This window comes from Robinsoniella peoriensis (genome assembly GCF_000797495.1).
Lineage (GTDB): Bacteria > Bacillota > Clostridia > Lachnospirales > Lachnospiraceae > Robinsoniella > Robinsoniella peoriensis.
In genome coordinates, this window is sequence record NZ_JTGN01000025.1 from 1 (window position 1) to 56701 (window position 56701).

Genomic DNA, 56701 nt, shown 5'->3' on the forward strand with positions numbered 1-56701 from the left:
TCATTTTCTTCCCTGCTGMTAGAAGTTTACATACCGAAATACTTCTTCCTTCACGCGGCGTCGCTGCATCARGGTTTCCCCCATTGTGCAATATTCCCCACTGCTGCCTCCCGTAGGAGTTTGGGCCGTGTCTCAGTCCCAATGTGGCCGTTCACCCTCTCAGGCCGGCTACTGATCGTCGCCTTGGTAAGCCGTTACCTTACCAACTAGCTAATCAGACGCGGGTCCATCTCATACCACCGGAGTTTTTCACACTGTGCCATGCAGCACTGTGCGCTTATGCGGTATTAGCAGACATTTCTGTCTGTTATCCCCCTGTATGAGGCAGGTCACCCACGCGTTACTCACCCGTCCGCCGCTCAGTCATTAAAACTTCTTTCCGAAGAAATCGGTTTTAATGCTTCGCTCGACTTGCATGTGTTAAGCACGCCGCCAGCGTTCATCCTGAGCCAGGATCAAACTCTCAAATAAAGTTTTGATCTTAGTTCAAAAATCAACTACTAGCTAATTTTATCCCTTTATTACTGTTTTAAGGTTGACACACGAATGTGTCGGTTCTTAATTTTGAAATCTCTTTTAATAGAATCTTTCAAGGTTGTTTCACTGTTCAATTATCAAGGTTCTGTCTAACTTTGTCTTATTTTGTTTCTGTAAGTCAGCTTTTAAATATTACCATATTTGCAAAAGCTTGTCAACAACTTTTTCAAAGTTTTTTGTAAGCTTTTTCGCTGACAACGGAGAAGGAGGGATTTGAACCCTCGCGCCGCTATTAACGACCTACTCCCTTTCCAGGGGAGCCCCTTCAGCCGCTTGGGTACTTCTCCTGGCTGAATCGACTATTGCATAAATTAATCAGAAAACAATTACATGTTTTCAGCGGAGAGGGTGGGATTCGAACCCACGCGCCCTTTCGGACAAACGGTTTTCAAGACCGCCTCGTTATGACCACTTCGATACCTCTCCAGTTGTTTGCACACCTCAGTGCAAGAAGTATTCTACCATTAAAGCTAAATTCTGTCAATAACTATTTCAAAATTTTTTGAAATTTTTTCATTTGTTTCAAAAACTTAGCATTTTAGGCACATTTTGACCTTCATACCCATCCTTTTTCTGGGTGTCCTGCCTATAAATCATGAAATTTTTTCAATTGTATTTATCAAATTATGATTCTCTGCAAAATACATTCGAAAGAATTATAACCCAATAATCAAAAAATATTCAGTTGTCTGTTGTGATTTTTTGTTTGGAGTCATTTCTCATTGCCTAATATAATATGATTACTTTTTCAAATTTACTCTTTACTGTCAGGCTCAATAAAAAAACGTTTATTGTTATATCCGCTTCTGTAAATTCATGATACATACGCATGAAAGTCTAAATTCCAGGTTAAACTTCTAAATTCTAAGGTCTTGCTTCTAAGCTCTAAACTCTAAATTCTAGTTTCTAAGCTCTAATTTCTAATTTATAGTTTCAAGCTCTAATTTCCAATTTCTAAATTATAGCTTCTAGTTTCTAGTTTCTAATTTATAGTTTCTAGTTTCTAATTTCTAATTTATAGTTTCTAGTTTCCAATTTCTAATTTCTAATTTCTAATTTCTAATTTCTAATTTCTAATTTCTAATTTCTAATTTCTAATTTCTAATTTCTAATTTCTAATTTCTAATTTCTAATTCAATTGTATTCTTTAAGCTCTATCATTTGCAAATATTTCTGCAATTTCCAGATCTTCCGGCGTAGTTATCTTAATATTCTTATAGGAACCTTCTACCAGTTTTATCTTTGCCTGTCCCATTTGCTCCACAACCATAGCATCATCTGTCACTTGAATCCCGGGATATTTCATGATTTTATCATATGCCTGGTATACCAGAGAATATTGGAATACCTGGGGTGTCTGTACCATCCATAGCTTCGATCGGTCAGGGGTGTGATCTGCAAAGCCATCCTGCCCGCTGATTTTGATGGTATCTTTTACCGGCATACCGACTACACATGCTTTATGTATGCGCACTGAATCACAGGCGCGCTGCAGCAGTTCCTGATCAATAAAAGGCCTTGCCCCGTCATGTATATATACGTAATCACAACATCCGATTGCTTTTAAACCTTCAAACACAGAATGATAGCGCTCTTTTCCGCCTGCTACGATTGACTTCACTTTTTTCAGATTATACTTTTCTATTATTTCATGCCTGCAATATTCTATTTCTTCTTTTCCTGTAACCAATACGATTTCATCTATGAACGGGCACTTTTCAAAGGCAATTAAAGAATAATAAACCACCGGTTTCCCTTTTATAAGTAGATATTGTTTTTGTACTTCACTGTTCATTCTTGTTCCACGTCCAGCACAAAGTACCACCGCTACATTTTTTTCCTGCCCCATTATCGTTCTCCTAATTTGAGATTTGGAACCGCATTCAGATCTAATCCATGTCTCGTACCCTGGATAAACTCATAATAAGCCGCTACACCTATCATAGCTGCATTATCGGTACAGAAAACAGGTGATGGGTGATAGAATTGAACGCCATTATTTCTGCATGCCTCTTCCATTGCTCTTCTAAGAGTTGTATTAGAAGCTACCCCTCCTGCAATAGCAAATTTGTCATATCCGTATTCTTTAACGGCCATCATGGCATGTTCTACCAGGACTTCTGTAACTGCTTTTTGAAATGACGCCGCAACATCCGCTTCTATGATGGTTTCATTTTTCATTTTACATCCGTTGATATAGTTTAGAACGGATGATTTTAAACCACTGAAACTAAAATCATATGGCGCATCAGCCACATGTGCTTTGGGGAATTTTATTGCATCCGGATTACCCTCTTTTGATAATTTATCTATTTTAGGTCCTCCCGGATAACCAAGCCCGATTGCTCTTGCTACCTTGTCAAATGCTTCACCGGCTGCATCGTCTCTTGTTCTGCCAATGATTTCATATTTTCCATAATCTTTGACAACCACCAGATGTGTATGCCCTCCTGAGACTACAAGACAGATAAACGGTGGTTCCAAATCCAGATTTTCTATATAATTTGCAGAAATATGACCTTCTATATGATGCACTCCCACCAGCGGCAGTTTTTTAGCATAGCTAATTGCTTTTGCTTCTGCCACACCCACTAAAAGAGCGCCAACAAGGCCCGGACCATACGTGACACCTATCGCATCCATATCATCCAGTGTCATTTCTGCCTCTTCCAAAGCTTCTTCGATAACCTGATTTATTTTTTCAATATGTTTCCTTGAAGCTATTTCCGGAACTACCCCTCCGTAGAGTTTGTGTAATTCTATCTGAGATGAAATAATATTGGATAATACTTCTCTTCCGTTTTTTACTACCGATGCAGCTGTTTCATCACAGGAGCTTTCTATCGCTAATATGAATACATCTTTTTTTTCCATTGTTATACCATTCAAATCACAGGCTTTCCTGCAATACTGCCACAAATAAAACAGGCTGAAAGAATCACAGCGTGGCTTCCTTTCGATTTCTCAATTTTCTTTCAGCCTCATCCGCATGAATATCGTAATCCCACTTACAATATTTCTAATTAAGCAGAATGAACAAGTTCACACCTGCCTGCGCAACTATTCTTCATCAAAGTCCAGCTCTACGGATTTGCAGTCTTTTCCGGGATAGGCATTTGGAAATATTTTTTGAACATCTCCCATGAACTCTTCCGGGTGGATCAGGGATGGGCTGTAATGTGTTAACCACAGTTCTTTCACCCCAGCTTCTTTTGCAAGGTTTGCTGCTTCAGTGAAAGTCATATGCTTGTGCTCCACTGCCTTTTGTTCTTTGCCCGGTTCTCCATACATTCCTTCACAGATGAATAAATCAGAGCCTGCCGCATTGTCCGAAATTGCTTTTACAGGTCTCGTATCTGTACAGTAGGTTAATTTTATCCCTTTTCTTGGTTCACCAAGTACCATGTCCGGTGTATATATTTTGCCATCTGCTTCAATGGTTTCTCCCTTTTGCAGGCGGCTCCAGTACGGCATTGGAATCTCCTTCTCTTTTGCCCTTGTAACGTCAAAACGGCCTGCCCTGTCTATTTCAATTGAATAGCCATAGCAGACAACATTATGATTTACCCGGAAAGCCCGGATTCGGTATCCATTCATTTCAAATGTTTCTTCCGGATTGGTAATTTCCAAAAAACGCAGTTCAAACGGCAGTTCCGGTGCAATTACGCGCAATGCATTTACGACTCTTTCCAGGCCTTTAGGCCCTATTAATGTTAAAGGCTCATTCCTTTCAGCATTTCCCATGGTCAGCAGCAATCCCGGCAGTCCGCTTATATGGTCTCCATGGAAATGGGTAAAGCAGATCACATCTATCGGTTTGAAACTCCACCCTTTTTCTTTAATTGCGATCTGGGTTCCTTCTCCGCAGTCAATTAAAATACTGCTGCCGTTATATCTTGCCATCAGGGCAGTCAGCCATCTGCGTGGAAGAGGCATCATCCCTCCGGTTCCTAATAAACATATATCTAACATCTGTATTTCCCTTCTTTTTCAAATCTATTTCAAATATAACCCATGAATAGTGCAAGCAGGCTTGTGCTATTCCCAAATCAGCAGTGTGAAAGCGATTTTCTTTTACACTTGGCTCTTTTATAAGTTTTCCTTTTTTCAAACAGCCAAATCATATTTTGAATATCTGATTGTATATTTTAACACAGATAGAAGCCGGGAACAAGATGTAACCCCTTGATAAAAACGTAACTTTACACAAATTCTTTCTGTTTTTTTACGGTAACGGGGATTTTGAACTGTTTTATAAGCTTGTTGTAACATTCTTCACATAGATCAAGCTCATGGATCTCGCCATCTTTTTCTGAAAAATATCCCCAGCATTTCTCTACCGATAGAATTCCTTCTTTCACAATCTCGTTTTCCAGGTGAAATTCTTTTCCGCACATATTGCAGTAGATTTTTTTTGCTTGTCTCATGTTTTTTTCCTCCCCTTTTCCTACGTTGCGAACCGTATATCATATTACAAATATTCCTGCATGAAATACAGTAATTACTTTATATAAGTCATTATAACGAAAAATATACATCAAAGATAGTGGTAATTGCTGTATGAATTTCCAAAAAAAGAGCAACCATCACTGCTTACTCATGATGACTGCATCTTCTATTGGCTTCTCGTAAAAATTTCTTCGAATTCCAGCTTTTGTAAATCCGGATTTTTCATACAAGTGAATTGCCGCACTGTTACTTTTTCGTACTTCCAACACAAAAAAGGAGATACCCCTTAGGGTGCCTTTTTTTAATAATTCATCCATAAGGCGGGAAGCTATTTTCTGTCCCCGCAAAGATTTTTTTACCGCAACATTTGTGATTTCCCCTTCATCCAGGACCTGCAGTAAACCACAATAACCTGCCAGTTCACCATCTGAAAACGCACATAAATATAACGTATTTTTCTGTGCCAGAGATGATGCAAAACCTGCCTTTGACCAGGGCATGGAGAACGTCTCCTGTTCTATTTTAGTAACTGCATCCAAATCTTCCGGCTGCATTGTGCGTATATCAATCATTTTCTTTTGCCGCTTCTTCCTGCTGGGCCCTTTCCCTTTCAGCCTGGGACAGCCGCAGGTAGTCCGGCTGATGTTCTTCTGCACTCTCCAGCATTCCTGCCTCAATGTAGGCCCTGGCAAGCGTACCTACTGCAGCGCCACGCTGTTTGTTCACATGTGCCGGTGCATATGAGTAGGGAACTGTTATCATTTCTGCAATTTTCTCTGCATAGACAGGCACTCCATCCCCTAAGAAGATCACTTCCCTGCCATATTTATTCAATTTTTCAACTATTTCCTGAACTGATACTGCCATCTGCTCTTCAACAACCTTGAATTCTTTACCCTCGAACTCATAGATTCCTGTATATACCTGGTTCCTTCTGGCATCCATCAACGGGCAGATTAATTTATCTGTGCCATAGAGATTAAATGCCAGTCCATCTACGGTAGGAATGGAAACTAATGGTTTATTAAGTGCCAGCCCTAATCCTTTTGCCGTAGCGGAACCGATTCTAAGCCCCGTAAAAGAGCCTGGACCTGCTGCAACTGCTATTGCATCAATGGTTTGAAGATCCAGATCGATCATCTTTCCTATTTCATCCAACATGGGAAGCAGGGTCTGTGAATGTGTTTTTTTATAGTTCACGGTATACTCTGCCAACATATTATCATCTTCAATAATAGCTACGGAGGCAACTAACCCGGAACTGTCTATCGCTAATATTTTCATTTTATACCTCCTTCATTACTGATTGTACTTTTTCTCTATTCTCCGATTGTTATACGGCGGTAGTCGAACCCTTTTTCCAGATCTTTTTCTATCGTAACCGGTATGATATCTTCCGGCAGGATTTCCTCAATAAGATTTGCCCATTCGATGAGACAGACGCCGTCTCCATAAAAACAGTCTTCATATCCGATCTCTTCCATCTCTTCAACGTCTCCTATCCGGTAGACATCAAAATGATAGAGGGGCATTCTCCCGCTTTCATAAATCTGTACAATGGTAAATGTCGGACTGCTGATCGGCTCTGTAATTTTCAGTCCTTCAGCCAGTCCCTTGGTAAATACGGTCTTTCCTACTCCAAGATCTCCGGTCAGCGTGTAAATCTGACCTTTCTCTGCTTTATCTCCAAGAGACTTTCCCACATCAAAAGTCTCCTTTTCGTTCCATGTTTCTATGATCATCTTATTTCAACCTGCTTTTTATCTTTATTTTTCCGGCATCTACATGTCCCTGAATTAACTCCAGTAATTCTTCGTACTGTTCTCCAATGGATTCCTTTGGAAATACAAACGAGTACCTCTTTCCTGTATATACAAGAAGGCTCAATTTTGTTTCCGTCACTTTGATCAGATCTTCCCACTTGAGTTCTGCACTTTGATCACCCTGTAATGTTTGAATTCCTTCCTCATTTAAAATATAGGTTATTGGTTTTTTGAATACCGGATTTAGTTTTACCTGTTTGACGGACCGCAGATAAAGTGTTATAGGCAGATAGAGTATAAACCAGACACCAAAAACCAGATACAGTATACTCTGCCAGGATTCCACCTTTCCAAACGTCACGGCAAACACAATTAGCGCCACTGCGCCGAATAACACACCCACTACTCCACTGAAACTTTTGTATGTGTGACTGAGCAGGAAATTATACATGATTTTCTGCGTCATTTTCACCTCAAATTTCACTTCCATATACGTCCGCCTCCTGCTTTTTGTATGAATCAGTTTATCATATTTATTTTAAAAAGGCAAACGGATCGTCCTCATCTTTCAGAAAATGCATCAGCATATATGCACACATAATCGCCACTCGTTCTTCTTTTAAAATTCTTCTTACTTCTTCTCTGTCTGCAATCACCACTTCAATGTCCTCGTTATCCTCTAATCCATCTTTACTTACTTTTCCGGTTGCATATCCGTAAACAGAAGCACAGCACTCATCGGTCATCCCGATTGTGGTGAAGTATGGTTTTTCATACATCTCGTCCACGTTTACCGGATGAAAATCAAGACCTGTCTCTTCTTTTAATTCCCGGGCTCCCGCAATTTTGTAATCCTCCCCGGGATCTACAAGTCCTGCCGGGAACTCATAAATATATCCATCTATTGCATAACGGTACTGGCGTACGAGAATCACTTTATCCTTCTGTTCTCCATAAAGGCTGTAAATAATTACTCCGTCCGGCTTAAGGTTGTGGGTACTTATCTTTAAATCCTCTATTTCTTTAGCTCTGGATGCCACAAAATAATCTACCGGATTATCTAAACGATTCCTGGCTTCCAGCTCATACATATTTAAATGCCTGCTGTCTGTTAATTTATCAATATGCCTGATCCTGCTCATGATTGTCCTCCATTACTTTTCTAAGCTCAAATCTTTTTCCACTATTATAGCAGAAAAAAACAGAGAATGAAATCTTTTCTCATAGAATTTCACTCTCTGCTGCTTTTATACGTTTCCGGGTAACGGATTAAAAAACACTCTAATTTTTCTTAAATATCGGACTAATATACCTGTATAATAAAAATGTAATTGCCGAAACAATAATTCCTTTTAATAAGTTGAATGGAACTACCATAAATAGTGCAAAAGTTGCAATATTATCAATAGCAGGATTCAAAGCACTGCCCATTCCTACCAGAGCATCCATCGGCATTCCGAACGCTTTTGCATATACCGGAAGAAGAATAAATACATTCATTAAACTTCCAATGGCTGTCATGGTGATAATGCCAAGGATCATCCCAATCAGGGCACCCTTTCTTGACCGTACTTTTTTATAGACAAGTCCTGCCGGAACAATCAATGCACACCCTATTAAAAAGTTTGCCAAATCCCCGACTCCGGCTGTGCTGCTGCCTTTCATTATAAAATGGAGTAAAATTTTCACCAGTTCGATCACTGCTCCTGCCAAAGGTCCCAAGGCGAATGCACCGATCAAAACCGGTACTTCACTTAAATCAATCTGATAAAAACTTGGAGCAAACCAAAGGGGTATTTCAAACATCATCAGAACGACGGATATCGCTCCCAGCATACCTATCTGTACCATTGTCTTTAAGTTTGTTCTTCCGGTGGTCCTTCCCACCACATTTGTGTTTGAGCTCATTGTTCATCTCTCCTTTTTCATTTAAATTTTAAAAGGAAAATTCCGGTAGAAAATAAAAAAGCCGAATACATTTGTATTCGGGGGTCTTCGCGCATTAATATTATGAATTATAAAACACGCATTTTTCTTCTCTCATCCAGACTTTACTGTCGGTATTGGAATCTCACCAATTCAGCCACTTTTACTGTGGGTCGCGGACTATACCGCCGGTAGGGAATTACACCCTGCCCCGAAGAATTTCCTTGTTTAGTTTTATTTATTATAACTCAATACAGGGCAATAATCAAGTGCTTTTTGGAGTGTTGATAAAAACAAGTGTGTTCAAATCATACGGATTGCTGTAGTCAATTTTTCGATTAATTTTTAATGAAATCATCTAAGCTAAATTTCTTCCTGTACTCTCCCGGAGTTATTCCGCAATTCTTTTTAAAAATCATCCCAAAATAAGCTCCATTTGAAAACCCTGTCTGCAGCGCAATATCAATAACAGACAAATCAGTGGTTTTTAAGAGCTTTTCAGCCATTTCAATTCGGTAATCCATCAGATAGGCAAATGGCGTTTTATGAATGCTGATTTGAAAACAACGAAGGCATTCTCTTTTACTGACTGAAGCAGATGAGGCTATGTCCTCTAAGGATATTTTATTCTGGTAATTTTGTTGTATGTAAGACATCATGGATTGTATCCTCTCCTGACTGTATTGTTTCGCAGGCAAGTCCATACGTTCCAGGTTTTGAATTTCATCCAGCAAAAGAATCCATATATCTGAGAAGAGATTTCTTGTCTGAAATTCTGAATTCTCTTTTTTTTGCAGGTAGGAAACTTTTCTTAGTTTTGCCAAAATGTCATGCTGCCTGGTATTTTCTCCCCGTATTGCTAAAATCTCCAGCTTTTTGTTCTGCAGGACGGGATATACATATTTTGTTTCAAAGACACTTTTAAAATGCCCGCTTAAAAAAACCGAATGAAATAAATGCGAATCTATAATCCCTGGCTGTCCATTGTTTACGTTCTCCATTGTACATAAGACATTTGCATTTATAAAAAAGGCTTCATTTTTTTGAAAATAATAGCTTTTACCGGTGGTATTCAGTTTTATACTACCATTTATCACATAAACAAACTCTAATTCTTCATGCCAATGCCATGGGACTTTTGTATCACCTAAATTTACGTGATGTAACACATACGGATATTCTGAGTTAATTCCTTCTATTGCCTCAAGTTGATTTTCTTTAATTTTTATTCGCATATCAATCACCATTCTTATATTAAATATCAATTATTGGCTATATTCTTATATATTTTGTCTTAATTTCTATATTTATAATACAAAATTACAAATATAATTATATTATAAAAGACTGTCAAAGTAAAGAGAAAGGGGTTGATGTTTTGTATTCTGAAACATATAAAAAGCTGAAAATATATGCAGCCAGCCACCCTGGTGCATTGGAGTCCGTCACCAAAAAAGACCTTGATACGATTCAGTTGGAGGAAAGCAATGTAAATCAGAATGATTATATTGATGGGACTGTTCTTTTTACTAACCCGAATAAAGCTCTGGGTTTTTGAAAAAATCATAAAATCAGGCAGATAAATAATTTGAGGCACAGGCTGCGAAAGATCTGACCTTTCCCAGCCTGCGCCTGCTTTTAATCTGCAAACTTTGCATCCGATTCTCCCTTGACTCTTACTGCCTTCTGTATCGGCAATCCAGTTCCATAATCCAGCTGACGAGGTTCGTATTCTTCGTTTTCACGCTGTCTGGTCATTTTTCTGCTGTCCCAGGTCTGGTACGTGGTATCCGGATTCCAGTGTCTGTTTTCCCAGTAATACCCTCTGAAAGGATCTCTGGTCTCATACATTTTATCCAGAATAGCTCTGTGAAGCCGCCTTTTGTCCATATCGAAATCCGGATTATTTATTTCGTTATTCATTTCCTGGGGATCAAGTTCTAAGTCGTAGAACTCATCCGTATCCATGAGATTAATCACAAGTTTGTAGCGTCCATCATAAGCAGCACGCACTGGCTGATAGCCTCCGAAGCCGTCATGGTCTACTTCATATCTGCCAAACTCCATGAAGATATAATCATTGACTCTCATGCCGTCATTTGATAATTCCGGCAAAATACTGCTTCCTTCAAACATCTTTGTTTTTGGAACACCCATGATATCAAAGATTGTGGGCGCCAGGTTAATGTGTGAGACAGGATTCTGGTTTTTTCCTTTTCCAAATCCCTTAATTAACAAGGGGATATGCGTTATTTCTTCGTACATAGCAGGTCCTTTTCCGGTGAGGGAATGGCTGTACATCATATCCCCATGATCGGACGTGTATATGATGATACTGTCTTGGGCATATTCCTTGACGGCATCCAGTACACGCCCGATTTCAAAATCTACAAATGTATTGCATCCCAGAAACTCTTTGGGACGGAGATGAAAATCGGCTTTTTCAGCTTTGCCGTATTCATCCCCCGCCCAGATTCTATGGTGGGCGGGTTTGTTCTCCAGGTTGTCATACATATTCTTTTTCTTTGGTATTTCGTAATCTTTATACAGGTCCGTATATTTTTGTGGACACAAATGCGGTCCGTGAGGTTCATCATAGGATACTACCAGGAAATAATCTTCTTCCTGATGATTTTTCAGGAAATCGACTGCCCTGTCTGTGCAGCGGTGCCCGTATGTAAATTCTTCTTTAATATTGTATTTTTCGATACTTTCAACCTGCCTGGAAATATATCGTTCCTCTTCTGTAAGTTCTTCTAAATAGCAGCGCATATCATACCAATACGCTTCATCCCATCCGTCCGGGCAGACACCAAGCCCGAAGTAATCGCCTCCATCCAAATGCCACTTTCCAATATATGCGCTGTGTATCCCCTGATCTGTCAGGCGTTTCCCAATATTCTGAACATTGTCCGATAATCCCATACAATTGGACCACCCTGCGCAGGAGTGAGGATAACTTCCGGTAAATATAGCTGACCGCGCCGGCTGGCACACCGGCTGGGTAGTATATGCTTTTTCAAAAAGCATTCCTTCGGCAGCCAGGCTGTCCAGGTTGGGCGTATGCATGGCAGAATTGCCATAGCATCCCAGCATATCTGTCCTTTGGGTATCTGTCATAATTAAGATTACTTTTTTATGTTTCATGATCCTCACTCCTTTGCTTTTTGGCACATTTATTGATATCTTTACTTTACCACAAAAACGGGTCCTTTGTTATATTTAAATAGCGTCTCAACTGTTCCTGAAAATATTCCAGCATCTCTTTTTCTATTTCATTTTCTGAAACAGGATGCATTTGAAAGGGGTCTTTTTCATTGTCATATAAAAACACTTCTTTGGAATCTCCCGGCATATATCCATTGTTGCGCACATAGGTGTAGCGTTTTGTCCGGATTCCCCTCCATCCATAGCATTTATGGTTGATTCCCGCTTTTTCGAAAGCATGCACCAGCTCAGGCATTCCCGGATAGGAACATAAAAATGCCTGTTCAGGTACCCCAGTTGTTTGACCGCAGATGTCCTTTGCATGATTATATCCCTGGCAGGTTTCCGGTACTTCTATATCCAGCAAGCCCAGCAGCGTAGGCATATGATCCGGGCTTGCAAATATTTCCCCGTACTCTCCTGCCGGAATATTTCCTTTTTGCCGCATCAGAAGCGGTATGCTGACGGCTTCTTCATACCAGATATTCTTGCTCATTCTTCCATGGGATCCCAGCATTTCCCCATGGTCAGCGGATAATACCAGCAAGGTATCTTCTTCCATGTTATTTTCTTTTAAAAATGCTAATATTCTTCCAAACTGATCATCAATTCCGGTAACTGCGGCATAATACTGTCTGGTGATATTTTCAAGCTCCCTTGTACGCTTTTCCAAAGGCACATTTTCCCGAAAGTTTATGGGCATATTCCGGTATTGCTTCAAATATTTCTCCGGTACCAGTTCATAGGGCAGATGCGGCGGATTATAGGATAAAAACAATGCGAAAGGCTGATCCTGGGCAGCGTGACTCTGCAAATAGGAAAGCGCCTGGTCTGTTTCGAATTCCGGTGACCATTTTCCAGGTCTTATCAACTGTCCGCTGTTATCCCAATAGTGTGGATCCAGATGATTGTCATCTGCCCCATAGGACAGCCAGAAGTCAAATCCCTGTCTGCGTTCCCCCGGAGGCGTATACGCATCCCAGTCTTTTGCCCCGGAATCCGGATGCAGCTTAAAATTCATTTCCGATGCATCCAAATGCCATTTTCCAATATATCCCGTCTGATAACCGGCTTCTTTTAATACATTTCCAATACATATTTCCTGGGGCTTTAGCATCAGTACTTCACTCAGTCCCGTTTTGCAATTCGTCCACATCCCGGTACAGAAGGGATATTTTCCCGTCATTAGAGATGCCCTGTGAGGCGAACATAAAGGAAAGGTGCTTACTGCATTGGAACATACCACACTTTCTTTAGCAAATGCATCGATATGCGGAGTGCACACAGCGTCTTCATTTTGAAAACCCGCTGCATGAGACCGCCACTGGTCTGCAAATATATAAATCAAATTCATAGTTATTCCTCCTGCATATCGCAGGCCTGCCTGCGATACTGCCTTAATAATAGTCCGGTTAATGAATTTCCGGTACCTGCTCCTACCAATATGGATTCCAGTCTCCGCTTTTTCTTCTGAGGGCTTCCAGATAAAAATAGTCCCCCCAGGTATTGCATTCATCCACACCTCTGTTTTTGCAGGTATTTTCATTGGAACTTCTGGCATAGGTTCCATGAAGCAGCAGTCCGTTAGACTGTCGGATACTGACAACGCTGCATCTTTCTATCAGGGCACACAATATTTTGTCTGCCGCCATGCAGTATTTCTCTGCTTCTTCTTTTTCCAGATAATCAGCCATTTCATAAATGCCGCAGACGGCAATTGCTGCTGCAGAAGAATCTCTGGGCTCCAGGCTTCCCGTATCAAAATCAAAGTCCCAGTATGGTATAAGATCCTGGGGCAGATGCTCCAGAAAATAGTCTGTAACACTTCGGAATATCTCTAAATAAGATTCTTTTTTCCGGTAACGGCAGCTCAGCGCCACACCATAAATTCCCCATGCCTGCCCTCTTGCCCATGCAGAATTATGGCGGTTTCCCTGATGGGTTACCCCATATGCCGGTTCCCCGGTTTCCGGATTTATAAAATAAGTATGGTAGGTGGAGTGATCCTTTCGCAAAATGCATTTCATTGCTGTCTCCATGTGCTTTTCGGCTTTTTGCGCATAATGTTCCTCTGCGGATACTTCTGTTGCCCAGTATAACAGCGGCAGATTTAAAAGGCAGTCTATGATCAGCCTGTAATTGTCCTTATCACCTACATTTCCCCAGGCCTGTAAAAATTCTCCTGTTTCCCGGTAGCGTGATGCCAGGTGGTCTGCTGCTAAAAGCGCAGCACGTTTTCCTTCTTCGTTTCCGCATATTTTATTTGCCGCCACGCAGGACAGGCTGTACAGAAATCCCATATCATGGTAATTTACATCAATCTTTTCTTCTATTCTGTGCAGAAAGCTTCTGACCTGTATTTCTGCTGCTTTTTTAAAAGCAGGATCTTTGGTAAACTCGTATGCCAGCCAGATTTCCCCGGTCCAAAACCCTGTGGTCCACTCAACATTTTCCGTCTGCTCGTAAAAACCGTGATATGTATTAGGCGATTGAAAATGATCGGTAAAATCCGTCAGGTTTCCTTTTATAATGGATACTGCATTTTCTACTGCAGTGGTAAGCTGCTCCTTTGTAACGCTTTTATAATTTTGTAATGCTTCGAATGTCTGCGCCATAGTTACCTCCTCTATCTATTTCTTTCCTTCTCCACTATTTCATTCATTCTCTGCTATTTTATCCTTTGATACCGCTTGCCGCCACTCCTTCTACGAAGAATTTCTGGCAGAAAATAAAGATGATTACCACCGGAATCAGTGCACATACGGATGCTGCCATTATTAAGGCATAATCTGCTGCATACTGTGATATAAACATACGGATACCAAGCTGGATCGTCTTCAGTTCTGTACTGTTTAAATAAATCAATGGCCCCATAAAGTCATTCCATACATTGACAAAGGTAAAAATAACCAGCGTTGCGATACCCGGTTTTGCCAATGGAAGACAGATTCTGGCAAATATACGGTATTCCCCCAATCCATCGATTCTGGCAGCCTCTGATAATTCTCTTGGGATACTCATATAAAACTGACGCATCAGAAATACCCCGAATGCAGAAAATGCCTGCAGCATAATCAATCCCACATGTGTGTTATTCAGCCCCATTTTTGACATTAAGGTAAACTGGGGAACCATGTATACCTGCCACGGAACAGCTATGGTGGTCACATAAATTAAAAATAAAACATCTCTTCCCTTAAATTCCATTTTCGCAAAGCCATATGCCGCAAAACAGCTGGTTGCCAACTGAATTAACGTGGTAATGACCGTCAGCTTGATGGAGTTTTTAAAGAATGTCAGCAGAGGTATTTTATCCCATATCTGCCTGTAGTTTTCCCATTGAAAACTTTCCGGAATCCACTTCATCGGTATGCTGAAGACATCTTTATTTAACTTTACGGAAGAAATCAGCATCCAGTAAAAAGGGATAATCATAATCACTGCCAGTAGAGTGAGTCCTGCATAAACTGCTATTTTTTTCTTATTACTTTTATTCTCCATCTTACTTCCTCCTCTACATATAGCTGGTGAACTTCTTTTCACCTCTGAACTGAACCAGAGTTACAACCAGAACAATCGCAAACAGTATAATTGCACTGGAACTGGCATATCCGAACTTAAACTCTACAAACGCCGCATTATAGATATGGTTTACCAGTACATTCGTAGACCTGCCCGGCCCGCCCTGAGTCATTACATATATTAGGTCAAATACTTTAAAGCACTGGATGGTAAGCATCATTACTACGAAAAATGTGGTAGGCTTCAGCATCGGAATGGTGATATAACGAAGCTTTTTCCAACCCGTAGCGCCATCCAGGCTGGCTGCTTCGTACATTTCCTTTGATATTCCCTGCAGCGCCGCCAGATATACAATCATGTAATATCCCATGTATTTCCATATACTGACAATAATAATTGCCGGAAGTGCCCACACGGTAGATGCTACCCATCTTGGCGGGTTTGTAAGTCCGATTACTTTCAGCATTTCATTTATTGGACCGAAATCAGGTTGAAAAAGCATGTTCCATACCGCTCCTACCGCTACTAAAGATGCGATATACGGGAAGAAGAATGCGGTTCTGAATATCACAATTCCCTTTATTTTACTATTTAAAAGCACCGCGATTAAAAGGGCCGCCGCTACGGTTAACGGCACCGTTCCGATAGCATAGAGTACGGTGTTTTTCAATGATATTAAAAAGGTGCTGTCCGATAAAAGTCTTGAAAAATTCTCTAATCCAACAAACTTCATCGGAGAAGCCGACCCGTCCCATTCCATCACACTCAGTACAAAAGAGAAACACACAGGTATGAAAATAAAAATAAAATAGCCGATAAAATTAGGTAAAATAAAAGAATATCCTACCAGATTATTCTTAATTTTGCGCTTTTGTTTCATTGTTAATTGCATCTTTTTTCCCCCTTTTCCCAAAAAAGTTTCAAAATATAAGGGCTCTCTGAAAACAGGGGATTTCCCGGTATTCAGATGCCCTTTCCATATTTGGTTGTTATTTGTTTATTTATTATTTTCCTTCACTTCTTTTACGCGCTCTGCCATATGTGCCAGTCCGGTATCCACATCCTGCTCACCGATCATGATCAGATCATGTTCTTCTTCAATGGCTTTACGGATTGCTTCGATATTTTTATCCAGGGGGCGGTCAAAGACCATGCCTTTTAACGTAAGTGCATCCTTACAGTCTTTTGGAAATCCATCTGTGGATACCAGTTTATCCATAATTGCATCATTCTGAACTGCAGTAAGCATTCCATTTTCCGCTAGTTTTTCCGCTGTCTGACCGCTTGTGGCACATTTTACAAACTCCCATGCCAGATCAGGCTCATCGGTTTTTGCATTGATTGCAATTGGAGTAACAGCACCCACGGAATTTCCTGCTTCTACATCCTTTGGATGTGGTATGGTGGCAAATCCCCAGTTAAAATTTGTCTCTCCCGATTTCTGTGCCTGAATCATGTTGGCTATAAACCAGGTTCCCATGGGCATCATCGCACACTGCTGCTGCTGGAAGACGCTGGTATAGTGCAGGTTGCCGGTCTTAAGGGTCGCATAATTCTGAATAACTCCCTCATCCTGCATACGAAGAGCCTGCTCGTAATATGGTTTTAAGAAAGAATAGTCATCCGCAACCAGAGTATGTTTTCCATCCTGTAATGCCCAGTTACAAACCAGCCCCATCCATATATGGTTATGGGTTCCGAATACTTTCTCACTTCCTTCTCCGCTAGTCATCTTCCCTGCCAGATCTTCGTATTCATCCCAGGTCATATCATTGGATGGATAAGGAACACCTGCTTTGTCAAAGAGATCTTTATTATAAAATAAAACATACCAGTCTGAGCGATAAGGAAGTGTATAATAACTTCCGTCAATCTGAAGTTTCTCCGCCGTATTATTATAAATTGACATGTCCAGGTTATCTTTCTTGATATATTCATCCAGATTTAGGATTTGTCCCTTAGCCTGCATGGACAACTGGGAGCCCATATCTTTTACAAAGATTATATCCGGGTCAGCATCCCCGCTTGCCAGCATTACGGTCAGCTTGTTGTTATATTCATTTGCAGCAGTATCTATAATTTCCACTTCTACATCCGGGTATTTCTCCTGAAATGTTTCCACGGCAAGCCGAAACTGGGGAGAGATGTCGTTATCCCAGGTGGTAACCGTTAACTTTTTCTTTGTCCCCTCTTTGGCATTTTCACTTGCTGTTTTTTCGTTGGATGTATCTGCCGCCTTATTGCCGCATCCGGTAAATGCAGTCACTGCTATCGCAGATGCCAGAACTACTGCTGCTGCCTTTTTGAATCTCATACTAGAAACCTCCCTTTCTTATGGATAATGTTTAACTCACTGCTTTATCCTTGAGACTAATATAACAAATTCAAGTCCCGGATTAAATGGAAGATCCCTATATTTCTATTACTATCTTACACTGGTCTGGAAAAAAAATATTACTATCTTCAGATCCTTGCACTATTTTCATATTCCTTCGGTGTAATGCCCGTCACTTTTTTAAATACCTTGCTGAAGTAATAAGGATTTTCAAATCCCAGCATATCGGAAATCTCATACATCATATATTGGTGTTCCTGAATCAGGTCTTTTGCCTTCTCAATTTTAATCCAGGCCACATAATCCGTAAAATTGCTTCCGGTCTGCTTTTTAAAGATACTGCTTAAATATCCCTGACTGATTCCGGTTGCTTCTGCCGCCATGGCAAGTGTTAGCTTTTCCTGATAATGTTCTGTCACATAGCGGCGGATCCTTTCAATAACGCGATCCGATTTCCCGGATGCCCGCCCCTCCATGACCTGACAGATTTTATCGCCAAAAGTTTCCAGCCACATGAGAATATCGTGAAGGCTCCCAATGCGTTTCAGCTTTTCAGCCATCTGCATCGTATCTGGAAACTTTCCTCCCGGAATTTCTTCTGTCCCCTCGTAAAATGGTACTACAAATGTATATAGATTAATACAGGCATTGACTGCCTGTTTCCGCGCCGGCGTAAATTCCCGGAACAGACTAATCAACTGACTGATAATTTCTTTTACTCTGACGCTGTCATTTTGTCCCAGGGCAAGTGTCATATCTTTTTTCAGAAAGGTGATGTCAAAATTCCGGTTCTGTTCCTGATAAGTCTGCAGATCGTCACGGTAAAAAATAACCGGTGACTGCATTTGGTAATAGTAAGCCTCCATACATCTTTCCAGCTGGGGCAGATATCCGGGAAGCCCATGGATATCTTCTGCCGCAGCCGTAACAGCTGCCACTGTCTGCATCCCAAAGTAATCTTCTACTACGGAAATCATCTTCTGACACATCTGGGTAATCTTATTTTTGGTTTCCTGTGCATCCCCACCCGAAACAATCATTAAAAATCCGGTCTCTTCCCATTCCAGAATACTGGAGAAGCGAAAGAAGCGCTTTACCATTTCTTTTAAAATATTTTCTGTATAGGACATTGCTTTTTTTCGGTCTTTTTCGGAAAATGACTCCTGAAAGTAGGAACTGGAATTATTCATACGCAAAAGTATCATAACCGGAGTATTATAATCCGCCATCAGATTTTGGTATTCACCGTCTCTTTCTTCCAACGTTTCTTCCAATAATAATTTCCGGAATAAACTTTCACAGTTCTGCTGCATATGTATCGTATCTTTCCCGACATTTTCCGGACTGCTGCCTGCTGCCCTGTTTTTCTCACATTCCCTGACCGCACGTTTCAGACTTTCAGCCAGTGTATCTTCCGTCAGCTCTATTTTAACCAGATAATCCGTTGCTCCAAACTTCACCGCCTGCTTAGCCAGGCTGAATTCTTCCAGATTTGTTAAAATAATAAATGCTGCCTGGCTTTTTGCTTCCCGGCATCTTTTCATCAATTCAATTCCATCCATGGCCGGCATTTTAATATCCGTTATTATGATATCCGGATTAATTTCTGCAATCTGCTCCAGTGCGTTCTGTCCATTTGTTGCCTTTCCAGCAATGATGCAATTGTAATCTTCCCATTCAATTAATGATGTTACCCCTGCCAGGATTAATGGCTCATCATCTACTATCATCACACGGTACATTCTTTATCTCCCTCTTACATTTCTAAAGGCAGCATCACGGTAATCTGTGTGTATTGCCCCGGTTCACTTTGTATGGAAAGTCCGTAAGATTCCCCATATACAAGTTTCATTCTTCGATCCACATTTGGCAGTCCAATGCCGCTCATGGAACTGCTTTTCACCGTTTCTGTATCTTTTAACAGCTGCTTTGCTTTTTCTTTATCCATTCCGATTCCATTATCTCTCACCGTAATGCACAGATCCTGCCCCTTCTTTACCGCCTTTATCTGTACCAGACCATTTCTTCCGCTGGGCTCTATCCCTGAGAATATGGCATTTTCTACCAGGGGCTGAAGGGTCAGTTTGACTATTTTCGCCTGATACAGCTCTTTTGGTTCCACATCGATCTCCACATCGAACAGTTCCACATACCGCACCTTCTCGATTACGATATAGTCAGCCAGAAAATCCAGCTCCTGCTTTAATGTTATCTTCTCATTAAATCCTTTAGCCATATTTTTAAGCAAAGATGACAGCGAGGTAACCACTTTCACAATGCCGCTGTTTTTCTGAATGATTGCAATCCACCGGATAGAGTCCAGGGTGTTGTACAGAAAATGAGGGTTAATCTGTGCCTGCAGCATCTTAATCTCCAGATTCTTCTTCTCTTTTTCACTTTCTACCTTCATATCCACCAGCTCTTCTATCTTTGCGGCCATATGGTTGACACCTTTCCCAATGGTACCTATCTCATCCTCACTTTCAATCTTAGGATCTACTGTGAAATCCCCGTGTGACAGCAGTCGTATATGGGATACCAGTTTATCTATTGGTTCGTTAATACGTTTGGTAAAGAATGAGGAAAGAACCATTCCAATGCTGATGCAGGAGGTGAAAATCAGCAGGATGATCATCAGAATCATAAAACTGTTGTTGACTACCCTGTGCAATGGCAGAATCTCGTATACCAGAATCCCGCTCTTTGGATTCCTGACATAAGAAACCATGCATTTTTCTCCATTCATCTTCATTCGGAAAGTATCTTTTCCGGATCCCTGCTGTAACAGCATCCGGATAAATGCTTCGTCCTCCCCGACGCTCTTTTCATTCACTGCAGCCACCGTCTTTCCCGTGGCTGTCACTACTGCTATGCGGTTCTCATGCTGCACTTCTTTTAAGGCATCCCGAAATAATTTTGCCGAAATGCCCAGAAATACCCAGCCATCCCCGCTGTAGGATGAATTATTATTTACTTTTCTTAAAAGAGGCAGCAGTTTTTCACTTTTTCCTCCCCAAAAGGGCGAATCTACCATATCCAGGACATACAGTTCTGTAGACTTGGATAATTCACCTGCAAACCAGTCAGCCGATCTAAGTGCCTGTGGATCATTGCTGCTGCCCGGCTCATATCCTGCCTGGACAAAATCATTCTGCTCGTTTAACACCATCAATTTTGCAATATATTCACCATAGCCTGAAACTGCACAGTAATCACTGATCGTCCTGGTGTAATTCATAGCTTCTTTTCTGTTCCTGGCAGATGCTTCAAGATCCAGCTTCCCAAGATTCATGGTACTTCGTTCCGCACAATTCAGAACAATATTCATCATTTCTTCATATCCCATGCCAAAGAGTCCCGCAAAGCCTTCCACTTCATGCTCCAGTGCGGTAACCGCTATCTCTCTGGCATTTCTGCTGGAAATCAGATAACTGCAAATACAGGAAAACAGGGCAATTGTACTGACGATACATAAGTTATAACGGATGAGGCGGGCTTTAATGGTCTTGCCTAAGATCTGTTCTTTCCAATTGTTTTTCATACACACCTCTCCTCTATTATCTTTTATATGAACCTATTGTAAAACATCAGCAGATGGTTTGTCCATACTGTCCGATTGCTTTTTTTCTAATCCCGTTTTATAATAAATTCACAAGATGCCGGCATTGACCGATTCTTAAAAATTTTAAGGAGTATCCTATGAATTATTTTTCCATGCTTATAAAACCTGCCTCATCACTTTGCAATATGCGCTGCCGCTATTGCTTTTATTACGATGTTGCCAGTCACCGGGAAACTGCTTCCTATGGTATCATGGCAGCAGATACCGTGGACTGTCTTCTGGCTAAAACGTTTGCCGGGGTAAAATCCCCTGCCTCCATCAGCTTTACTTTTCAGGGCGGGGAACCTACCATGGCAGGACTATCATATTTTACATATTTTACGGAACAGGCAGAAAAACTGGCGCCTACCGGGGTGAAAATTTCTTATTCTATCCAGACCAACGGTATCGTGATAGATGAAAATTGGTGCCGGATGTTTGTGAAATATCATTTTCTGGTGGGATTATCTCTGGACGGTCCCCGGGAAATTCACGATTATCAGCGGCTTGGCAGCAACCGCAAGGGCACCTATGACCAGGTAAACCATACCTTAAAGCTTTTCCGAAAGTATGGCGTAGACTTTAATATCCTGTCCGTAATTACAAAACAGACCGCTAAAAAACCCCAGACTTTATTTCAGTTCTATCTAAAACAGGACTTTAAATTTGTTCAGCTGATTCCCTGCCTGCGCCCTTTAGATTCGGATCTGACTGCTCCTCATGACCTGGATCCTAAGGGTTATGCAGAATTTATGAAGCGCTTCTTTCTGCTGTGGTATGAGGAATTAAAAAAAGGACGCTATGTCAGTGTCCGCCAATTCGATAACCTTGTATGGATGCTTCGCGGCCGTCCTGCGGAGCAGTGCGGATTAATGGGCTTTTGCACACCCCAATTTGTTCTGGAATCCGATGGGAGCGTCTATCCCTGCGATTTTTATGTACTGGACGAATACAAAAGCGGCAACATCTTAACTGACAATCTCGAACAAATAAAAAGCAGCCCGGCCACCAGGAAATTTTTAGAATATAATACGGAGATTTCCTCATTATGCGAAACCTGTAAGGTAAAATCCCTCTGCGGATGCGGCTGTAAACGCTACCGCCCATTTTATAATCAAATCAAGGATTACTGCCCCTATCAGGACTTTTTGTACGAAGCTTATCCCAAGCTGTATGAGATTGCGCAGACAATGTAAGAAAGGAGCCCCTCATGACACTGAAACACATGCGTATCCTGGCTGCGGTCTGTGACTGTGAAGGTGTTACGGCAGCGGCACAAAAGCTTTTTCTGTCCCAGCCCGCCGTCAGCCTGGCAATCAGGGAACTGGAAGATTATTACGGAGTTCCTTTATTTGAACGGATTTCAAGAAAAATGTATATAACAGACGCGGGCAGAAAAGCCTACAGCTATGCCACACATATTGTGTCTTTATTTGATACCCTGGAAACAGAAATGCGTGACTGTGATAATATCGGCACCCTTCGTATTGGCGCCAGTATGACTCTTGGCACACATTATATGCCCCGTCTGGTAAAAGCATTCCGGGAAGAATATCCCCATATGAAAACAGAAATCCTGATTAACAGCTCTGATATCCTGGAAGAAAAAATTTTACAAAACGAACTGGACTTCAGCCTTATAGAAGGGCCAATCCATGCGGACAGTATCTTTGGTGAATGCCTCTGCGAAGATGAATTATGCATCATCTGCAGTAAAACAAATCCCCTTGCCGTGAAACCTCTGATCACACTGACTGAGTTCTCCGGACAGCCATTATTATTACGTGAAAAAAACAGCGGAACAAGGGAAATCGTTGACAGCAGCCTGCTTCTTAAGAACCTGGTTCTTCATCCCGTATGGGAGAGTACCAGTACACTTGCTTTGATTCATGCAGCTGCCAATGATCTGGGCATCACCATTGTACCTGCGCAGTTTGTAGATGATGCCCCCCAGTATCGGGATTCCATATGTAAAATAAAAGTTGAGGGATTATCTTTCCTGCGCAAATTCCATATTATTTACCATAAAAATAAGTTCTTAACAAGTTCTGCAAAGCACTTTATTGAGTTGTGCAAAAATCTTTTTCAGGATGAAAATGCAAATCGTATGCATTCTAATTCGTAACTACAGGGAAAAACAGACAAATGCACGTTCCGGCACTTGTCTGTTTTTGCATATTGTTATTTCGGTAATGATATCTTATTATATTTTCATTGTCAGAGAGATTCTTTTCTTAGGCAGATCTACGCTTAACACTTTTACCTCTACAATATCCCCAACGCTTACAACATCCAGCGGATGTTTTACAAATTTCTTATCACTCATCTGGGAGATATGCACTAAACCGTCCTGATGCACACCGATATCCACAAAAGCCCCGAAATCAATTACATTTCTGACAGTTCCTTTAAGCGTCATTCCCGGAGTCAGGTCTTTCATATCCAGTACGTCACTTCTCAGAATTGGTTTTGGCATTTCGTCACGTGGGTCACGTCCCGGTTTTTCCAGTTCTTTTACAATATCCCGTAAGGTAATCTCACCTACTTCTAAGTCAGCTGCAAGCTTTTTATAATCCCGGATTTTCTTAGATAATCCGTCAAGCCTGCCTGCCGTGATATCTTCCACACTAAATCCTAAAGTTTCCAGAAGCTTTTTAGCCGCATCGTAACTCTCCGGATGGACACTGGTGGCATCCAGGGGATTTGCTCCTCCCGGTATTCTCATAAAGCCGGCACATTGTTCAAATGCCTTTGGTCCTAATTTTCCAACCTTTAATAACTGCCTGCGGTTTGTAAATCTGCCATTTTCTTCCCGGTAGGCAACAATATTTCTTGCAATCACTTTGGAAACGCCGGAAACGTATTCTAAAAGGGATGCGGATGCGGTATTAAGATCCACTCCAACTTTGTTTACGCTGTCTTCTACTACACCGCCCAGAGCTTCACTTAATTTTTTCTGATTCATATCATGCTGGTACTGTCCCACACCGATAGACTTTGGATCGATCTTAACCAGTTCCGCCAGAGGATCCTGAATTCTTCTTGCTATGGAAGCGGCACTTCGCTGTCCCACATCAAAGTTTGGAAACTCTTCGGTCGCCAGCTTGCTTGCTGAATAAACAGAAGCTCCTGCTTCATTTACGATTACATACTGCACCTGCTCGTCGATCTCTTTAAATAATTCTACGATAATCATTTCTGATTCCCGTGATGCCGTTCCATTTCCTACTGAAAATAAAGTAATTCCATATTTCTTAATCATTTTCTTAAGGGTATCTTTTGCCGCTTTTATTTTCGCTTCGGAAGTAGGTGCCGTAGGGTAGATTACCGTTGTATCCAGCACTTTTCCGGTTGGGTCAACGACTGCTAGTTTACAGCCGGTACGAAACGCCGGATCCCATCCCAGGACTGTTTGTCCGGCAATTGGAGGCTGCATAAGCAGCTGTTCCAGATTTTTGCCAAATACGCTGATGGCTCCGTCTTCTGCTTTTTCTGTCATTGCATTTCTGATTTCTCGTTCTATTGCAGGACCGATGAGACGTTTGTAACTGTCTTCTGCCACATCTTTTAACACCGGTACTGTGACCGGATTCTCTTTTATGATAATCTTCTTCTCCAGATATTGCAAAATGCGTTCCTCCGGAGCTTCAATTTTCACATTCAGGAACTTTTCTTTTTCCCCGCGGTTCAGAGCAAGGGTTCTGTGCCCTGCTACTTTACAGATGGCTTCTTCATAATTATAATACATCTCATATACAGATTCTGCCTTTTCATCTTTTGCCGCAGATATGATTCTGCCTTCTTTTTCCGTGATATTTCTTATGTAAATACGGTAATCTGCTTCGTCAGAAATATTTTCGGCGATGATATCTTTTGCACCGGCAATGGCATCTGCCGCAGTCAGTACTTCTTTTTCCTCGGATATAAATGCCTTTGCTTCTTCTTCCAGCGGCTTTGTGGTCATTTGCAGGAGAATAATATTTGCAAGGGGTTCCAGTCCCTTTTCTTTCGCAATTGTGGCTCTTGTCCTTCTCTTCGGACGGTATGGGCGGTACAGGTCATCTACCACTACCAGGGTCTCTGCCCCAAGAATCTGTTTCTTTAATTCTTCAGTCAGCTTTCCCTGCTCTTCAATACTGGATAATACCTGCTGTTTTTTCTCTTCCAGATTTCGCAGGTAAGTAAGCCGTTCGTAAAGCTTACGAAGTACTTCGTCATTTAAGGATCCGGTTGCTTCTTTACGATACCTTGAAATGAATGGTATGGTATTTCCCTCATCTATTAATTTTACGGCAGCTTCCACCTGCCATAGATCTACTGACAGCTCTCTCGCCAAACTTTTATTAATATCCATGTTTATCTCCTTAGCTATGTATATTGGAATGTTTCCCAATTGTTTTTATTCTTTGGCTATTATACTTCAAAACCCGGAAGCGGGCAAGGAATTTCTTGTGTTTCAATTTTTGTTATGTTATTATAATACAGAATATCAAATGCGAAGGAGCGTTTATTATGGATTACGAAAATTACAATAATCAGGGGACTCCCCCTAATAATTACGGTACCCCGCCAAATAATTACGGACAGAACCCTCCGCCCGGTAATTACGGCCCCGGTCCCGAGTCAAATTCATTTTCAACTGCAGCTATGATTCTGGGAATTATATCCCTGGTGACATCCTGCTGCCTGTATATTTCCATTCCGGTAGGCGCGATAGGCATTATTCTAGCCTTACTGTCGAAAGGCAGCTCAACCCGTATGGATTCCCGGAGTAAGACGGGACTTGGAATATCCATTGCCGGAATCGGCATCAGTGTTTTTATGATCATTGCCGTTTTGGTGAGCAACACTTATATGGGAAATACAACCTTCGAAAAGATGTATCAGGATTATTTAGATTATTATGGATATGATAGTTCATCCGATGGTTCTTCCGGCGGCTCTTCCCAGCAGCCAGACCAGAATTCACAGGACCTGGAAGACTATTTTAATAAATATTTCAACGGCGGCGACAACATGCCGAAGATCAAAGAAAATCCCAAATCCAGTGTAACACCGGTTCCCAATGATGCCATATAAGCATTTCTGGTTTATGGGACTACGGAATCATTGGATATTTCCAAATGATCAGGACTGCATTTTTTATTAGAAAGTTCAGTATTATAATGATTACCGCAATATGGATATACCTGTCTCTGTAGAACATGCCAATTTTGCACCGTCCTTTTGAGAGGATTTCAATGGTATTTGAAATCATGAACCACAGGTATATTACCACACCATACACCGCCACCGGATGGTAATACAAGGATTTTAGGAAATGGCCTTCCATTAAGAAAGAGAATGCGCGGGTTCCTCCGCATCCGGGGCAATACAGCCCTGTATATTTATGTACCAGGCAGGGCAGTAAAAAGGCTCCCAACTGTATGTGAAATGCTTTTACCAGGATAGTCAGAATACTTCCCAGTATCAAAAATATCCAGCCGATTTTATATAAACTTTTTCTTTCGCTTTCCTTCTTCAAGGTAATACCTCCAGTCTAGGGCATATATGAAAAATGCTCTGAACATTGTATAAGTAAGTTTTGCTGTACCAGTATAACATAGGACTGCTAAAGTTGCAAAATTTTGCATCCGTACTGCTGCGATTTGACAAATATATTCAGATAGGAGTATACAAAATGAAACGTTCATCATCAGAACTAAAAAGTATAGCAAAAGGGAAGCTCCTTGGCAATTATTCCGTACCAATGGGCGCCGTGATTATTTTCTTTGTTATCACTTTTATAATTACTTTTTTCAGCACTTTTACTTTATTAAGAACCTTTACTACATCCGGGCTCATTGTCAGTTACCTGTGCGAATTTATTGTTTCGATCCTTTTAGGCGTTCTTTCTGCCGGAATGTCCAGCCTGTTTTTAAATCTCTGCCGAAATAAAGAATATAAAATCGGGGATATCCTGTACGGGTTCCGGAATTATCCGGACCATGTGATTGCAATTCTAATTCTTTTATTTCTCATGGTATTGGCATGTTTCCTGCCTGTAATCTTATTGGCAGTGTTAAGCAAGGCTCTGGATCTTCTGGTTCTGGACCTGCTGCTGATCCTGTTTGAGGTTATCGGCGTAGTTGCATCAATTTTTTTAATGCTGTCTTATTCTCAGGCAGTATATTTATACATTGACGATCCGCATATGAAAGTAATGGATGCTCTCCGGGAAAGTAAGGAAATGATGCGTGGAAACAAAGGCCGCCTGTTTTACCTGATCATCAGTTTCATCGGTCTTCTGCTGCTCAGTGTCCTTTCCTGTTATATCGGACTCCTTTGGATTGCTCCATATATGAATACAACACTCACTTTATTTTATATGGATCTGCGGGGTGAACTGCCTCCGGCTGCAATGAATTAAACTTTTCAGACAAATAAAAAGAGCAGAAATTCTGCTCTTTTTATTTGTCTGATTTTATGTGCATCTATCTGATTCTTCTATATTTCAGACAGTCCAAATGCCTCATGGCAGGCACGGAGAGCTTTTTCACCATCCTCCTGGTCTACCAGTACAGTCACACGGATTTCTGATGTAGAAATCATGTTAATATTCACTCTGGCATTGTACAGCGCTTCGAACATTTTCGCAGCAACTCCGGGATTTGACATCATACCGGCACCTACAATTGACATCTTTGCCACTTCTTTCTGACAGGTAATTTCTTTTGCAGTAATACGGTTTTTATTGTCCGTCAGAATTGCAATTGTCTCATCTGCTTCATCTTCATCTACCGTAAAACTGATATCCTTTGTTCCCTCACGTCCAATCGACTGCAGGATAATGTCTACGTTAATATGTTTCTTTGCCAATGTATCAAATAATTTGAAAGCAATACCTGGTTCGTCCTTTAACCCCATTACTGAAATTCTTGCAGCATTTTTATCCAAAGCGACACCGCTTACCAACATTCTTTCCACGCTAACTTCCTCCTTAACCACAGTTCCTTCTGAATCATTTAAGCTTGAACGCACTACCAGGGTTACTCCATATTTTTTCGCCATCTCTACGGAACGGTTATGAAGTACGCCGGCGCCCAGTGTTGCCAGGTCTAACATTTCATCGTATGTAATCTCTTTCATTTTTCTGGCATCTTTTACGATACGGGGATCTGCTGTGTACACGCCATCCACATCCGTATAGATCTCACATGTATCTGCATGCAGCACTGCTGCCAGCGCCACTGCCGTCGTGTCTGATCCACCACGTCCAAGAGTGGTATAATCATCATATTTGTTGATACCCTGAAAACCTGTGACGATTACAATCTTGCGGCTTTCCAATTCATGTCTGATTCGTTCCGTATCAATGTTCTTGAGCCTGGCATTTCCATATGCCGATGTGGTTTTCATTCCTATCTGGAATGCATTTAAAGAAATTGCCGGAACACCTAAAGCGTCCATCGCCATTGCCATAAGCGATACAGAAGTCTGCTCTCCTACGGTAAGAAGCATATCCATTTCTCTTTTTGAAGCTCTTGGATTAATATCTTTCGCCTTGGCAAGCAATTCATCCGTTGTCTTACCCATAGCGGAAAGAACGACTACCACGTCATTCCCTTTTTGATGTTCTTCAATACATCTTCTTGCAACATTTAGAATTCTGTCTTTGCTGCCTACAGAAGTACCGCCAAATTTTTTTACTACTAACATATTTTTCTCCTGCGTCTTCATTTACTTTGGGCTTCCCCGGAAATACAAAACTCCCGGATATGCCATTTCGCTTTATTTAGAGAACAAATATTCCATCATCAGGTGCCCTTTGGCAATGTCGTTTCCACTATCCTTTGCTTCTGCCTCATTATAGTTCCATGTCTCATTTCCCGGTGCTGTACTGTCATACAGCAGATACGGCACAGGATCAGAAGTATGTGTACGTACGCAGATCGGCGTCGGATGGTCAGGAAGTACCAGCATACGGTAATCTGCACCAGCTGCATCCATTTGTTCCTTTACGTATTTTATCACACGTTCATCTAAAAATTCAATAGCCTGAACCTTTTTTTCTACACTTCCCTGATGGCCCATCTCGTCCGGTGCCTCTACATGTATATACACGAAGTCATAGCCGTCTTTTAACAGTGCATCCGCTGCCGCCTGCGCCTTGCCTTCATAATTGGTGTGCAGGCCTCCGTTTGCGCCTTCAACCGTAATATTATCCATTTCTGCTCCTACTGCAATCCCTTTAAGCAAATCCACAGCGGAGATCATAACTCCCTTTTTATGGAATTTCTCTTCGAATGAGGATAACGCAGGTTTCGTTCCTGCCCCCCAGAACCAGCAGCTGTTCGCTGGATTTTTTCCCTGTTTCTTCCGTTCGATATTAATCGGGTGGTTCACCAGGATTTCATAACTCTTCTTCTGCATTTCGGCAAGTACGCGATCCTCCGGAAGATGCTTTCCGATTACCTGCCCCAGAACATCATGAGGCGGTGTTAACGCAACTACGTTCCCCTGATTCCAGATCAGACAATGGCGGTAACTGGTACCAACATAGAATTTATAACGCTCATCTTCCAGTGCTTCCCGCACTGCATTCAATAACACTGCTGAATCTTCTGTACTGATTTCACCTGAGCTGTGATCAATGATTGTCTTCTCTTCATAAGGCTCCTCTTCCGAAAGCGTTACCAGATTACAGCGGAGGGCTACATCCGTTGCCTGCATCGGCACACCGATGCTGAGCGCTTCCAAAGGAGATCTTCCTGTATAATATTCTTTTGGATCATATCCCATAACGGAAAGATTCGCGGTGTCACTTCCCGGGCTCATTCCCTGTGGAATTGTATGGAGCATTCCTATCTCAGATACTTTAGCTAAAGCATCCATCACAGGAGTTTTTGCATATGCAAGCGGTGTTTTTCCGCCTAACTGATCAATCGGTTCATCTGCCATTCCATCGCCTAAAACTACAATATATTTCATATTATCACCTATTGCATACTGCAGGCAAACCTGCAATATTGCCGCACTTAAGCGTTTTTATTAACGCCCTTAACAGGCTGAAAGCATCATCGTGCGGGTTTCCTCTCTGCTTTTCTAATTTTCTTTCAGCCCGGCTAACCATATTTTGAATTTAAACAGCAATACAGCCTTGCACCGGAGGCAGATGTCCTTTGGTATCCTTCCGCTTAGAAGGTACTTTCTGTTCATTTGCCGTCAATGCAACGCTGTAAGCTTATCTCATTCTGATTCTATTAATAACAGTTCCAAGTTTCGCTGCCTTCGCACTGTATTCAGCTTCTGACAGAATCTCTGTGGTAAATCCAAATTCGCCTTCTACTCCCGAAACTATCACCGGTTTCACTGTTCCGAAAATTTCTTCGATCTTAGCAAGATCATCCTGTTGATTTCCTTTTACACGTACAAAGAATTTTCTCTGGGAATTACTGATGTCGGTAAGTTCCAGCTTATGGCTGCTCCAGAATGACATAATACTTCTATGCAGATGCTTTGCTGCATCTACCACGTCAGATACTACTGCACTTGCTGTAGGCAGTTTTCCTGCACCGCTTCCATAGAACATTGCATCTCCCAATACGTTTCCATGTACAAATATTGCATTAAACACACCGTTAACGCTGAACAGGGGATCCGTTGGTCCCAGCAATACCGGTGCTACCATAGCATAAAAGCTCTCTCCCACTTTTTTACTGAAAGCCAAAAGTTTAATAGTCTTGCCAAGGGCTTTTGCATATTTGATATCCGTTGCCGTGATTTTTGTGATACCTTCTGTGTAGATATCTTCAAAATCAACCTGTTTCCCGAATGCAAGAGAAGATAAAATAGCTATTTTACGGCAGGCATCATGTCCTTCCACATCCGCTTCCGGATTGCGTTCTGCATAACCCATTTCCTGCGCTTCTTTTAATACATCTTCAAATTCAGAACCTTCTTCGATCATTTTTGTCAAAATAAAGTTGGTTGTTCCATTTAAAATTCCTGTAATTTCATCAATTTCATCTGCAGTAAGTGATGAATTTAACGGGCGGATAATCGGAATCCCCCCACCGCAGCTGGCTTCAAACAAAAAGTTTATATTGCGGTCTCTGGCAATATCCAAAAGTTCTGCACCGTGTTTTGCCACTAATTCTTTATTGGAAGTACATACACTTTTTCCGCTTAATAGTGCTCTCTTTACAAATGTATACGCCGGTTCAACCCCACCCATAACTTCAACAATAATTTTGATTTCGGGGTCATTTACCACAACTTCATAATCATGTACGATTTTATCCTGGATCGGATCTCCCGGAAAATCCCTTAAATCAAGGACATATTTAATATTAATCTCTTCTCCGGCTTTTTTATTGATGCTGCTGTGGTTGGTGTTGATAACCTCCACTACACCCGAACCTACTGTACCGTAACCTAACACTGCAATCTGAATCATTTTTTCCTCCTATCTGCATCGACCATGATGCTGTCAAACCATTTATATGTATGTTACTCTCTGCCTAATATTTTTAAATAGTGAACACCTATTTTATTCTCTATTTCTTCTACCATCTTGGATACATCGTCTGTAGTGGGTAAAATATCTACGCTTAAGGTAAGCGAAGCCACTCCGTTGATCGGGATACTCTGATGGATCGTAAGAATGTTGGCACCGAACTGGGCAACTATTTTCAATACATCTGAAAGAAGACCCGGCTCATCATCCATCTGTATTACAAAGGTAATGGTCTTTCCTTTGGCATTATCGTGAAATGGAAATATATCATCTTTATATTTATAGAACGAACTTCTGCTAATGCCTACACGGTCTGTCGCCTCCTGAACCGTTTCCACACGTTCCGACTCTAATAACCGCTTCGCTTCCACTACCTTTAATAACACTTCCGGTACCGCCTTCTGCTTAACAACAAAATACTGACTTTTTTCCGACATTGGAACCTCCTCGTGTTTGCTTCACAAATACATTTGTATTCACAAGGAAGATACTAACATATTTAGATTAGAAGTGCAATAGTTTTTTCTAATTTACCCAAGAGCCTGTTTGAAAATGCTCCATGACAAATAGGGTAAACTTAGGAAGTTCGGTTTTCTAAGCATCACAAATTCTTCATACTTTTCTTCAGGTTAATTTCAGCATTGGATTGTATGATTACAACGAGTGATTTGATACCTGTTCACTAACTGATACCAGAAAGGATGATTGTATGAAAAATAAATTAATTGCCCTGTTATTATGCGTTACCGTTTCATGTACCCTGCTTGGAGGATGCCAGTCTTCTTTGGGCAATGCCCAGAATGATTCTTCCGGCAGCTCTTCAAACGTGGAAACAGGTGCAGAAACTGCTGACAGCTCCCAGAGCGAAACCACAAGAGACGATAATGCCATAACCGGTCAGGTTACAGCCATAGATGGGAATACCATAACTCTTGCACTTGGAGAAAGAGCAGCCAGACCGGACGGCGATTCTACTCCGCCGGGAAATGGAGAAAAACCTTCTGAACCCACCAGCGGGGACGCTGTCCAAACAGAGGATAGTGATGGGACTGGCGGCACTCCTCCTTCCGGTGATAATGGCGGCTCTCCTCCCTCCGGCAATGGCGGGGGACCCGGCGGATTAACCCTTACCGGAGAAGAAAAGACAATTACCATAGATGAAAGTACAACGATTACCAAAGACAGTATGGGACAGAGCAGTGACGCAACCATTGATGATATCACGGACGGAACAATTCTGACTGTCATCATGGATGGTGAAACCGTTGTTTCTGTTACCATCTCCGACTTCGGCGGGGGAAATGGCGGAGGGCGCGGAGGTAAAATGAATGACGTCACTGAAGAATCCACCGATCTGAACGGCTCCAAAACGGTTGATGGTACCGAAGAAACTTCTGATGGAGATACGGTATCTTCCAATACTGCCAACGAAAATACCATTCTAGTTAAAAATGAAGGATCTTTCACGCTGGATAATGAAACGGGTCCAACGGAGGAAGTTCCTCCTAAAATATCCTAAAATAACCATATTCTTACTTGACTTCATCCCATGTATAGTGCTAAAATAAATATCCTTTCTACCAAAAAGCAGCCGCTCACGACTGCTTTTTCTTAAAAGTAAATATTTACCACAACGGGTTCCCTTGGCAAAATCCAAGGGGAAATGGGTCTGTCCCCCGGACTCTGTCGCTTGGCAAGATATTTGAAGTAACATATTAACTGTTGTTTCCAAAATATTACTACCAGGAGGTTTACCATGATTCAAGTGGAACACTTATGCAAGACCTTTCGGGTCGCAAATCGAAATGCTGGGCTGGCGTCTGCCCTGAAAGCTCTTTTTCACAGACAATACCGTGAAATCAAAGCGTTGAATGATATCTCATTTACAATCCCTGATGGCGAAATGGTGGGCTATATAGGCCCCAATGGTGCCGGCAAAAGCAGCACAATCAAAGTATTAAGCGGAATACTGACACCTGACAGCGGAACCTGTCTGATTAATGGACGTGTTCCATATCAGGAACGGACAGCACATGTAAAAGAAATCGGAGTCGTTTTCGGACAACGCTCCCAGCTGTGGTGGGATGTTCCCGTCATTGATTCTTTTGAATTACTGAAAGACATCTACAAGATACCGGAGAACATTTATCGAAAAATGAAAGATGAACTGGCTGCCCTTCTGAATCTTGAAGATATTATCAAAACCCCTACCAGACAGCTTTCCCTGGGGCAAAGAATGCGCTGTGAAATTGCCGCCTCCCTTTTACATAACCCCAAAATTTTGTTTTTGGACGAACCAACTATCGGGCTGGATGCAGTCTCTAAGATTGCCGTTCGCAATTTTATTCTAAATCTTAATAAAAACCATAATACAACAATTATTCTGACAACGCATGATATGCAGGATATTGAAGCCCTCACAAACCGCATTATGCTGATTGGCAAAGGACGTCTTCTAATGGATGGCTCTCTCCGGGAATTTAAGGACATGGCTTCCGAAAACGAGTCTCTGGACGAACTGGTTGCCCGACTCTACCGGCAATATGAAATATAGGAGGTAATTCATGAAACAATACCTCTCTTTTTTTCGGATGCGCTTTATTACCGGACTTCAGTACCGGACAGCCGCTTTGGCTGGTATCTCCACCCAGTTTATCTGGGGAGCCATGGAAATTCTTCTGTTTCAGGCATTCTATCAGGCTGATGCTGATGCCTTTCCCATGTCTTTTCAGGCTCTGACTTCTTATGTATGGCTGCAGCAGGCATTCTTGGCCCTGTATATGTTCTGGTTTTGGGACAATGATATTTTTGATTCTATTACCAACGGAAATGTATCATATGAATTATGCCGTCCTGTGGACCTGTACACTATGTGGTTTACGAAAAATCTGGCATCTAGGCTTTCCAAAACAGTCCTGCGCTGCTTTCCCATACTGGTTCTGGCGTTTATCCTGCCTGCTCCATATGGTATCCGGCTGCCTGCTGATCCGGTTACCGGACTGCTGTTTCTTTTATCCATGACACTTGGACTTGGCGTAGTCGTATCTCTTTCCATGGTCATATATACATTGGCATTTTATACGATATCTTCACAGGGGATTCGGATGATTACCACTTCCCTGGCTGAATTTCTCTCCGGAGCAGTAATCCCTCTGCCATTTTTACCGGAAAGAATTTCTTATATCGTAGAACTGCTACCCTTTGCTTCCATACAGAATGTTCCCCTGCGAATTTACAGCGGAGACATTGCTGGAAGCTCTCTTGGCCGGGCCATTGCTTTACAGGTATTCTGGCTGATACTGTTAACCTCAGCCGGAAAGCTTCTAATGCACAGAGCATTAAAGCAGGTGGTTGTTCAGGGCGGTTGAAAGGAGCATTTACATGAAACTATATATACACTATTTATCAATACATCTTCGCAGTATGATGGAATATAAAGTATCCTTTTTACTCACTATAATTGGACAGTTCCTGGTTTCTTTCAACGTCTTCCTTGGCGTATACTTTATGCTGCAGCGTTTCCATCAGATCGAAGGCTTTTCATACAGTGAAGTCCTTTTGTGTTTTGCCATTGTACTGATGTCGTTCACCCTTGCTGAATGTTTTTTTCGAGGTTTTGATACCTTTGCATCAATGATTGGAAATGGTGAATTCGACCGCATACTGGTACGTCCTAGAGGCGCGATCTTCCAGGTACTCGCAAGCAAAATAGAATTAACCCGTATCGGGCGGCTTTTACAGGCAATTGTAATGCTGATCTACGGCATATCCAATATCCATCTGCACTGGACCTTTCTGCGGGTTCTTACGTTAATCCTTATGATTTTGGGTGGTGTTGCAACTTTTGCCGGGTTATTTATCCTCTATGCAGGGCTTTGCTTTTTTACGTTGGAAGGACTGGAATTTATGAATATTTTTACAGACGGTGCCAGAGAATACGGAAAATATCCCGTGGCTGTCTATGGGAAAACAGTACTTACGATCTGCACTTATATTGTGCCTTTTGCCCTTTTTCAGTACTATCCTTTTCTCTATCTCACAAGGCAGAATATACCTGCCTATTATTGCTTTCTGCCGTTATTAACCATACTTTTTCTCATTCCCTGCTTCTTTGTGTGGAATCTTGGGATGCGAAAGTACAAGTCAACCGGTTCCTGATTCTTTTGGCAGACGACTAAAAAAAGACCATTACAACTGAAAATTCAGCATCTGTCATTGTTAGATATATGCTCTAAAATCAATGACCGTTGAAAAATCCATTTGTAATGGTCTCTTATTTTATTAAAATCCTCTGCCGCCACCGCCAAAAGTTCCGCCGCCGCTGGATGTGTGGGTGGATGACATTCCTCCGCCGCCGGATCCTCCGGAATCATCATTTTTGGGTATATGCCTCTGGGTAACAACCTGATTTGTAAAGTGGTCCGACTGATTGGTTAAATTCAATCTGCCTTTTTGTTTATACGGATATGTGTAACTTCCCCACTTAAGTTTGTACCTGCCTACCGTAAACCCACAGACACTACCTGCCAGAATCAGTGCCGCACCAACTGCTATTACCCAGTCAATGGGGCGCAGACTGAGGTATCGTGTGATCTCCCCGGTCTCGGTATTTACTGTATACTGATCTGATGGAATTCCCTTATCCATATATTTTTGTGTAGCATCCACCATACCGCTCAGGCATTTATAATATTCATCAGCCTTGATATATGGGTATGCCGTATCTAATACACTCTCTATCCGGTCATCTGTCATGTAATAGATCATATCATGCGCCGTTGAAATATAGATTTCCCGGTTATCCATGTCAATTAAAAAAGTCGCTCCGCCTTTGGCTTCCCCATCGTCATAGAACCCATGATCCATGTAAAAATCATCTGCATATTCCCTTGCGGATTTCCCCTGGGCGTCATTCGTAGTTACAACCACAAAATTCATTTTATATTTTTCCCGCAGTGTATTCGTCTTCTGTACCAGATCTGCTATCTGATCCTCACTAAGCAGCCCTGCCTCATCAAATACCTGGCTGCCAGAAGAAGCAAATGCCCCCATTCCCGTTGTCAGCAGCAGCAGAAATACAAGACAAATCCATAGAAGAATCTTTTTTTCTTTTACCATATGAAATACCCTCCTAACAATAATATTAAGAATACGGGTATTGCAATGGCTGCAAACATCATTGCCACTTTTCCATAGTCTATCGGAAGTTCGCCGCAGATATTTTTCGTCTGTCCATTCATGGCATAGTAATACATCTTATTGTCTTTGCCTTTATATGTAAGAACCCATACAGGCAGCAGTATATATTTCCAGTGCTCTGCCGGTGTATCCAGGGCAAGTTTGGATGCTTTCACCGTGGTATATCCGCTAATACTGTCCTTTAAAATATTTCTGGAGTAATCGCTGATTTCTTTACGGATCTCATCTTCAAAATCTCTTTTCTCCATGTCTCTTTTTTCCGCCTGAAAACCGGATAAATATCCCATAGAGAACTTTTGCAGGTCATTTAACATAAAAGGCTGTACACCTTCAACAAGCTTTCTGTTTTCCTTATTTAAAGCATTCTTCGTAAGTTCTTCAAAGTGCAGGTTTCCCTCCCGCTCAACATTGTAGAATCTGGTCTCCGTAAATTCGGTTTCACCCAGGCGATAGACACGTACATTCGTCGCAGCAGCATCCAAGCGCCCCATCACATCGCATTCAAACATCCAGAAAGGGAAATACACTCCGGATATCTTCTCGATCTGATCCTTACTGAAAAATGACTTTGGTACAAACTTCTTCTTTTTCATGTACTCCAGAAAATGAGCCACTGCTTCTTTTTTATCCACTTTAAATGGTATAATATGATCCGGTTTATAATCACCGGAAAGTTTTCCTTCCAGAACCACAGGATTGTGACAATAGTAACAGAACGTTGCGGCTGTTGTTTCATCCGTTACAATCTGAGCACCACAGCTGGGGCAGGAATAGATAAGCCCTTCCTGGCTCTCCTGTCCTTCACCTGACTGCCTGCCGGATTCTTTCTCTTCCTGTGCATTCAAAATCTCTTCCGTAAATTCTGAAAGGCAATATTCACATTTGTATTTTTGGGTCTTGGGATCAAAACGAAGATCCCCACCGCAGTTTGGACATTTGTAACTAACAACTGCCATGCATTACCTCCTGATTATGGGCGCGGCTTTCCGCATTCCGAGCAGAATTTCCCTGTATTTTTTACTCCGCAGGCACAGGTCCAGTCTCCCGAAACCGGTCTTGCACTCCCACAGTTGGAACAAAATCTGCCTGTATTGGATGTTCCGCAGTCACAAACCCAGCCCTGTGCCTGTTCCGGCTTTGCTTTCCCGCAATTTGAGCAGAATTTTCCGCTGTTGGAGGTTCCGCACTGGCAGTTCCAGCTGCTTGCTCCATCGGACAGAGCCTGGGCATTTCCCGTGTCTCCTGTATGAACTGCATTAGGTGTATTTCCTGTATTAGGTGTATTTCCTGCATTAGCGCTTCTGGCTTCCTGGTTCATCTGCATCTGCTGCATATTATTAGCCGAAGCGGTTCCCATAAAATTACCTGCATTCTGCATACCCATGCCCATTCCCATAAATCCGGCCATGCTTCCGTTCGGATTCGATCCGGCTGCTTCCAGACCATGGGCAATGGCTCCCTGGACATATCCTTCCCGGATAGACGGATCTCCCAGCATTGCTCCCTGATTTCTCATGTTAATTAATTTCTGTGATTCTTCATCATAAGAGATACTTGCGATCCCTACTGCCTGAATCTCAATGCCGCGCATTTGGCGCCAGTCTTCATCCAATGTCTGCGCCATATATTTCCCCAGTTCTCTTGCTTTTGATGACACAAAAGAGATGCGGGTGCCATCTGCTGACATCTGGTTAATAGAGGTCTGCAGTGCTTCCAGAAATTCAGAAAGATATTGCTCGTTGATTTCGTCAATTTCTACCTGTCCGCTGTTTCTTGGTACCGCTTCAGCATAAAACAAAAGCGGATCAGTGATTTTAATGGAATACGTTCCATGCGCCCGCAAAAAGAGTTCAGCATTATAGAAATTATCAAAGTAGTTGATGGGGTTTCTGGTACCAAACCGGATTCCCTTAATCTCCTGAAGATTGATATAATATACCTTTTGGGCCGTAGGTGTTACCCCTCCAAATTTAAACCTGGAAAAGGTCTCCCTGACGGCATCTTCCAGCTCTCCGTTAAATAAGGAGGGCATGGAAGAATTATTAACAGTATAATAACCCGGCTCTGCCGTATAATCAATAATTCTGCCGCCATCCACTAACAACATAAACTGATTGTCATACACATGAATCACGGAACCATTTGAAATAGTATCGGAACTGCTTTTCGTGTTAGAACCGGTACGCATCTTTACACCACGGGTCAGAAGCGTCTGGTCTCCCATATCTTCCGGCTCAATTACCTCCAGCCACTGATCTGCCAATGAACTTCCAATTGCTCCTGCTGCTGCTTTAATAATTCCCATATATTGTCCTCCTGTAATTTATCGCGCAATGATGTACTAGAGCATGTTTATTGCACACAAGCGGAGGTATTCCCTCCGCTTATCCACATCCTGCTATTCATTTTCTGCTTCTTTTGCCCCCAGAGCCAGCCATTTCAGGTAACCATTGATAAAAATGTCAATACTTCCATCCATTACACTGTCTACATTTCCTGTTTCCGCACTGGTTCGGTGATCTTTTACCATAGTATATGGCTGCATAACATAGGAACGGATCTGGTTGCCCCAGCCAATTTCCTTTACTTCACCCCGGATATCAGAAACTTTTTCCGCGTTCTCCTGTTGCTTTAATAAATACAGCTTTGCTTTCAACATCTGCATCGCTTTATCTTTATTCATGTGCTGGGAACGTTCATTCTGGCACTGTACCACGATATTGGTTGGAAGATGGGTAATACGGATTGCTGAGGAAGTCTTGTTGATATGCTGACCGCCTGCACCGCTGGAGCGGTATGTGTCAATCCTTAAATCTTCATCCCTGATCTCAATATCGATATCCTCTTCGATATCCGGCATAACATCACAGGATACAAAAGAAGTCTGACGTTTTCCTGCCGCATTAAACGGCGAAATACGAACCAGCCTGTGAACACCTTTTTCTGATTTCAGATAGCCAAATGCATTTTCCCCTTTTACTTCGAAAGTTACGGATTTAATACCGGCTTCTTCACCGTCCAGATAATCCAGGACTTCAACCTGGAACCCTTTCCGGTCTGCCCATCGGCAATACATACGATAAAGCATGCTTGCCCAGTCACAGGACTCTGTACCGCCTGCACCTGCATGGAGTGTCATAATCGCATTGTCACCATCATACTCACCGGACAATAAGGTCTTGATCCGGATATTTTCCAACGAGGCAGTAAAATCTTTCAGTGTTTCTTCTATTTCCGGAATCAGCGAGGCATCATTTTCCTCATATGCCATTTCCAGAAGGGTCTCTATTTCCTCATACTGATCGTTCAGTTTACGGAAAACTTCGATATCTTCCTTTAAACTGCTGAGCGTTTTCATAAATTCCTGAGACTTTTCGGGATTATCCCAAAAGTCAGGTTCTTCCATCTTACGCTCTAATTCCTGAATCCGCTTTTCCTTGTTAGCCAGGTCAAAGTGAATCCCTCACTTCCACTAATGGTTTTTCATACGTACCTAACGTATATTTAAATTGATCTAATTCTACCACAGCTTCACCTTCTCTCAATTATTATTTGATTTATTTACAAAAAGGCCGTTTTATGCAAACGACCCTTTTGGTTCTATATTTATGCTCTTCTGCCGCAGCACTGTTTGTATTTCTTGCCGCTTCCGCATGGACACGGATCGTTGGGATAAACTTTTTCAGAAGTACGTCTTACAGGGCCTTTTACTTCAGAGTCATCTTTGTTCGTTCCGGTTACCTTTGCAACTTCTTCACGTTCAACCTTCTGCTCAATGCGGACATGGTATAACAGGCGGAGTGTATCTTCCTGAATACCTGCTGACATGGTATCAAACATCTCATATCCGCTCATCTTGTATTCAACCAGCGGATCTCTCTGTCCATATGCCTGAAGCCCGATACCCTGACGCAGCTGGTCCATATCATCGATATGATCCATCCACTTACGGTCGATTACTTTCAGAAGAATCACACGCTCCAGTTCACGCAGCTGTTCCGGTTCCGGGAACTCTGCTTCTTTTGTTTCGTAGAGCTTCACTGCTTTTTCTTTCAGATTCTGCTTTAACTGGTTCTTCTTTATTTTTTTGATATCTTCTTTTGTAACAGGCTGTAACGGAATAATAGGATTCAACAGGGAATTGAGTTCATTTAAATCCCATTCTTCATTATCCGCATCATCAGCAATACACATATCAACGGTATTGTCCACAATATCGGTAATCATCTTATAAATGGAGTCCCGCATGCTTTCTCCGTCCAGAACACGTCTTCTCTCCTTGTAAATAATTTCACGCTGCTCGTTATTTACCTGGTCATATTCTAACAGATTCTTACGGATTCCGTAGTTGTTGCTCTCGATCTTCTTCTGGGCTTTTTCAATAGCAGAAGAAAGCATCTTGTGTTCGATCTGCTCATTTTCAGATACACCCAGAGATTTAAATACACTCATCAGACGTTCTGAACCAAACAGACGCATCAGATCATCTTCCAGAGAAATAAAGAATCTGGATTCACCGGGATCTCCCTGACGTCCGGAACGTCCACGCAGCTGGTTATCAATACGTCTGGATTCATGACGTTCCGTACCGATAATCTTTAAACCGCCTGCTGCTTTTGAATCATCATCCAGCTTAATATCCGTACCACGGCCTGCCATGTTGGTTGCAATGGTAACTGCACCATGCACACCTGCCTCTGCAACGATTTCAGCCTCCAATTCATGGAATTTCGCATTCAGGACTTTGTGCTGGATTCCGCGTTTTTTCAGCATACTGCTGATTAGTTCGGAAGTTTCGATGGTTATGGTACCAACCAGTACAGGTTGTCCCTTTGCATGGGCTTCTTCGATAGAATCCACTACTGCATGGAATTTTTCCTTCTTAGTCATATATACGGCATCATCAGCATCTTTACGTGCTACCGGTCTGTTGGTAGGAATCTCGACAACGTCCATTCCATAGATGTCACGGAACTCCTTTTCCTCTGTCAAAGCGGTACCTGTCATACCGGATTTCTTTGTATATTTATTGAAAAAGTTCTGGAAAGTGATCGTAGCAAGGGTCTTGCTTTCTCTCTTTACCTTAACATGTTCTTTTGCTTCAATTGCCTGATGCAGTCCATCGGAATATCTTCTGCCCGGCATGATACGTCCTGTAAATTCATCTACAATCAGTACTTCATCATCTTTTACAACATAATCCTGATCACGGAACATCAGATTGTGTGCACGCAGTGCAAGGTTGATATTGTGCTGAATCTCCAGATTATCCGGATCAGCCAGGTTTTCAATCTGGAAGAATTTTTCTACCTTTTTTACACCATCTTCGGTCAGATTTACAACCTTGTCCTTTTCATTTACGACAAAATCACCGGTCTCAATGATTTCTTCGCCCATGATTGCAGACATCTTCGTTACTTCTCCGCTGGCTTCACCACGTTCCAGCTGACGTGCAAGGATATCGCAGACTTCATATAATTTCGTTGATTTTCCACTCTGTCCGGAAATGATAAGCGGTGTCCTGGCCTCATCAATCAATACGGAATCCACCTCATCGATGATGGCATAATGCAGATCTCTCTGTACCAGCTGTTCCTTATAGATTACCATGTTGTCACGCAGATAATCAAAACCTAATTCGTTATTGGTAACATATGTGATATCACAATTGTATGCATCCCGTCTCTCGTCATTGTCCATAGAGTTTAATACACAGCCTACCTTCAGCCCTAAAAACTCATGTACTTTTCCCATCCACTCAGCATCACGATGTGCCAGATAATCATTAACTGTTACGATATGAACGCCTTTGCCTTCCAATGCATTTAAGTATGCCGGAAGTGTAGAAACCAATGTTTTACCTTCACCGGTTTTCATTTCTGCGATACGTCCCTGATGCAGAATAATACCACCGATAATCTGAACCGGATAATGCTCCATGTCCAGAACACGTTTTCCTGCTTCTCTGACCGTCGCAAACGCTTCGGGGAGAAGGTCGTCCAAAGTCTCTCCATCAGCCAGTCTCTTTTTATATTCTTTCGTCTTATCTCTTAGTTCTTCATCAGACAAAGCCTGCATGGTCGGCCTCAAAGCTTCTACTTTTTTTACGAGAGGTTTGATCATTTTAACCTCTCTCTCACTATGAGTCCCTAATACTTTTTGTATAAGATTCATTTCTATTCACCTATATCCTTCATCTGTGTTCTTATAATCACTAACTATATTAACACCTTTACGCATTTTTCACAATAAAATTTTTTATAAACTTAGGCTTCACAAATCGTTCATAATGCGTTCATAAACAAAAATACCGCATACAGCCTCTGCCATATGCGGTATTTTTATAAATTTTCCTCTTTTATCTGAAACCGATAAATTAAGAAACGCGGTATTTTTCCAGCGCTCCGGTGAGCTTTTCACAAGGCTCGCCGTGGATTTGTAAGTCTACTACATTCCCTACTGCAAGTCCTAAAACACCTAATATAGATTTTGCATCAATTACAATATGTCCTTTTTTCATATCCATATCATATGGGTAATTTGCTATCTGGTTCACAAATTCTAATACTTCATCCGGATTATCAAAGCTTACTTTAATTTCTTTCATGAAATCGATCTCCTTTTCCTCGGTATTTATCCTTTAGCAATATCTGCTTAATTTTATCTTTTGTTAACTTTTTATCATTCTATCTTATTTTTCATGAAAGAAATAGGGGAACTTTTTAAAAAAGGAGGAATTATTTAATCTCAATTTACTATTTATAGGTCTTCCGGTACTCTGCCGGAAGCATCCCGACTTCTTCTTTAAATACCTTGCTCATATACTTTGGGTCTGAATATCCTGCCATTACGGCAATCTGATTTAATTTCAGACCGGATTCCAGCAGCAGTTTCTTGACTTTGTCTATTTTATATCTGCGCAGTGTCTCTGTAAAGGAACTGCCTGTCTCTTTTTTAAACTGACTGCTCAGATATTCCTCTGATACGTTAAGCTTCCGGGCTATCATTTCCAGACTGATTCCCTGGTTATAGTATTCCTGGATCATATTCTGGGTTCTTTGAACCATATATCCTACCTGCTGTCCTTCCAGACTGTCTTGCGGAATCATCTGTTCAAAGACCTGCCTCAGGGCTTCCAGAATATCATCCCAGCAAATGGCATCTAATACTGCCTGCAGTATTTTCTGAACATAGAGTTCTTCGCCTGTGCCTGCAAATTCTTTTGCCGTATTTAAAATTGCCCAGGTAAAACGGATACACCCTTCTTTAATCTCCCGGGGATAATAAATCTCTTCCCTGGAAAGTCTGCTGAATTCCCGCAGACACCGTTCAAATTCTTTTTTATCACGGCGCATAAGTGCATTTTTCACCTGTGTCTCAATGTCCATTGGGTATTTATAGGGATAGGTTAAGATACCCTCTATTATTTCATTACAGATCATGCCCTTATCGATACCCGAAAGATTCCACTCCATATCCTTCCAGATCTGTTTAAATGCATCCGTGAGCCCCGCAATCCCATCGCTTTTTGCCCACCCATAGAGTCCTTTATCACCCAGATTTGCAATGAGCATAGGCACTACTGATTTTGCAAAATATTGCTCTGCCTGTTTTTCCTCTGCCGTGTGGTACACCACAACAATTACAGCGTGGCGGGACTCATTTTCCAATACAACGGATGAAAAATTACTGCAGTGATTCCCTATATCTTTTAACAGGTCTATCAGCAGATCCTGACAGGAATCGTAAGCTGTTCCAAGCCGTATTACAAACAGAAAAATTGGATCAGCCGTATGGAATCCATATTTTTCACTTATGAATTTATCCATTTGATCATCTATTTCTAACTGTCCCAAAATGCCGGACCGGAAAATATGATCCAGGTTCATTACCGGATCCACATGACGCTGTTCTGCCAGAGATTCTTCCACCTGTTTTAGGGCATGTTTCAATTCGGGAATTTTAATGGGTTTTAACAGATAATTTTCGATTCCAAGCTCAATCGCCTGCTTTGCATAATTAAAATCCGAATAAGCCGTAAGTACGATCACCTTACAGTCTACTTTTTCTTTTCTTAACTTTCCCAGCATGGTAAGCCCATCCATATCCGGCATCTTAATATCCATAATTAATAAATCCGGCAGTTCCCTCTTAACCAGCCTTAATCCGTCAATACCATCTGAAGCGGTTCCCGCCAGTTCATAACCCGGGTCAATTTTTTTCAAAATCTTTCCCAGGCCTTCGCGGATCGGTGCCTCATCTTCCACGATTACGATTCTCATCTTCATCCTCCTCTGCTGCTGGTATAAAGAGATGTACTTTCGTATATTTGTTTGGTTTACTTTCAAAATAAATATTTGCTTCCCCTGGATAATACAACTGCAGTCGTTTTCTGACATTAACAATTCCCAGATGATCATCCATATCAGCCATTTCATTATTCAGAAGAGCCAGCGTCTCCAAAGAAAGCCCTCTTCCGTTGTCTTCGATAACAATATGAATCTGGCCATCCGCATCTTCTATCCTGATTTTCAGGATACATTCCCCAACTTTGTTTTTAAATGCATATTTAATGGCATTTTCTACAAAGGGCTGTAAAAGCAGTTTGTGTATCTTGTACCGCCTGATATGATCCGGTGCTTCAATCACCGTCTTCAACGGCTTTCCAAGCTTGGCACTTTGCAGCAGCATATATTGTTCCAGCCAGTATAGCTCACGCTGTATATTTGTTTCACCACCTGCATTCTTTACTGCATATCTGAGAATATCCGCCAGGGCTCCTACCATATCGCTAATCTCATATTCTTCCCTCTCTATTGCCTTCCAGTTAATGGTATCCAGGGTGTTATAGAGAAAATGGGGATCTATTTGTGCTTCCAGAGCGTACAACTCGGCATTCTTCTGTTCCAATACCGCCTGCTTCACCTGGCTGATCAGCTCATCAATCTTTTCCATCAGTTCGTTGAAACCAAGGGCTATCCGCTGTACTTCCCGTGTCATATCATCCTCTACCGGAATACGAACCATAAAATCGCCTTTTTCTGCCTCATTCATAACTCCGACTATTTTATCCACCGACTTAATTACCGGACGTGTAAAATAATAGGTCAATAACGCCAGTATGACGATAGTGCCCAGAGTCACAATAATCCAGAAACTTCCCTGCTCCAGGACCGCTCTTTTATAACGCTGCAGCGATTGAAAATAATAAATGCTCCATCCGCTTTTTTCATTTATTCTTTCCGTTACGCGGTAACCTTTTGTATTCAGCTCTGATATCTCTTTTCCGATTAGAGATTTATCCGGTGCACTGATCACCTTATCATCCTGGCATATATAGATACGGTTATCCTCACCGTTATAGACACTGTCTTCCAGTACTTTTTCATCGATGCTTAATGTGATCGTTCCGATCTCTTTATGAATATCGCGGTAATCCACGATTTTTCTTACCACCTGGAAGATCGCTACTTCTTTTTCTCCTATGATAACCGGCTGATCGGGAGCCTGATATATCATCGTACCCTGGAATGAGGGAATTTGTAACGTATTCATCCAGCTGCTGTTGGCAGAAGAAGAGGAGTTGTGGTCATAGAAAATCTTTTTTCCATTTTTTAGAACCAGCAGCACACCCTCCATCCCAGTATTCCGATTGCTGGTATGGCTTAAATAACGCCGGAACTGGCTGCTGTTCACAGTCAGGTCATCCTGGTCTTCATTGAGCTTCTCTGCCGTCTCCACTACCTCATCATCCGTACAAAGGTCATAGAGGATGGTTTCATATTTATCCAATATCATATCCAGACACTGGTCTGCCTTGTTCAAGCCTCCCTGAATCCGGTCGTCCAGACTCTGTTTCATATTGATTCTCATACGTATCTGGGACAGTACGGCAAACATGGTAATGGACAACAGGGATGCCAGTAAAAAGGCCGGAATCAGCTTTTCTCTTAAGCTTTTTGTCTTTTTCATGCTTATACCTCCTGCATATCACAGGTATGCCTGCGATACTGCCTTAATAAGTAGTTTGAAAGCTTACCCTTCCCTGATTTTGCGTACTTCATTAGCCGCCTCACTGAGGATTTCTTCGTTTTTCTTTTCACCAATGATACTCTCGCGCATTGCATCTGCTACTATTCTTGATATCTTTGGCCACTCCACCGATACTTCCCGGTATCTTGCAGATTTAAAAATATCAATGAATTTATGCTTTATGGGATCATCTTTAAACTGGGTATCCATGACATCCTGCCTTGGTGCCAGCAGACCAAAACCATCCATATAATCTGTCATACGTTCTTTATCGGCTATATAATTTAAAAATACAATCGCCTGATCCTGCTTCTTTCCTTTCGTGACGGCAAATACTTCACCGCCTGCTACCGTTACCGGCCCGGTATCAGACGGCAGGCAGGCAACATCGAATTCCATGTCCGGGTTTCGCTCTCTTAGATCATCAATGATGCCGGAAGACTGAAACACCATGGCTATGTTCTCATCCGCAAATTGGTTCATAAGGTCATTCATAGTCAGGTTAATGCAGTCTCTGCTCATCGCCTTAGATGAGGTAAGCTTTGTTAGCAGGTCAAATGCTTTCTTTCCGGCAGGGGAATCCAGCTGATCCACATCTGCGCCCATTCCCCAGAGTATAGGCAGAAATTCATATAAACTCTGTTCACTCTGCAGGGCAGACAATGCTGTACCATATGCTGTACCATATTTATTCTTCCCGGTAGTTGCAGCTGCCGCTTCGTAAAATGCATCCCAGGTTTTCGGCACCTCCACACCTGCTTCACGAAAGATTTTTTTATTATAAAATAATGCCGGACAGTTTACCCCGAATGGCTGTCCGTAAATCCGGTCTCCCACTTTGCAGGGTTCCATGGCTACCGGCAGATAATTCTGTAATTCCCCCACCCTATCCGTAAGATCTACAAAGGGCTGCATTGCATAGAAATATTGAAAATCAGAAGAATCTACCAGCGCCAGATCCGGCATATTATTGTCAGCCATACTAAGCGCCAGCTGCTTTTTAAAGTCTTCACTTGGCACAAATTGAAGTTCTACTTCAATTTCATCCTGGGAGACATTAAACTCCTCCACCAGATTGTCCAGCTGTTTCTTATTCTGTTTTACATCCCAGTAGTGCCAAAGTACTATTTGTGTTTTTAACGGCTTTTGCGGGATCTCTTCCTTTATGCATCCCGCTGCGGCAGTACTGATAGCAAATGCCAGGATCGAAACTGCAATACATTTCCACTTTTTCAACTTTACAACTCCTTAAAATACATCAAAATGAAAATACACCCAGGCTGTCTGCCCAGATGTATTTTCCTCTACTCTTTGCAAAATACATACTAGAATTCCGGTTCAATTAATCCGTATGTATTTCCTTTTCTCTTGTAAACTACATTCACTTCATCTGATTCTGCATTACAGAATACAAAGAAATTGTGTCCCAGAAGTTCCATTTGCACACATGCATCTTCCGGATACATTGGCTTAATTCCGAAGTGTTTTGTACGGATAATCTTTACTTCATCATCGTCATCTACTTCTTTTTCTATAAATTCTTTACGGAAATTTGCGCCGCCCTGATGCTTTTCAACGATCTTATTTTTGTATTTTCTTAATTGTCTTTCAATGACTTCTTCAACAAGGTCAATGGATACATACATATCATTGCTGACCTGTTCTGAGCGGATAATATTTCCTTTTACCGGAATAGTAACCTCTATTTTTTGTCTTTCTTTTTCTACACTTAAGGTTACGATAATCTCAGTTTCAGGAGTAAAATATCTTTCCAGCTTTCCAAGTTTGTCTGTAACAGCATTTCTAAGACCTTCTGTTACCTCAATATTTTTTCCACTAATCGTATAACGCATGATGTCCAACTCCTTTTCATTTATATTTTGCCCTCCGGAATCCTTTCGGAGCTCCCTGGCAACCCGGTAATCTCTGCTCATAAATATACCGGTTATAACAGGTTTTGATGCTTGTCCTGTCCTATGAAACAATTATACCACATTTTACGTTTTTTACAATCCAATTTATTCGATTTCAATTATTTTTCACACAATTTTACAACTTCCCGGTACGGCATCGGTCCTCCAAAAAGGTCCAGGGCGCTTCCAATGGTTACGTCCAGCCTTCCCTTCCCATGCAGCCGCAGATTCTCCAAATCTGCAAAGCTGCCTATTCCTCCGGCATAAGTAACCGGTATCCCGTTCCAGGAGCCCAGCATGTCAGCCAGTGCCGTCTCTATGCCATTTGCTTTTCCTTCTACGTCAACTGCATGAACCAGAAATTCATCACAATATCCCGCCAATTCATCCAATACCCCGTGGGATAATACAAGATCTGTAAACTTCTGCCAGCGGTCCGTAACTATATAATACTTGTCATCTTTTCTTCTGCAGCTCAAGTCCAGTACCAGATGCTCCCTGCCCACTGCGTTTACCATTTTTTTCAGATTCCCATAGTCCAATACTCCGTCTTTAAAGACATAACTGGTGACAATTACATGGGACGCTCCTGCATCTAAGTAGGAAGCCGCATTATCATCCCTGATTCCTCCGCCCACCTGCAGTCCAAGAGGATATGCCCCAAGTGCCCGAAAAGCCTGTTCCCTGGTTGCCTCATAATAGGGTGAAGATGATGGATTTAATAAAATAATATGCCCGCCTTTGATTTTGTCCTTTTTATAGAAACTGGCATAATATGCACCATCCTGTTCTGATACAAAGTTTTCTGCCGCCTGGTCCATTTCATCTTTTAAAGTTCCTCCAACAATCTGTTTCACTTTCCCATTATGTATATCAATACATGGTCGAAACCTCATTCCTGCCACGCTCCTTTTTCTATAGAATCATAAATATAACCTAAATTCTAGCACATCTTTTCCATTTTGTGTGTTATAATTATGAAAAATGGACCATAATTTATATATCGGCTTTTTCATGTGCTGTGGGAGGTAGTTTATGGGTAAAACTTCAAAAAAACAAGAACTCAAACGTTTGGCGTTTATTATAATCGCTTCTATTATAATGGCTGCCAATATTAAAACTTTCGTCCGTGCAGGAGGCCTATATCCCGGCGGATTTAACGGACTCACTCTTCTAATCCAGAAAATCGGACAGGTTTATTTTTCTATCGGCCTTCCTTTTTCCGTGATTAACTTTGCATTAAATGCAATTGTAATTATAATCAGTTACCGATTTCTGGGGAAGAAATTCACCTTTTATACTTGCCTTATGGTAGGCCTGACCGGAATTCTGACTGATATTATACCGGGCATCCCCATTACCTCTGATATTCTGCTGATTGCAGTCTTTGGCGGCATCATCAACGGACTTGCCATGAGCCTCTGCCTTATGGGAGCCGGTAGTGGAGGCGGGACTGACATTATTGCCATTATGCTGTCAGAAAAGTATCATATGGAAACCTGGAATTATATTTTTATCAGCAATGTAATTATGCTTATGGTAGCAGGATATTTGTTTGGATGGAATCAGGCTTTGTATTCCATTATTTTTCAGTTTGCATCCACTCAGATCGTCAGCCAGCTTCACTTGCGCTATAAGAAACATACGCTATTTATCGTGACTTCTCATCCCGGCGAGATCTATAATGAAATACTGGCATGTACCAATCATGGTGCAACCATATTTACCGGAACTGGCTGTTATGAACAGGAACAGCGCAGCATGGTATATTCAGTGGTATCCAGTGATGAAGTCAAAGAGGTAATGCTGAAAATCAGGCAGGTAGATGAAAAAGCTTTTATTAATATAATTAAAACGGATCAATTGAACGGGCGTTTTTACCAACGGCCCACTGACTGATTTCATAGTAAAGTAAAGGGAGCTATCTTATGCAGCCGCATGAAGCTCCCTTTTACATTGTACACTGATTAACGGTTTGTTTCTGTATGATTTGTATTTCCAGTCAGGTCGTCTCCAAGATCTTCTACACCCTGTTTAACGTCCTGGCCAATTTTTTCTACAACGCCTTCTGTTCCATTTGTACCATCTGTAACGTCATTGTTCATGTTATTGGTACCCATCTCAGTAGCACTTTTATTATCAGTGCCTGCATTGGTGTTTGCTTCAGTTCTTCTCTCTGTTGTTGTACTTTCAGTAGTAGTCTTCGTATTTTCTGTTGTTTTGTTGTCATTTTTGCTTCCACATGCTGTCATAGCGCACATACAGAGTACGAGTAATGCGCCAGCTAAACATTTCTTAAACTGTTTCATAATATTTCTCCTTTTCGGTTTATTATAGAATAAGATTTCTCTTCGGAAATAATATGTGTAGATTTTACAATTTTATTCATCCTGGAAATCAATTCTTTTTCGGAATAACCTTCGGAACAACTGTTTTCCATTAAACGGAAATAACGGATACAGATAACTTCTTCCGGCTACTGTTTTATTGGTAGCCACAACCAGAATCGTAACAATAATTCCGATTATAAATCCATATATATTAAACAGCGCCGTTAGAATCAACATAATAATACGCATGAATTTAAATGCATATCCCAGTTCATAACTTGCCTGGGTATAATTGGCTATTGCCACAAATGCCATATACAGCATGGTTTCTGAATTGAACCAACCGGATTTTACTGCAAACTCACCTACTACGAGAGCCGCAATAACACTAAGCGGCGTAGTAAGCATATTTGGCGTATTAATCGCCGCCAGCCTCAGGCCGTCAATTGCAAATTCCAAAATTAACAGCTGGGCTAAAAGAGGAATATTCATCGTATCCGTTACTTTTATAAACTCAAACGATTTTGGTATCCATTCCGGATTCTGCATCAGCAGCAGCCAGAGAGGCGTTAATATCAGGGTCAAAAATGCTATCATTCCTCTGGTTACCCGAAGATACGTTCCGGTAATGGGCGGGAAGTAAAAATCATCTGCTTCTTCCATAATATCAAAAATGGAAACCGGAAGAATGATTGCTGCCGGTGAATTATCCACAAGTATTGCGACCTGGCCTTCTAAAATACTTGCAGCCGTTGTATCCGGACGTTCCGTGTACTTGAATTTCGGAAATGGATTGTACCACTTTCTTGGATAGATACACTCGGCCAGACTTTCCTGATTCATAGTCAGAGCATCTACCTTTACGCTTTGAATCCGTTCCTTTAATTCTCTTACAAATTCTTTATCCGCCCGGTCATCCATATAACAAAGGACGACATCGGATTTGGACGTTGTGCCTACATTTAACATTTCCATGGACAGCTTTGGGCTTCTGATACGGCGCCTGATCAGTGCGGTATTGAAAACGACAGTCTCTACAAAACCATCCCTGGATCCTCTTAGTACCTTGTCTTTATCAGGCTCTCCTACGCTTCTCATAGGATAAGTACGGCAATCTATCGCAAAGCATTTGGAATAGCCGTCAATAAACAGGCAAAGGACGCCGGAAAGAATATTTTTTGCAATCTCTTCCCGGTCATCCAGCATGTCAACTTCCACATAGGGGATATAGTCATGAGACAGGTCTTCACTGTCCTCCGGAAGATCCTCCGGCGTAATGGAATGAAAGAATTCCAGTATTTTTTCCATGATCTCATCTTTTATAAATCCATCTATAAAATAGATACATGCTCCCCGGTCCGCCACTGCAGTCATTTTGTAGATGATATCGAAATTTTTATCTACTTTTAGTTTTTGATGGAAATACTCCATGTTCTCAATTAAATCTGTTGATATCGTTTTCTCCATTTTTAACCACCCTGTATCTTTCACCTTTACAATGCACATTGCAGTCAGGTTTGCAAATCGCACATATTAGTGTGAAAGCGTTTTTCTTTCATGCTTTCTCTATTTTAAACATTTACTTATCTATGAATAGACTTTCCCAAAATTAGCAAAATTATGTTATACTGTTTTTAAAAATATAAAATGGAGTGGTGAAAATGGAATTTTTACGTTTACTGGAAGGCATACGGTCGCCTGCACTAAATACCGTGTTTCAATTTTTTACTTTTTTTGGCCAGGAAATGCTGGTTCTTGCTATTATCTGCATATTATACTGGTGTCTGGATAAGAAACTGGCATATAAGATTGCGCTATCATTCTTTGCCGCCGGCATGCTGCTGCAAAATCTGAAGATTACCTTCCGCATCCCAAGGCCCTGGGTTCTGGATCCGGATTTTCAAGCTGTTCCCTCTGCCGTACCGGCTGCAACCGGATATTCCTTTCCCAGCGGCCATACACAGAGTGCAACTTCACTATTTATGACACTTGCGCTATCCCTAAAGCAGAAATCTCTGAAGATCATCTGTGTGGTCATCTTCCTGCTGGTGGGTTTTTCAAGAATGTACCTGGGTGTCCATACACCCAAAGATGTATTGACAGCAATGGCTATGGCTATTATTATTTCTCTTTTAATAAATAAATTATTTGGTAAACTTGAGAATACTCCAAAGTCTAATCTGATACTCAGTATCATCCTTGCCGGATTCTCCGTTCTATCTATGATTTATGCCCTGGTATTGCTGAATAACGGAACCATTAATGAGATCTATGCCGCAGACTGCTGCAAAGCTGCCGGTTCCGGACTGGGCTTTGCTATCGGATGGTACCTGGAACGTACTTATATTAATTTCGAGACAAATACAGCGGTTTCAAAGCAGGCTGCTAAATTTATCCTGGGTATTACTTCCTCCCTGTTGTTAAAAGGAGTCTTAAAAGCCCTCTTGGGCGGCAGCATTCCGGCTGAAATGCTTCAGTATTTTATTCTTGTGCTTTGGGTAATCGCTGCCTATCCTTTTATCTTCCAGCGAGTGAGATTTCTCGGAGGCGAAAAATAAAAATCAGGATAAAAATAACCGCTTAGAGGAAATACTTTCCCTCTAAACGGTTATTTTTTATCCTGCAGCTCTTTCTTGAAAAGTAAAACCGCTTATCTCACATCTCCCATATAAAACAGTGCCAGTGTACCCGGACCGGAATGGGCTCCAATAGTAGGACCTACCGGATTAATCAAAAATGCTTTAATACCAAATTTTTCTTCTATCAGAGATTTTACGTACTCAGCATCTTCGATGCAGTCACCATGGCTGATAAATACGATGTCGTTTTTATCACGGTAGCTGCCGATTTGTTTTTCCATATTTTCTACCAGCGCTGCAAGGGATTTCTTTCGTCCTCTCACTTTGGCAACCGGTATCAGATGTCCTTCGTTATCTACGTGCAGCACCGGCTTCAGATGTATCATAGTTCCAAGAACTGCGGCTGCCTTTGAAACTCTGCCCCCTCTGTACAGGTGGAATAAATCATCTACCGTAAAATTGTGAACCACGTTTAACTTATGATCCTCCAGCCATTTCACCAGTTCTTCATACTCCATGCCCTGTTCCTTTAACTGGAGCGCCTTATGTACCAGAAGCCCCTCTCCTAATGAAGCACAGAGGGAATCAATGACCGCAATTTTCCTGTCCGGCATTTCCTCACGTAATTCTTCTGCTGCAATCCTGGCACTGTTATAGCTGCCGCTCAGACCGCTGGAGAAGGCGATATGAATAATATCTTTGCCATCATCCAGAAATTCCCGGAGTTCTTCTTTTGCTTCTTCCGGATTGACCTGGGAAGTAGTCGGCATAGAACCTGCCCGCATCTTTTTATAGAATTCCTTATAGGGCAGTTCGTGTTTCCTGTTATAAGTTTCGCCATCTATCATATAAGTCAAAGAAAGCATGCCTAAGCCATGCTCCTGGATATATGCCTCAGGTAAATCCGTGGTATTATCCGTCGTAATAATGTAATCTCTCATCTGCTTTCCTCCCACTAAAACTTTTTTTCATCATAACACTAATTGGGGTTTTATGCAAGAGCGTAAGAAAACACATAATTTATTCCAAAATTTATTGCATAAAGTGTCCCACAAGTTAATAGAATGTAGAAAAGTAATCATCGAGGGGGACTATGGATGGGTTCAAAGACAAAGATAGTAGTATTTAAAATGCGGGAACTGATTTACACAGGAATTTTTGTAACGCTGGGGATAATCCTGATCATACTCTTCATTTTTATGTTCACACCCAGAGACAAGGAAAAAGCCAAAGATGACCAACCAACACAAACGACTGCTGCTATGAAATATGTCGCCGGAGTCTATACCACTCCAATCACCCTGAATGACAATGCCATTGACGTCGAAGTCGTGGTGGACCAGGATCATATCAACTCTATCCGTTTGGTGAATTTAAGCGACACAGTAACGACGATGTATCCCCTTGTGCAGCCGGCACTTGAGGAAATCGCATCTCAGATATATGATACGCAGTCTACCGATGGCATTACATATTCTCAGGACAGTAAATATACTTCCCAGATATTGCTGGATGCCATTGACAGTGCTCTGGAAACAGCGCAGGTAAAAACGGAGGAAGAGTAATTAGGAGAAAACCGGGTATCTCTCTAAAAGCAGGTCTGCTTTTACTTTGAGATACCCGGTTTTCTTTTGTTATCTGACGCTGTTATTTATTATGATTATGTATTATAGAACTTCATTATTTTGTTACCGTTACGGTGCACTTTAATAATTTCCCGTCTACCCTCACTGTGATTTTGGAACTACCGGCTGAATTTCCTGTGACAACACCCTTGTCGGTAACCGTAGCAATCTTTCTCTTGGATGTATTCCATTTCTTTTTGGAATTGCTGCCTTTTACGATTATTCGCTTTGACTCTCCAACTTTTAAGTTCAATCTGGTTGGTGTCATCCTGGGATCAACAATTTTTATTCTGCATTTATCATTTGACCCATTTGCTTTTGCAGTTATGGTAACCCATCCTGCCCTGCGGGCCACTACTTTACCATTTCTATAAACCTTAGCCACCTTTGAGTTGGAGGTTATCCATTTAACAGTGGAACCGCCGGCTTTGGAAGTTTTAAACAGGAATGTGGTACCAACCGCCATTTTCGTTGTTTTTCTCTTTATCTTGATATCTGGCTTCGGCTTAGGTGTTGGTGTTGGAGACGGATCCGGAGTGGATGGTACAACAGGTGCAGGATCAGCACTTCCTCCGCCCTGATACGGGCATACTCCGTTGGGATGCAGATGTGCGGGATTACCTCCGCAGTGGTAATGGTAATACCCCAATCCGCTTACATTGTTGTTGTCACGATGACCGCCATTGCCATCGGTTCTGCCGGAATGGGCAAATGCTGCGTTTGAAAAACAAAGCGCCAGACATAACGCTAAACATAGAATACGTCTGATTTTCTTCATAACTGCTCTTCCTCCCTTGTACTTTATCGTATCATTTGTGATGGCATTATGATAACATATTTTTACCTGAATTACCAGAGCATTTTCCAAACCCTATTAGAAACGAAAATTCTATTTTTTCAGAATCAGTACCACCGGCTTAGCCGGTGGTTTGTTTTCCGCCCTATAAGGGCTCGTTTCCGGTACTGGAGTCTAAAGACTCATCGAAAGGTTCGCCAGCCGCAACGTCAGTTACCTGCTAAGCCCCTTGGGCTTATTTCTTTTTGCTTTTGTTTACTGGCTCACCCGTAAACGGGTCAATATACTCCTTCAAAGACATTTGATCATATTCCAAATCTTCCTTTAGTTGATTCCGAATATACTCTTCTATTTTTTTTGCATTTTTTCCTACTGTATCTACATAGTAT

At 41.6% G+C, this 56701-nt stretch carries 52 protein-coding genes, 2 tRNA genes, 1 rRNA gene, 1 pseudogene and 1 riboswitch; of the genes and pseudogenes, 12 read left to right on the plus strand and 44 right to left on the minus strand.

All coding sequences use genetic code 11. From position 1 onward, the window contains the following. The 14 genes from QR40_RS28610 to QR40_RS28675 form a co-directional block, all read right to left on the minus strand. Positions 1-471 (minus strand): 16S ribosomal RNA (locus QR40_RS28610); the annotation flags it as partial. Between the two features lie 264 nt (positions 472-735). Then, positions 736-824: transfer RNA gene (locus QR40_RS28615), tRNA-Ser, on the minus strand. A gap of 53 nt (positions 825-877) precedes the next feature. Beyond that, positions 878-963, minus strand: a tRNA-Ser gene (locus QR40_RS28620). A 721-nt stretch (positions 964-1684) separates the two neighbouring features. Next, positions 1685-2386 carry a 2-C-methyl-D-erythritol 4-phosphate cytidylyltransferase gene (gene ispD, locus QR40_RS28625; RefSeq protein WP_044297846.1) on the minus strand — a complete coding sequence of 234 codons (702 nt, stop codon included), beginning with the start codon at positions 2384-2386 and terminating at the stop codon, positions 1685-1687. Then, positions 2386-3411, minus strand: coding sequence for a tRNA (adenosine(37)-N6)-threonylcarbamoyltransferase complex transferase subunit TsaD (tsaD, locus tag QR40_RS28630; RefSeq protein ID WP_044297865.1), 1026 nt, complete (start codon positions 3409-3411; stop codon positions 2386-2388). Before tsaD ends, ispD begins: the two co-directional genes overlap by 1 nt. 186 nt (positions 3412-3597) lie before the next feature. Beyond that, positions 3598-4509 carry a ribonuclease Z gene (locus QR40_RS28635; protein ID WP_027296474.1) on the minus strand — a complete coding sequence of 304 codons (912 nt, stop codon included), beginning with the start codon at positions 4507-4509 and terminating at the stop codon, positions 3598-3600. Between the two features lie 230 nt (positions 4510-4739). Then, a complete protein-coding gene (locus QR40_RS28640; protein WP_027296473.1) occupies positions 4740-4964 on the minus strand; it encodes a hypothetical protein in 225 nt (74 codons plus the stop codon). A 159-nt stretch (positions 4965-5123) separates the two neighbouring features. Next, positions 5124-5558 (minus strand): ribosomal protein S18-alanine N-acetyltransferase, encoded by a 435-nt coding sequence (gene rimI, locus QR40_RS28645; RefSeq protein ID WP_052378020.1) that lies wholly within the window; start codon positions 5556-5558, stop codon positions 5124-5126. After that, the gene (gene tsaB, locus QR40_RS28650; protein WP_027296471.1) at positions 5551-6270 is read right to left on the minus strand and encodes a tRNA (adenosine(37)-N6)-threonylcarbamoyltransferase complex dimerization subunit type 1 TsaB; all 720 of its coding nucleotides are present in this window, start codon (positions 6268-6270) and stop codon (positions 5551-5553) included. Before tsaB ends, rimI begins: the two co-directional genes overlap by 8 nt. Positions 6271-6305: 35 nt before the next feature. Further along, positions 6306-6728 (minus strand): tRNA (adenosine(37)-N6)-threonylcarbamoyltransferase complex ATPase subunit type 1 TsaE, encoded by a 423-nt coding sequence (gene tsaE, locus QR40_RS28655; protein WP_027296469.1) that lies wholly within the window; start codon positions 6726-6728, stop codon positions 6306-6308. 1 nt (position 6729) lies between these two features. Continuing rightward, positions 6730-7239, minus strand: coding sequence for a YcxB family protein (locus QR40_RS28660; RefSeq protein ID WP_027296468.1), 510 nt, complete (start codon positions 7237-7239; stop codon positions 6730-6732). A gap of 43 nt (positions 7240-7282) precedes the next feature. Next, on the minus strand, positions 7283-7891 hold the full coding sequence (locus QR40_RS28665) for an NUDIX hydrolase (protein WP_027296467.1): 609 nt from the start codon (positions 7889-7891) through the stop codon (positions 7283-7285). 139 nt (positions 7892-8030) lie between these two features. Then, complete coding sequence (locus QR40_RS28670; RefSeq protein ID WP_027296466.1) at positions 8031-8657, minus strand: ECF transporter S component; 627 nt, start codon at positions 8655-8657, stop codon at positions 8031-8033. Positions 8658-8777: 120 nt separating this feature from the next. Next, positions 8778-8898, minus strand: a riboswitch (FMN riboswitch). A 115-nt stretch (positions 8899-9013) separates the two neighbouring features. Next, a complete protein-coding gene (locus QR40_RS28675) occupies positions 9014-9910 on the minus strand; it encodes an AraC family transcriptional regulator (RefSeq protein WP_027296434.1) in 897 nt (298 codons plus the stop codon). A 143-nt stretch (positions 9911-10053) separates the two neighbouring features. Between QR40_RS28675 and QR40_RS28680 the strand changes: the two genes are divergently transcribed. Further along, positions 10054-10233 carry a hypothetical protein gene (locus QR40_RS28680; RefSeq protein WP_027296433.1) on the plus strand — a complete coding sequence of 60 codons (180 nt, stop codon included), beginning with the start codon at positions 10054-10056 and terminating at the stop codon, positions 10231-10233. A gap of 80 nt (positions 10234-10313) precedes the next feature. Here the strand turns inward: QR40_RS28680 and QR40_RS28685 are convergent, their stop codons facing one another. From QR40_RS28685 to QR40_RS28720, 8 genes are all read right to left on the minus strand, one after another. Further along, positions 10314-11822 carry a sulfatase-like hydrolase/transferase gene (locus QR40_RS28685; RefSeq protein WP_044297847.1) on the minus strand — a complete coding sequence of 503 codons (1509 nt, stop codon included), beginning with the start codon at positions 11820-11822 and terminating at the stop codon, positions 10314-10316. A 46-nt stretch (positions 11823-11868) separates the two neighbouring features. Continuing rightward, positions 11869-13236 (minus strand): sulfatase family protein, encoded by a 1368-nt coding sequence (locus QR40_RS28690; protein ID WP_044297848.1) that lies wholly within the window; start codon positions 13234-13236, stop codon positions 11869-11871. An 82-nt stretch (positions 13237-13318) separates the two neighbouring features. Beyond that, a complete protein-coding gene (locus QR40_RS28695) occupies positions 13319-14497 on the minus strand; it encodes a glycoside hydrolase family 88 protein (protein ID WP_044297849.1) in 1179 nt (392 codons plus the stop codon). Between the two features lie 58 nt (positions 14498-14555). Beyond that, positions 14556-15383 carry a carbohydrate ABC transporter permease gene (locus QR40_RS28700; RefSeq protein ID WP_044297850.1) on the minus strand — a complete coding sequence of 276 codons (828 nt, stop codon included), beginning with the start codon at positions 15381-15383 and terminating at the stop codon, positions 14556-14558. Between the two features lie 13 nt (positions 15384-15396). After that, the gene (locus QR40_RS28705; protein ID WP_027296428.1) at positions 15397-16296 is read right to left on the minus strand and encodes a carbohydrate ABC transporter permease; all 900 of its coding nucleotides are present in this window, start codon (positions 16294-16296) and stop codon (positions 15397-15399) included. 105 nt (positions 16297-16401) lie between these two features. Then, on the minus strand, positions 16402-17718 hold the full coding sequence (locus tag QR40_RS28710; protein ID WP_044297851.1) for an ABC transporter substrate-binding protein: 1317 nt from the start codon (positions 17716-17718) through the stop codon (positions 16402-16404). Positions 17719-17867: 149 nt separating this feature from the next. Next, a complete protein-coding gene (locus tag QR40_RS28715; RefSeq protein ID WP_027296426.1) occupies positions 17868-19481 on the minus strand; it encodes a response regulator transcription factor in 1614 nt (537 codons plus the stop codon). Positions 19482-19495: 14 nt separating this feature from the next. Continuing rightward, positions 19496-21280: a sensor histidine kinase gene (locus QR40_RS28720; RefSeq protein WP_044297852.1), complete on the minus strand. Its 1785-nt coding sequence runs from the start codon at positions 21278-21280 to the stop codon at positions 19496-19498. A gap of 158 nt (positions 21281-21438) precedes the next feature. Here QR40_RS28720 and QR40_RS28725 point away from each other — a divergent pair, with 158 nt between their 5' ends. Together QR40_RS28725 and QR40_RS28730 are read left to right on the plus strand one after the other, a co-directional pair. Beyond that, a complete protein-coding gene (locus QR40_RS28725) occupies positions 21439-22536 on the plus strand; it encodes a radical SAM/SPASM domain-containing protein (RefSeq protein WP_027296424.1) in 1098 nt (365 codons plus the stop codon). 14 nt (positions 22537-22550) lie between these two features. Next, positions 22551-23465, plus strand: a complete 915-nt coding sequence (locus QR40_RS28730) for a LysR family transcriptional regulator (protein ID WP_044297853.1) — start codon at positions 22551-22553, stop codon at positions 23463-23465. A 78-nt stretch (positions 23466-23543) separates the two neighbouring features. Here the strand turns inward: QR40_RS28730 and QR40_RS28735 are convergent, their stop codons facing one another. Next, on the minus strand, positions 23544-25694 hold the full coding sequence (locus QR40_RS28735; RefSeq protein WP_027296422.1) for a Tex family protein: 2151 nt from the start codon (positions 25692-25694) through the stop codon (positions 23544-23546). A gap of 158 nt (positions 25695-25852) precedes the next feature. Here QR40_RS28735 and QR40_RS30475 point away from each other — a divergent pair, with 158 nt between their 5' ends. After that, positions 25853-26419, plus strand: coding sequence for a DUF4190 domain-containing protein (locus QR40_RS30475; RefSeq protein WP_052431114.1), 567 nt, complete (start codon positions 25853-25855; stop codon positions 26417-26419). Between the two features lie 19 nt (positions 26420-26438). Here the strand turns inward: QR40_RS30475 and QR40_RS28745 are convergent, their stop codons facing one another. Continuing rightward, a complete protein-coding gene (locus QR40_RS28745; protein WP_044297854.1) occupies positions 26439-26864 on the minus strand; it encodes a DUF2752 domain-containing protein in 426 nt (141 codons plus the stop codon). Between the two features lie 156 nt (positions 26865-27020). On the opposite strand from QR40_RS28745, the gene QR40_RS28750 reads away from it, so the two are divergent. Then, the gene (locus QR40_RS28750; RefSeq protein WP_027296420.1) at positions 27021-27749 is read left to right on the plus strand and encodes a DUF975 family protein; all 729 of its coding nucleotides are present in this window, start codon (positions 27021-27023) and stop codon (positions 27747-27749) included. Between the two features lie 77 nt (positions 27750-27826). Here the strand turns inward: QR40_RS28750 and QR40_RS28755 are convergent, their stop codons facing one another. From QR40_RS28755 to QR40_RS28770, 4 genes are all read right to left on the minus strand, one after another. Continuing rightward, entirely contained in the window at positions 27827-29038 is a 1212-nt protein-coding gene (locus QR40_RS28755; protein WP_027296419.1) for an aspartate kinase, read from the minus strand. Between the two features lie 72 nt (positions 29039-29110). After that, a complete protein-coding gene (locus tag QR40_RS28760) occupies positions 29111-30310 on the minus strand; it encodes a cofactor-independent phosphoglycerate mutase (RefSeq protein ID WP_027296418.1) in 1200 nt (399 codons plus the stop codon). Between the two features lie 253 nt (positions 30311-30563). Then, on the minus strand, positions 30564-31778 hold the full coding sequence (locus QR40_RS28765) for a homoserine dehydrogenase (RefSeq protein WP_044297855.1): 1215 nt from the start codon (positions 31776-31778) through the stop codon (positions 30564-30566). A 53-nt stretch (positions 31779-31831) separates the two neighbouring features. Beyond that, entirely contained in the window at positions 31832-32275 is a 444-nt protein-coding gene (locus QR40_RS28770) for an ACT domain-containing protein (protein WP_027296416.1), read from the minus strand. A 272-nt stretch (positions 32276-32547) separates the two neighbouring features. Here QR40_RS28770 and QR40_RS28775 point away from each other — a divergent pair, with 272 nt between their 5' ends. The 4 genes from QR40_RS28775 to QR40_RS28790 all read left to right on the plus strand — a co-directional run bounded on the left by QR40_RS28775 (position 32548) and on the right by QR40_RS28790 (position 35996). After that, on the plus strand, positions 32548-33357 hold the full coding sequence (locus QR40_RS28775) for a hypothetical protein (protein WP_044297856.1): 810 nt from the start codon (positions 32548-32550) through the stop codon (positions 33355-33357). A gap of 237 nt (positions 33358-33594) precedes the next feature. Then, on the plus strand, positions 33595-34392 hold the full coding sequence (locus QR40_RS28780; protein ID WP_027296414.1) for an ABC transporter ATP-binding protein: 798 nt from the start codon (positions 33595-33597) through the stop codon (positions 34390-34392). A gap of 10 nt (positions 34393-34402) precedes the next feature. Next, positions 34403-35206, plus strand: coding sequence for an ABC transporter permease (locus tag QR40_RS28785; RefSeq protein WP_044297857.1), 804 nt, complete (start codon positions 34403-34405; stop codon positions 35204-35206). A gap of 13 nt (positions 35207-35219) precedes the next feature. After that, positions 35220-35996, plus strand: a complete 777-nt coding sequence (locus QR40_RS28790) for an ABC transporter permease (RefSeq protein ID WP_027296412.1) — start codon at positions 35220-35222, stop codon at positions 35994-35996. Positions 35997-36119: 123 nt separating this feature from the next. On the opposite strand, the gene QR40_RS28795 is transcribed toward QR40_RS28790, so the two are convergent. The 11 genes from QR40_RS28795 to hisA form a co-directional block, all read right to left on the minus strand. Then, positions 36120-36956 (minus strand): TPM domain-containing protein, encoded by an 837-nt coding sequence (locus QR40_RS28795; protein WP_044289721.1) that lies wholly within the window; start codon positions 36954-36956, stop codon positions 36120-36122. Continuing rightward, a complete protein-coding gene (locus QR40_RS28800) occupies positions 36950-37993 on the minus strand; it encodes a TFIIB-type zinc ribbon-containing protein (protein WP_027296410.1) in 1044 nt (347 codons plus the stop codon). Before QR40_RS28800 ends, QR40_RS28795 begins: the two co-directional genes overlap by 7 nt. A 14-nt stretch (positions 37994-38007) precedes the next feature. After that, positions 38008-39342 (minus strand): SPFH domain-containing protein, encoded by a 1335-nt coding sequence (locus QR40_RS28805; protein ID WP_044297858.1) that lies wholly within the window; start codon positions 39340-39342, stop codon positions 38008-38010. 93 nt (positions 39343-39435) lie between these two features. Beyond that, a protein-coding gene (prfB, locus tag QR40_RS28810) for a peptide chain release factor 2 (RefSeq protein WP_138003499.1) occupies positions 39436-40564 on the minus strand; the annotation gives its coding sequence in 2 pieces (ribosomal slippage) (positions 39436-40488 and positions 40490-40564; 1128 coding nt in all). A gap of 79 nt (positions 40565-40643) precedes the next feature. Next, entirely contained in the window at positions 40644-43211 is a 2568-nt protein-coding gene (gene secA / locus QR40_RS28815) for a preprotein translocase subunit SecA (protein WP_027296407.1), read from the minus strand. Between the two features lie 202 nt (positions 43212-43413). Beyond that, positions 43414-43644: an HPr family phosphocarrier protein gene (locus QR40_RS28820; RefSeq protein ID WP_027296406.1), complete on the minus strand. Its 231-nt coding sequence runs from the start codon at positions 43642-43644 to the stop codon at positions 43414-43416. Positions 43645-43792: 148 nt separating this feature from the next. Then, on the minus strand, positions 43793-45319 hold the full coding sequence (locus QR40_RS28825; protein WP_044297859.1) for a response regulator transcription factor: 1527 nt from the start codon (positions 45317-45319) through the stop codon (positions 43793-43795). Beyond that, positions 45294-47009 carry a sensor histidine kinase gene (locus QR40_RS28830; RefSeq protein WP_044297860.1) on the minus strand — a complete coding sequence of 572 codons (1716 nt, stop codon included), beginning with the start codon at positions 47007-47009 and terminating at the stop codon, positions 45294-45296. The genes QR40_RS28825 and QR40_RS28830 overlap by 26 nt, the downstream gene beginning before the upstream one ends. 63 nt (positions 47010-47072) lie before the next feature. Then, complete coding sequence (locus tag QR40_RS28835; protein ID WP_044297861.1) at positions 47073-48305, minus strand: ABC transporter substrate-binding protein; 1233 nt, start codon at positions 48303-48305, stop codon at positions 47073-47075. Positions 48306-48394: 89 nt separating this feature from the next. Beyond that, positions 48395-48922 carry a ribosome hibernation-promoting factor, HPF/YfiA family gene (gene hpf / locus QR40_RS28840; RefSeq protein ID WP_044297866.1) on the minus strand — a complete coding sequence of 176 codons (528 nt, stop codon included), beginning with the start codon at positions 48920-48922 and terminating at the stop codon, positions 48395-48397. A gap of 179 nt (positions 48923-49101) precedes the next feature. Next, positions 49102-49878, minus strand: a complete 777-nt coding sequence (gene hisA / locus QR40_RS28845) for a phosphoribosylformimino-5-aminoimidazole carboxamide ribotide isomerase (RefSeq protein WP_044297862.1) — start codon at positions 49876-49878, stop codon at positions 49102-49104. 139 nt (positions 49879-50017) lie between these two features. Here hisA and QR40_RS28850 point away from each other — a divergent pair, with 139 nt between their 5' ends. Beyond that, positions 50018-50881 (plus strand): YitT family protein, encoded by an 864-nt coding sequence (locus QR40_RS28850; protein WP_027296400.1) that lies wholly within the window; start codon positions 50018-50020, stop codon positions 50879-50881. 68 nt (positions 50882-50949) lie between these two features. Here QR40_RS28850 and QR40_RS28855 read toward each other — a convergent pair whose 3' ends face one another. Together QR40_RS28855 and QR40_RS28860 are read right to left on the minus strand one after the other, a co-directional pair. Continuing rightward, entirely contained in the window at positions 50950-51291 is a 342-nt protein-coding gene (locus QR40_RS28855; protein ID WP_044289716.1) for a hypothetical protein, read from the minus strand. Positions 51292-51363: 72 nt separating this feature from the next. Next, the gene (locus QR40_RS28860; protein WP_027296399.1) at positions 51364-52779 is read right to left on the minus strand and encodes a spore germination protein; all 1416 of its coding nucleotides are present in this window, start codon (positions 52777-52779) and stop codon (positions 51364-51366) included. 194 nt (positions 52780-52973) lie between these two features. On the opposite strand from QR40_RS28860, the gene QR40_RS28865 reads away from it, so the two are divergent. Next, positions 52974-53870 (plus strand): phosphatase PAP2 family protein, encoded by an 897-nt coding sequence (locus QR40_RS28865; RefSeq protein WP_044297863.1) that lies wholly within the window; start codon positions 52974-52976, stop codon positions 53868-53870. 92 nt (positions 53871-53962) lie between these two features. On the opposite strand, the gene QR40_RS28870 is transcribed toward QR40_RS28865, so the two are convergent. Continuing rightward, complete coding sequence (locus QR40_RS28870; protein ID WP_027296397.1) at positions 53963-54832, minus strand: DegV family protein; 870 nt, start codon at positions 54830-54832, stop codon at positions 53963-53965. 156 nt (positions 54833-54988) lie between these two features. Between QR40_RS28870 and QR40_RS28875 the strand changes: the two genes are divergently transcribed. Then, complete coding sequence (locus QR40_RS28875; protein ID WP_027296396.1) at positions 54989-55456, plus strand: hypothetical protein; 468 nt, start codon at positions 54989-54991, stop codon at positions 55454-55456. Between the two features lie 115 nt (positions 55457-55571). Here QR40_RS28875 and QR40_RS28880 read toward each other — a convergent pair whose 3' ends face one another. Next, complete coding sequence (locus tag QR40_RS28880) at positions 55572-56294, minus strand: Ig-like domain-containing protein (protein ID WP_052431115.1); 723 nt, start codon at positions 56292-56294, stop codon at positions 55572-55574. A 253-nt stretch (positions 56295-56547) separates the two neighbouring features. Continuing rightward, a pseudogene (locus QR40_RS28885) lies at positions 56548-56701 on the minus strand (IS200/IS605 family transposase); the annotation flags it as partial.

What these genes read in the sequence shown, in the direction of transcription:
- secA (WP_027296407.1), bottom strand. Translation starts at nt 43,211, where the DNA reads ATGAATCTTATACAAAAAGTATTAGGGACTCATAGTGAGAGAGAGGTT.
- QR40_RS28700 (WP_044297850.1), bottom strand. Translation starts at nt 15,383, where the DNA reads ATGGAGAATAAAAGTAATAAGAAAAAAATAGCAGTTTATGCAGGACTC.
- QR40_RS28760 (WP_027296418.1), bottom strand. Translation starts at nt 30,310, where the DNA reads ATGAAATATATTGTAGTTTTAGGCGATGGAATGGCAGATGAACCGATT.
- QR40_RS28735 (WP_027296422.1), bottom strand. Translation starts at nt 25,694, where the DNA reads ATGGATATTAATAAAAGTTTGGCGAGAGAGCTGTCAGTAGATCTATGG.
- hpf (WP_044297866.1), bottom strand. Translation starts at nt 48,922, where the DNA reads ATGCGTTATACGATTAGTGGAAAAAATATTGAGGTAACAGAAGGTCTT.
- QR40_RS28690 (WP_044297848.1), bottom strand. Translation starts at nt 13,236, where the DNA reads ATGAATTTGATTTATATATTTGCAGACCAGTGGCGGTCTCATGCAGCG.
- tsaE (WP_027296469.1), bottom strand. Translation starts at nt 6,728, where the DNA reads ATGATCATAGAAACATGGAACGAAAAGGAGACTTTTGATGTGGGAAAG.
- tsaD (WP_044297865.1), bottom strand. Translation starts at nt 3,411, where the DNA reads ATGGAAAAAAAAGATGTATTCATATTAGCGATAGAAAGCTCCTGTGAT.
- QR40_RS28870 (WP_027296397.1), bottom strand. Translation starts at nt 54,832, where the DNA reads ATGAGAGATTACATTATTACGACGGATAATACCACGGATTTACCTGAG.
- QR40_RS28660 (WP_027296468.1), bottom strand. Translation starts at nt 7,239, where the DNA reads ATGGAAGTGAAATTTGAGGTGAAAATGACGCAGAAAATCATGTATAAT.
- QR40_RS28865 (WP_044297863.1), top strand. Translation starts at nt 52,974, where the DNA reads ATGGAATTTTTACGTTTACTGGAAGGCATACGGTCGCCTGCACTAAAT.
- QR40_RS28665 (WP_027296467.1), bottom strand. Translation starts at nt 7,891, where the DNA reads ATGAGCAGGATCAGGCATATTGATAAATTAACAGACAGCAGGCATTTA.
- QR40_RS28715 (WP_027296426.1), bottom strand. Translation starts at nt 19,481, where the DNA reads ATGTACCGTGTGATGATAGTAGATGATGAGCCATTAATCCTGGCAGGG.
- QR40_RS28795 (WP_044289721.1), bottom strand. Translation starts at nt 36,956, where the DNA reads ATGGTAAAAGAAAAAAAGATTCTTCTATGGATTTGTCTTGTATTTCTG.
- QR40_RS28780 (WP_027296414.1), top strand. Translation starts at nt 33,595, where the DNA reads ATGATTCAAGTGGAACACTTATGCAAGACCTTTCGGGTCGCAAATCGA.
- QR40_RS28785 (WP_044297857.1), top strand. Translation starts at nt 34,403, where the DNA reads ATGAAACAATACCTCTCTTTTTTTCGGATGCGCTTTATTACCGGACTT.
- QR40_RS28830 (WP_044297860.1), bottom strand. Translation starts at nt 47,009, where the DNA reads ATGAAAAAGACAAAAAGCTTAAGAGAAAAGCTGATTCCGGCCTTTTTA.
- QR40_RS28825 (WP_044297859.1), bottom strand. Translation starts at nt 45,319, where the DNA reads ATGAGAATCGTAATCGTGGAAGATGAGGCACCGATCCGCGAAGGCCTG.
- QR40_RS28635 (WP_027296474.1), bottom strand. Translation starts at nt 4,509, where the DNA reads ATGTTAGATATATGTTTATTAGGAACCGGAGGGATGATGCCTCTTCCA.
- ispD (WP_044297846.1), bottom strand. Translation starts at nt 2,386, where the DNA reads ATGGGGCAGGAAAAAAATGTAGCGGTGGTACTTTGTGCTGGACGTGGA.
- QR40_RS28875 (WP_027296396.1), top strand. Translation starts at nt 54,989, where the DNA reads ATGGGTTCAAAGACAAAGATAGTAGTATTTAAAATGCGGGAACTGATT.
- QR40_RS28800 (WP_027296410.1), bottom strand. Translation starts at nt 37,993, where the DNA reads ATGGCAGTTGTTAGTTACAAATGTCCAAACTGCGGTGGGGATCTTCGT.
- QR40_RS28855 (WP_044289716.1), bottom strand. Translation starts at nt 51,291, where the DNA reads ATGAAACAGTTTAAGAAATGTTTAGCTGGCGCATTACTCGTACTCTGT.
- QR40_RS28850 (WP_027296400.1), top strand. Translation starts at nt 50,018, where the DNA reads ATGGGTAAAACTTCAAAAAAACAAGAACTCAAACGTTTGGCGTTTATT.
- QR40_RS28820 (WP_027296406.1), bottom strand. Translation starts at nt 43,644, where the DNA reads ATGAAAGAAATTAAAGTAAGCTTTGATAATCCGGATGAAGTATTAGAA.
- QR40_RS28675 (WP_027296434.1), bottom strand. Translation starts at nt 9,910, where the DNA reads ATGCGAATAAAAATTAAAGAAAATCAACTTGAGGCAATAGAAGGAATT.
- QR40_RS28720 (WP_044297852.1), bottom strand. Translation starts at nt 21,280, where the DNA reads ATGAAAAACAATTGGAAAGAACAGATCTTAGGCAAGACCATTAAAGCC.
- rimI (WP_052378020.1), bottom strand. Translation starts at nt 5,558, where the DNA reads ATGATTGATATACGCACAATGCAGCCGGAAGATTTGGATGCAGTTACT.
- QR40_RS28880 (WP_052431115.1), bottom strand. Translation starts at nt 56,294, where the DNA reads ATGAAGAAAATCAGACGTATTCTATGTTTAGCGTTATGTCTGGCGCTT.
- QR40_RS28775 (WP_044297856.1), top strand. Translation starts at nt 32,548, where the DNA reads ATGAAAAATAAATTAATTGCCCTGTTATTATGCGTTACCGTTTCATGT.
- hisA (WP_044297862.1), bottom strand. Translation starts at nt 49,878, where the DNA reads ATGAGGTTTCGACCATGTATTGATATACATAATGGGAAAGTGAAACAG.
- QR40_RS28640 (WP_027296473.1), bottom strand. Translation starts at nt 4,964, where the DNA reads ATGAGACAAGCAAAAAAAATCTACTGCAATATGTGCGGAAAAGAATTT.
- QR40_RS28730 (WP_044297853.1), top strand. Translation starts at nt 22,551, where the DNA reads ATGACACTGAAACACATGCGTATCCTGGCTGCGGTCTGTGACTGTGAA.
- QR40_RS28790 (WP_027296412.1), top strand. Translation starts at nt 35,220, where the DNA reads ATGAAACTATATATACACTATTTATCAATACATCTTCGCAGTATGATG.
- QR40_RS28685 (WP_044297847.1), bottom strand. Translation starts at nt 11,822, where the DNA reads ATGAAACATAAAAAAGTAATCTTAATTATGACAGATACCCAAAGGACA.
- QR40_RS28705 (WP_027296428.1), bottom strand. Translation starts at nt 16,296, where the DNA reads ATGCAATTAACAATGAAACAAAAGCGCAAAATTAAGAATAATCTGGTA.
- QR40_RS28725 (WP_027296424.1), top strand. Translation starts at nt 21,439, where the DNA reads ATGAATTATTTTTCCATGCTTATAAAACCTGCCTCATCACTTTGCAAT.
- QR40_RS28765 (WP_044297855.1), bottom strand. Translation starts at nt 31,778, where the DNA reads ATGATTCAGATTGCAGTGTTAGGTTACGGTACAGTAGGTTCGGGTGTA.
- tsaB (WP_027296471.1), bottom strand. Translation starts at nt 6,270, where the DNA reads ATGAAAATATTAGCGATAGACAGTTCCGGGTTAGTTGCCTCCGTAGCT.
- QR40_RS28860 (WP_027296399.1), bottom strand. Translation starts at nt 52,779, where the DNA reads ATGGAGAAAACGATATCAACAGATTTAATTGAGAACATGGAGTATTTC.
- QR40_RS28805 (WP_044297858.1), bottom strand. Translation starts at nt 39,342, where the DNA reads ATGGGAATTATTAAAGCAGCAGCAGGAGCAATTGGAAGTTCATTGGCA.
- QR40_RS28750 (WP_027296420.1), top strand. Translation starts at nt 27,021, where the DNA reads ATGAAACGTTCATCATCAGAACTAAAAAGTATAGCAAAAGGGAAGCTC.
- QR40_RS28770 (WP_027296416.1), bottom strand. Translation starts at nt 32,275, where the DNA reads ATGTCGGAAAAAAGTCAGTATTTTGTTGTTAAGCAGAAGGCGGTACCG.
- QR40_RS28695 (WP_044297849.1), bottom strand. Translation starts at nt 14,497, where the DNA reads ATGGCGCAGACATTCGAAGCATTACAAAATTATAAAAGCGTTACAAAG.
- QR40_RS28755 (WP_027296419.1), bottom strand. Translation starts at nt 29,038, where the DNA reads ATGTTAGTAGTAAAAAAATTTGGCGGTACTTCTGTAGGCAGCAAAGAC.
- QR40_RS28710 (WP_044297851.1), bottom strand. Translation starts at nt 17,718, where the DNA reads ATGAGATTCAAAAAGGCAGCAGCAGTAGTTCTGGCATCTGCGATAGCA.
- QR40_RS30475 (WP_052431114.1), top strand. Translation starts at nt 25,853, where the DNA reads ATGGATTACGAAAATTACAATAATCAGGGGACTCCCCCTAATAATTAC.
- QR40_RS28670 (WP_027296466.1), bottom strand. Translation starts at nt 8,657, where the DNA reads ATGAGCTCAAACACAAATGTGGTGGGAAGGACCACCGGAAGAACAAAC.